Origin of the sequence: Actinosynnema pretiosum (assembly GCF_024171695.1) — a bacterium.
In the GTDB taxonomy this organism is placed as follows: Bacteria; Actinomycetota; Actinomycetes; order Mycobacteriales; family Pseudonocardiaceae; genus Actinosynnema; species Actinosynnema pretiosum.
Genome location: NZ_JAMTCF010000011.1, coordinates 162,531 through 219,509, shown reverse-complemented (window position 1 = coordinate 219,509; position 56,979 = coordinate 162,531). Strand labels below are relative to the sequence as shown.

Sequence of the window (56,979 nt, the reverse complement as noted above, 5' to 3'; positions counted from 1 at the left end):
TTGCGCACGCGGTGGAGGCGGAGGAAGCCGACGCGCGGGCGTGCGGGCTGCTCGACCGGGCCGTGGAGCACCTGGTGTCGGTGGTGGCCGTCGCGGGCCGCAGAAGGGTAGATCAGGAGCACTGGCTGGGGGAGAACCGCAGTCTCGTGGTCGACGCGGTCGCCGCGCACTGCGCGCTGGGCGACGCAGGTGGCGCGTTGGCGGTCGCCGAGGCGGGAAGGGGTGTGCTGCTGGGCGCCCAGCACGATGCCCGCGCCGGGGTGGGGAATCCGCTGCTGGAGCGTCTCGGGGATGTCGGCGAGCGGCTCAACCGCGCGGCGGACCCGGTCGAGCGGGCCCGTCTGCGCGCCGAGCACAGGGCTCTGCTGACGGATGCCAAGGCCGACGAGGGCGGGTGGAGTGGCGGCGCGGTGAGCGCAGAGACCGTCCGGGGTGGAGCTGCGGTGCTGCTCAACAGCGGTTCGAGACGGGGTGACGCCGTCGTGGTCCGGGAGGGTGAGCCACCGCTGCTGGTACCGCTGCCGCTGCTGCGCCGCTCCGAGGTGGAGCGCCGGGCCGAAGCCCTGCTGGGCGCCACCTATGACCGGAGCGAACTCAGCGGCGGTGGTGGGCCGGTGGTCGCCGGGGTGCTGGAGTGGCTGTGGGAGTCCGTGGTGGGCCCGCTCCTCGAGTCGACGCCGCTGGACCGCGTGTGGTGGCTGCCCACCGGGCCGCTCGGCCTGTTCCCCCTGCACGCCGCAGGTGTCGCGGGCGGCGACAACGCCCTGGACCTGCTGACTTCCTCCTACACCCCGACGCTGCGCGTGCTGGCGCGCACCCGCGCTCGGCCGCCGGTACGCGAGCGCAGCGTGCTCGGCGTCGCGGTGGGCGCGGGGCTTCCGCACAGCGGCGTGGTCAAGATCGCCGACCTCCCGCTGGTCGGGCGAGCCGCCACCGCGGCGCGCGTGCTCGCCGAACTGCCCGCGTTCACCCAGGCGTACTTCACCTGCCACGCCGACGTCGACCTCGTGTCCCCTTCGTTGGGCGCGCTGCACCTGCACGACGGGGACCTGTCCGTGTCGGAGATCGCCAGGCACGACCTGGGGCGTGCCGGGCTCGCCTTCCTGGCCGCGTGCTCAGGTGGACACCGGGGTGTTCGGCACACCGACGAGTCGATCCACCCCGCGTCGGCGTTCCAGGTGGCGGGCTTCCGACACGTGGTCTCCGGCATGTGGCCGCTGAAAGTGGCGGTGGCCAAGCACGTGATGCGCCGTTTCCACGCGCTCTCGGCTGACCGGCCGGACGAGGCGGCGAACGTGCTGCGCGAGGTCGTCCGCGATCTGCGGGACACCCGCTACGCGGACCACCCCGCGGCCTGGGCACCCTTCATCCACAGTGGACCGTGACGTTGGCGCGGGCGGGCGTGGACCTGCCACGCCCGCCCGCGCGCTACAACGCCTTGAGCTCCTCGATCACCGCGTTGACCGACTTCTTCGCGTCGCCGAACAGCATGGACGTGCGGTCCGCGAAGAACAGCGGGTTCTCGATCCCGGCGTACCCCGACGACATGGACCGCTTGAGCACGATCACCGACCGCGACTGGTCGACGTTCAGGATCGGCATCCCGTAGATCGGGCTGGACGAGTCGGTGCGCGCGGACGGGTTGGTGACGTCGTTCGCGCCGATGACGAGGGTGACGTCGGTCCGGCTGAACTCGTCGTTGATGTCGTCCATCTCCTTCATCGCGTCGTACTCGACGTCGGCCTCGGCCAGCAGCACGTTCATGTGCCCCGGCATCCGCCCGGCGACGGGGTGGATGGCGTACTTGACCTCCACCCCCTTGGCCTCCAGCAGCGCGGCCATGTCCTTGACCGCGTGCTGCGCCTGCGCGACGGCGAGCCCGTAGCCGGGCACCACCACGACCTGGCCCGCGTAGGCCATCCGGATCGCGGCGTCGGACGCGGAGGTCGCCTTGACCACGCCCTGCGGCCCTCCACCGCCACCGGCGGCCGAGGCCGCGCCGAAGGAGCCGAACACGATGGCCGGGATGGACCGGTTCATCGCCACGGCCATGAGGTTGGTCAGGATCGCGCCGGACGCGCCGACGATCATGCCCGCGACGATCATCGCGGTGTTGTCGAGCGCGAGCCCGGCCGCGGCGGCGGACAGGCCGGTGAGCGCGTTCAGCAGCGAGATGACCACGGGCATGTCCGCGCCGCCGATCGGGAGCACGACGAACAGCCCGATCAGGCCCGACGCGACCAGCACCAGCACGATCCACCACGCCGACGACCCGCCGCCGTCCCCGGAACCGACCCCGACGTACCCGCACGCGGCCAGGACCACCAGCACCAGCGCCACGTTGGCGAGCTGGAAGGCGCGCGCGGACGAGACGAGCCCGCGCTCCAGCCCCTTGCCGAGCAGCTCCTGGAGCTTGAGGAACGCCACGAGCGAGCCCCAGAACGAGACCGACCCGATGACGGCCGCGAACAGCGAGCCGGAGACGAGCACGGCGGGCGGCGACTGGTCCGCGCCGAGGTGGCTGAACCCGTCGGTCTCGATGAACTCGGACCAGGCGATGAGCGCGACCGTGCCGCCGCCGACGCCGTTGAACAGCGCGACGAGCTGCGGCATGGCGGTCATCCTGGTGCGCCGCGCGGGCACGACGCCGAGCACGGTGCCGAGCGCGAGCCCGGCGACGATGAGCACCCAGTTGATCGAGGCGGTCCCGCCGACCTTGATCAGCGTGGCGACGACCGCGACGCCCATGCCCGCCGCCGCGATCCAGTTGCCGCGCACGGCGGTCTTGGGCCCGGTGAGCCCGGACAGGCCGAGGATGAACAGCGCGAAGGCGACGACGTAGAGCCCGCTGACCAGGTAGCTCACCTGCCCGCCTCCCCGTCCTTCTCGACCGCCTTGCCCGCGATGGTCTTCCCGGCCGCGCTCTTCCCGCCCTTGAACATCGCCAGCATCCGGTCGGTGACCAGGAAGCCGCCGACGACGTTGAGCGTGCCGAAGACCAGCGCGACGAACGCGATGGCGCGCGGCCCCCACCCGGCGTCGGCGGGCAGCTCGCCGAGCACGATGAGCGCGCCGAGCACGACGATGCCGTGGATGGCGTTGGTGCCGGACATCAGCGGTGTGTGCAGGGTGTTGGGCACCTTGGAGATGACCGCGAACCCGACGAACCCGGCGAGCACCAGGATCGCCACGTTGGACAGCAGCTGCTCGTACATCAGCCCTCCTTCCCGGTGACGAGCGCGCCCGCCACGATCTCGTCGGCGAGGTCGGGCGCGAGCGCGCCGTCGGTGATCAGCAGTTCCAGCAGGGAGGTGACGTTCTTGGCGTACAGCTCGCTGGCGTGCTCGGGCATCGCGGCGGGCAGGTTGACCGGCGAGGCGATGGTCACCCCGTGCCGCACGACGGTCTGCCCCGGTTCGGTCAGCTCGCAGTTGCCGCCGGTCTCCCCGGCGAGGTCGACCACGACGCTGCCGGGGCGCATCCCCTCGACGGCGGCGGCGGTGACGAGCCTGGGCGCGGGCATCCCCGGCACGAGCGCGGTGGTGATGACGACGTCGAACCCGCTGATCGCCTTCTCCAGCTCCTTCTGCTGGGTGTCCCGCTCCTCCTCGGTCAGCTCCCGCGCGTACCCGCCCGCGCCCGCGGCGTCGATCCCGAGGTCGAGCCACCTGGCCCCGACCGAGCGGACCTGGTCGGCCACCTCGGGGCGCACGTCGTACCCGGTGGTGCGGGCCCCGAGCCGCTTGGCCGTGGCGAGCGCCTGGAGCCCGGCGACCCCGACCCCGAGCACCAGCGCGGAGGCGGGTTTGACCGTCCCGGCGGCGGTGGTGAGCATGGGGAAGAACCGGGTGGAGAGCGTGGCGGCGAGCAGCACGGCCCGGTAACCGGCGACGTTGGCCTGCGAGGAGAGCGCGTCCATGGCCTGGGCGCGCGAGATCCGGGGGATGGCCTCGACCGCGAACGCCCGCACCCCGGCGGCCTCCAGGTCGGCGATCCGGTTGTCCGCGCCGCGCGGGGCGAGGAACCCGATCAGCACCTGCCCGCGCCGCAACCGCGCGACCTCGGCGGCCGAGGGCGGCGCGACCTTGACCACGACGTCGGCGTCCCAGGCGTCCCCGATCGCGGCCCCGGCGGCGCTGTAGAGGCCGTCGGGCAGCAGCGACCCGTCACCGGCCCCGCTCTCGACGACGACCTCGACCCCCCGCCCGACCAGCTCGGCGACCGCCTTGGGCACCAGCGCGACCCGCCGCTCACCACCCGCGGTCTCGCGCACGACCCCCACGCGGACGACGGCGCCGGACGCGCCGCCCTCTCCGGTACTCAGCGCTGTGTCCAACTCTCCGCCCTTCTCGCAAGGCTGGTGGGTGCGATTCAACGCCCAGCGTCACCACGGCCCGGCACGGCCTCCGCACGCCCGTCCGAGCCCAGGACCGGCGCGAACACCGCGAAGCCGCCCGAGGGGTCAGCACGCGGCGCTCACGGCGCGAAGTGTGACGCAGCCCACTGGATCACGCCGGGCGGTCGACCAGCCCCACCATCTCCGCCAGGTGCCCGGCCTCGGCGGCGTGCGCGTAGTAGCCGAGGTACAGGTCCCGGAGCACGAGCACGACCCCGTCCGCCTCCAGCACCGGCTGCGCGACACCACCACGCCACAACAACACCATGGGCACCCGCTGCCCGTGTTCGGCGAGATCGGGCATCTCGTACCCGCTGATCGCCGTAACGACCCGTGCGCCCCACCGCTCGTAGAACCCGATCCGCCGCGCGGCCAGGTCGCCGGGGGTGCGGGCGGGGTCCTCGACCTCCAGCACGATCCCGGTCACCCCCGGATCGCCCAGCACGTCCTCGGCGACGGCCTCCAGCAGCGCGCCGCCGGTCCCCGAGCCGCGCGAGGAGGCGGAGACGGCGAGGTACTCCAGGTACAGGGCCCCGGACTCCGGCAGCCGCACGCCGGTGGCGAACCCGAGGAGCTCGCCCCCGAGGTGCGCGGTCCACAGGAGGTCGCTGCTGCGCGTGGCCACGGTGTCCCGCTCGCCGCGCTCGGACGGCGGGAACGCCTCGGCCCACACCGCGTCGACCCGCCGGACCTCGTCCTCGTCGAGCCCGGCCCACTCCCGCCGCCGCACCAGCACCCGGTCACGCCCGCTCATCCGCGCACCCCCGTCACCCCACCGCCACGACCAGCACCAGCGCGCTGGCGACGATCTCCGCGAGCCCCACCTGCTTGGGCGTGAGCGGGTACCCCGGCAGGACCCAGGCCCGTGCCAGCAGAGCCGCGAACACCACCGCGGAGAGTAGACCGAACGGAGCAACCGCGCCGAGCGCCACGACGTGGAACACCACCGACGCCACCAGGTACACCCGGTTGCCCCGCTCCCGGATCATCGTCTTGACGTAGAGCACCGTCCCGGTGAAGTACAGCAGCGTGACCAGGAACGGCACGAGGACGCCGGTCAGCGGGGCGTCCGCGACCACCGCCACGACCAGCACCATCAGGCAGCTCTGCACCACCGACACCAGGTCGTTCACCAGCGCCCGCTCCCGCCGCCGGTGCGCGTGCCAGCAGTTCACCGCGATCAGCGCCCCGTACGCGGGCGCGAAGAGCAGCAGCCGGGGGCACGCCACGAGCACCGGCAGCGCGAACGCCGCCGTCACCGCCCCGTACCAGGTCAGCTGCTCCCGGAACTTCCCCGGACGCCGCGTCTTCACCGCCTGGAGCGCGAAGTACGACAGCAGGTACCCCGACAGCCACGCCCCCAGCAGCGGCAGGTCCCACCACCGCCACCCCGCCACGAGCACCCCGGCCAGGTAGGGCAGCAGGAGCATCGCCCACGCCCCGTGCTGCGGCGGCAGGAACTTGCGGACGGTCCGCCTCGACGGCCCGGCCATCAGCCGGTCACCTCCACGATCCCCCGCGCCCCGCGCTCGGCGTCGACCATGGCGTGGCTGACGAACGGGTAGTGCCCGGCCTCGGGGAACACCGTCTCCACGAACCCGCCCTCCGCCGGGGCCAGCGGCAGCACCTGCGACCCGCCGGGGTCGCCCGGCTGCAACCGGTAGGTCCCCTCCGCGTACACCCGGTCGAACTGCGCGCCGACGACGTGGAACGCGCCCGACCGGTTCGGCCCGACGTCCAGCAGCCAGAACCGGACCCGCTCGCCGACCTCCGCCGTGAGCGGCCGGTGCGCGTACTGCGCCGCGTAACCGTTGAACGCCACGGCGTCCGGGTTCTCCGCGCGCATCTTCGCCTGGTCGCCGCCCAGGTACAGCTCGGACTGCACCAGCACGTACTCGCGGTCGACGGCGGGCAGGTCCGGCGGGTCGATGATCACCGCGCCGTACATGCCGTTCGCGATGTGCAGCATCATCGGCATGGTCGAGCAGTGGTACATCCAGATGCCCGCCTTGGTGGCGGTGAACCGGTAGGTCAGGCTCTCCCCCGGCTCGATCGGCCGCATCGGCCCGTCCGGCGCGAGCGCACCGGCGTGGAAGTCGACGCCGTGGTCGACGGTCCCGTCGTTGTGCAGCTCGATCTCGAAGACGTCGCCGACCTTGCCGCGCAGCACGGGTCCCGGTGCGGTCCCGTTGTAGGTCCACATCACCTGCCGCACGTTCGGAGCGATCTCGACCTCGACCTCCTCGACCCGCAGCACGTGCCGGTGCACCCGCTCGCCGGACGCGGCGGGCAGCGCGGCGTCGCGGGCCCGGAAGTCGGCGGACGGCGCGGCCATCGTGTCGATCGACTGCGGCGCCGCGCCGTGCTCGCCGTGCCCTTCGGCGGAACTGCCGTGCTGAGAGTGGTCCGCGGCGGCCTGCGCGCCGGACCCGGTGGTGGTGATGGTGAGCGTCATCCCGGCCTGCCGGTGACCGGGCAGCGAGCACCACCCGTCCACCGCCCCGCCGATCACCCCGGCGTCCAGGGTCACCTCCGCGCCCGCGCCGACCGGACCGGTCCTCTGCCCGGTGGCCAGCACCAGGTCGTGCCGCCGCTGGTCGGAGTTGGTCAGCACGATGACGAGCCGGTCCCCGGCGGGCACGCTGATCACCGAGGGCTGGTACCGCATCTCGACGATGCTCACCTCCACCGTCGTGGTGCTCCCGGTGGGCGTCACGGCGGCGGCGACCTCGGTGGTAGCCGGTCCGCCGTCCGCGACGCGCTGCGCCGCGATGCCCGCGAGCACCGCGACCAGCACCAGCGCCACCCCGGCCGCGACCCCGCCCAGCGGTCGGTTCTTCTTCTCGGACAAGGCCTTCACCTCCGCTTGAGCAGCACGCGGGCAGCGGGCAGCAGGAACTGGAGCAGCGCGACGACCAGCAGCGTCGACACCGCGATCCGCACGTACGGCACGGCGGGCAGCACGAACACGACCAGCGCGGCGTTGCCCATCGCCACCCGCTGGGCCCAGTGCCGGTCGAACAGCTCGCCGCGCTCGCGCACCGCCCCCGGTCCACCGCCGAGCACCACCGGCATGAGGTAGGCCAGCGCTCCCAGCAGGATCTGCGCCACCGCGCCGACCAGCAGCGGCGTCAGCACGTCGCCGAACCCGCCCACCGCCTCGTGCGCGTCGGACGCCGACAGCACCGCGACCGCGTCGACGCCGAGCGCCACGAGCAGCCAGCCGACCCCGGCGGCGATCGACCACGCGGCGAAGGACTGCGGCGGTTTCCGCCAGGCGGTGCGGAAACCGGGCACGACGGTGACCACCACGGCCACCCCGAACACCCCGATCCCGGCCGCCGCGAGCACCGGCCACCAGGCCAGAACGCCGATCCCCAGCAGCACCACCCCGGTCACCGCCGTGGGCAGCGCGGTGCGGGCGGCTGCGGGCGCGCCGTCGTCGAGCCGGGTGCGCAGCACGGTGGGCCACAGGGTGAACAGCGTCCCGACGATGGTCAGCGCGACCCAGCCCAGCACGTTCACGTGCGCGTGGAACAGGATCAGCCGGTCGCGCGCGCCGTCGTCGGTGACCAGCATCCAGGCGCCCACCGGGATGCCGGTGAGCAGCGCGCAGCAGGCGGCGACGTAGTAGTGCGCGGTGACCGCGAACCGGGCGGGCAGCGCGGCGCGGAGCCGGGCCGCCAGCCAGCACAGGTGCCAGGCCACGGCGGTGAACACGACGGCCGCGCCGACCACCCCGGTCCACGGCCAGTCGGTCGTGCCGCCGACGAGCACCAGCACCACCCCGGCGTTGAGCGCGATCAACCGGATCGACTCGCCCCGCCGGTGCGGCAGCGCGGGGACGCGCAGCACCGCCGAGGTGAAGTGCGCGCTCCACACCAGGATCGCGTTGGTGGCCGCGCCGAGCATCAGCAGGTGCACGGCGAGCCAGTACCAGGTGGCGATGAACGTGTGCGCGAACGAGAGGACGACGAGCGCGGCCAGGTAGACGGCCGGGACGAACCCGACCCGCCAGTGCCAGTTGGCCCGCCCGGTGGGCGTGACCGGCGTGATCGGGATCTCGGCCCGTCCCGACTGGGGTGAGAGGGGGATCATGCCGTGACCCGCTTCCTGCCTGCGGCCGACGAGAGCGCGGCGGCGCAGCCGACGAAACCCAGCACCGCCACGACGTTCGCGTAGCAGGCCCACCGCCACAGGTCCTTGAGCCCGGTCGTGTCGCCGATCCCGACCCGCACCGCCAGGGACAGGTGCAGCAGCGCGAGCGGCGCGTAGAGCGCGGGGTGGTACGGCAGCGGGCGGCGCAGCACGGCGGGGAGGATCACCGGCGCGTGCGCGAAGACCATGGACATGGTGAACCCGAGGAACACCGAGTGCAGGACGGCGTCGTACCGGTCCCCGTCGAGCGCGGCGCCCCCACCGGCCCAGAGCACCCCGGCGACCGCGAGCCACCCGTACCCGGCGAGCAGCCCCACGGCCACGTAGCGCGGCAACCCGCTGCCCCGCACCGTGCGCCGCGCGACGTCGAACACGACCAGCCACCCGGTGAGGGCGAGCAGCGCGAACCCGAACAGGTGCGCCCCGAACGAAGGCCACAGGTGAACCGCGAGGGCCCCCACGACGAGCCCGCACACCACCGCGAGGAACCACCGCTCGACACCGGCCCCGAGCATCCCGACCCGCGCGAGCTCAAGCCGCTCCCCCGCGATGGTGGCGATGACGAAGACCGCCATCCACGGCACGACCTCGGGCACGAGGAACCCGGCCAGCCACAACAACCCCGCCGCGTACCAGGCGAAAGCCCCCACGGCCTGGGCGAGCAGCGCGACGGACCCGTGCCGCTTCCACAGCTCCCGGTAGATCCCGAGCAGCCCGATTCCCCCGAGCACCAGCAACAGCTTGCCCACGAACCCCGGCCCACCGCCGAGCAGCACCAGCCCGCCGACGGCCGAGCACCCCGGCGCCAGCAACCCGATCCGCCGCCCGAGCGCGACCGCCCGCTCCAACGCGACGAGCGATCCCACGAACCCGAACACCATGACCGGCCCGTGCACCTCCTCGACGGGCGAGGACGGCGCGGGCACGGCGGCCCCGGACAGCAGCAGCGCCGCGTAGAGCCCACCGAGCAGCGCGAGCGCGGCCCCCACGAGCACCGGAACCCGCCACCCGACCCCCATCACGACTCCCCGTCGTCGGGAAGCCGCACCACGCAGGCCTTGGGCGCCCCGAAGGGCACGAGCACCGCAGCGTCCCCGTCGCCCCCGCGCTCGTCCAGCACCCCGCGCACCACCCCGGCGTGCAACGTGCACATGGTGTCGGGCGCCTGGTCCACGAGTTCGAGGAACGGACAGGTCCGCAAGTGCAGGTCCACCGCCCCACCGGCCCCCTCGTGCAGCACGGGGCTGAACCCGAGCCCGTCGAACACCGAGCTGACCGTCTCCACGGCCCCACCGGCCCCGGACTCCCCCGCGAGCTGCCGCCCCCACTCCCGCCCGACCCGCTCGGCGGCGGCGGGCCCCCCGTCGGGGTCCTTCCCGAGCTGCCCGAGCAGAACCGCGGCGAGCGTCCGGTAGGGAGCGGGCGCCGGGTCGTCGGCGGCGGCGCGGTACCGCCAGGCGGGACGCCCCGGCTGCCCACCGCCCGCACGCGCCTTGACGACGAGGCCAGCGCCGACGAGCCGCTCCAGGTGGGCGCGCGTGGTCGACAGGTGCTGCCCGGTGGCAGCCGCGACCTCAGCCGCCGTGAGCCCGCCCTCGGCGGCCCGCACGAGCCCGAGGATGGCGACCCGGCTCCCGGACCCGAGGGCCCGGTGCTGCGGCGTGTCGATGGCCCCACCGCTGGGCCCAGCACCCGTGGTTTCCACGGTAGAAGACGTTATAACGTCGATTGGCAGCAAAACTAGTCAGGGTGGCCACAGCCACACCACCAGAGCCCTGACCTGCTCGTTCACCGGCGCGCCCCGAGGCGCGCCGTCCCAGGAGGAGAGCGAGCCGCCCACCACCACACCGCCTCCCGCACAGGCGTTCCCCTCGCCGGAACAGTTCCGGAACACCCCGTTCACCCCACCCGGCGCAATCACCGGAATGCCGCAGCGACACCGACTTCCGGGTATGGCCGCCGCACCCGCCCGCCCCCTAGCGTCGATCGCCTGTGCGCTCGACGAAACGGAGCCCCGCATGACACCCAGATCCACCCCGGTGGTGCGAGCAGCCATAGCGGTGGGGGCGACGGCCTTAGCGGTCACCGCGCTCACCGCCCCCGCCGCGACCGCCCAGGACCGCGTCCTGCGCGCCGACCGGGCCGTGACCAGGGCGTGCTTCGACTCCCCGCTCCCGGCCAGGACCCCTGGCGTCGACCGCCGCGAGGTCACCTCCGGCGTCGACGGCCTGATCCAGGCCCGCCTCTCCCCCGGCACGGGCGCCGAGGGCGACTGGGACCTCGCCGTCTTCGACAAGGCCACCGGGGCCGTCGTCGCCGCCTCCTCCGCCCTGCGCAGCCGCGAGCTGGCCGAGAGCTTCGTGACCAAGGGCCAGGCGCTCGTCGTCCAGGGCTGCCGCTACTCAGGTCCGGCCAAGTCCGCCGTGCTGGGCGTCGACTTCCTCGCCCTCACCCCGCAGGGCGCCCCCACCACGGCCGAGCGCGCCGAGGTCGTGCGCGTGCACACCCCGCAGCCGAAGGACAAGACCGCCCTCCTCGGCCTCGACCTCGACCTCACCGAGAAGGGCGACGCGACCGGCGTCGAGGTGGTGCTGGCCGGTGACGCGGACCGGAAGGTGTTGCGCGACAGCGGTTTGACCTACACCACCGTCGACGCCGACCTGTCCAGGACCTCCCGCGAGCACGCCGAGCACGACCGCGAGTACGCCGCGTCCCGCGCGTCCACGGCCCTGCCGTCCGGCCGCACCTCCTACCGCCACCTCTACGAGTACGACCACGAGCTGAAGGAGCTCGCCCGCGCGAACCCCAAGCTGGTCAAGGCATTCACGCTGGCCGAGCCGTCCGTCGAGGGCCGGGACGTGGTCGCCGTCGAGATCGCGGAGAACGTCGGGAACGCCAACGACGGCAAACCGGTCAACACGGTCATGGGCGTGCACCACGCGCGCGAGTGGCCCGCGAGCGAGCACGCGATCGAGTGGGCCTACGAGCTGGTCGAGGGCTACCAGGACAAGTCCCTCAAGCCCCTGGTCGCCAAGACCCGCAACCTGATCGTCCCGATCGTCAACGTGGACGGCTTCTCCATCTCCCGCGAGGCCGAGCCCAAGGGCGATTTCTCCCGCTTCGACTACGAGATGAAGCGGAAGAACTGCCGCGCCTCCGACTCGCCGCCCGCGCTGGGAACCGGTGTGTGCAAGGCGAATCCGGGCGGCAGCGCGCGCGGCACCGACCCGAACCGGAACTACGCGGGCTTCTGGGGCGGCGCGGGCGCGAGCACCTCGTGGAGCGGGGAGACCTACCGGGGTTCCGCGCCGTTCTCCGAGCCGGAGACCCGCAACATCCGCAAGCTCGTCTCCGAGCGCGCCGTCACCAACCTGATCACCTTGCACACCTACGGGAACCTGGTGCTGCGCCCGCCGGGCGTGGCCGACGTGCGCGCGCCGCTGGAGGAGCCGGTCGTCAAGGCGCTGGGCGACAAGATGGCCTCCCGCAACGGTTACGAGAGCATGCCGTCGTGGGGCCTGTACGACACGACCGGCACCACGGACGACTGGTCCTACTGGACCACCGGCGGTTTCGGGTTCACCTTCGAGATCAACACGGCGGGCTTCCACCCGGCGTACGAGAACGCCGTCGTCGCCGAGTACCTGGGGACCGCGCCCGCCGCAGGCGCGGGCAAGGGCGGCAACCGGGCCGCGTTCCTGGACATGCTGGCCAACGCCGCCGACCCGGCCGCGCACGGCACGCTGACCGGGACCGCGCCCAAGGGCTACGAGCTGAAGGCGCGCAAGACCTTCCAGACGCCGACCTCGCCGGTGCGCCAGCCGGACGGCACCACCACGCCGCCGATCATGGTGACCGAGACCCTGGAGTCGAAGCACACCGCGCCCGGCGGCCGGTTCTCCTGGTCGGTCAACCCGTCGACGCGCCCGTACGTCGCGGGCCGCTACGGGCGCGAGCCCCAGGCGCCACCGCAGTCCTCGATCACGCTGGTCAACCCGCCCGGCGTGCCCGCCGAGAACCCCTCGTTCCCCTCGGACCAGGGCGCCGAGGTCATCCCGTTCACCGTGAGCGGCCTGCCGTCGGCGGACAACGGGCGGTTCGACGTGTCGGTGTCGTGGGGGTCCGCCGCGACCGACTGGGACCTGTTCGTCCTGAACGCCGCCGACGAGATCGTCGCGCAGTCGGCCACGGGCGGCACGAACTCCGAGCGCGCCGTCCTGGTCGACCCGCCCGCGGGCGAGTACCGGGCGGTGCTGGTGAACTACTCGCAGGCCGATCCGGCGAACCCGGACGACTGGTCGAACGGCAGGGTCGAGTTCGCCTCGCCGGTGCCGCCGACCTACGGCGTGAAGGAGGCGTACACGGTCACCTGCACCGACAAGCGCGGCAGGCTCGTCGGGCTGACGGACGTGTTCGTCGACCGGGGGCAGAGCGTGGACGTGGGCGCGCTGTGCACCGACTCGGCGCGCGCGACCAAGCAGCGGCGCTGACCCGCCTGGCGGCCCCCCGCCACGGGGGGCCGCCCGCCTTCTCCCTCCCCCCGCACCCACAAGCCCACAAATCCAGAACCACCCGCCAGGGCAACACTTCCCCGTTCAGGGCCATCCGAAGACCACCGCGCAGTGATCACCGGCCCGTTCCTGAGCGCCTGAGAGACCTCCCCTCCACGACCGTGGAGCACCCCGGCGACGCGCCGTGATCACCGCGCTGAGCAGCGAGAACCATCCCGGCCACCCCGCCCTCCCCGTCCCCTAACTTGGGAACCGGATCACCCGCACCGGGTGGTCGACCCGACCGGGAAAGGGGTGCGCGACCGTGCGGACCGAGGTGAAGCCGATGGCGCTGGCGAGGGCGGAGCTGATCTTCTCGCTCTTCGACGCGGACGGCAGCGGCGAGCTGGAGATGAACGACTTCGACCTGATGGCCGACCGGGTGGACGCGGCGGCCTCGGGCTCCGAGATGTCCGACCGGCACGCCATGCGCGCGGCGCTCGCGAACTGGTGGGAGGTGCTGGCCGACCACCTGGACGTGGACCGGGACGGCCGGATCACCCTGGACGAGTTCTGCGGCTGCGTGCTCTCGCCGGAGCGGTTCGAGGACGCGGTGGCGGTGTTCGCCCGCGCGCTGGCCGTGCTGGGCGACCCGGACGGCGACGGCATGATCGAGCGGCCGAGGTTCCACGCGCTGATGACCGCGTTCGGGTTCAGCCGGGACAACATCGAGGCGCTGTTCGACGCCTTCGAGCCGACCGCCGACGACGAGGTCGAGGTGGGCACGTGGGAGTCGGCGATCAAGGACTACTACCGCCCGGACAAGGCGGGCATCGCGGGCGACCACCTGGTGCCCGCGCAGAGCAGGCGCTGACCCGTGGCCGCGGCGGGACGGGCGGGGACGAGGCCCGAGCGGGCGATCGGCGAGGGCGTGAGCCGCACGGCGCTGCTGATCGCGGCGGCGCGGGCGGTCGAGAGCACCCGTCCCGACGCGGTGGCGGTGGACGGGTACGCGGCGCGCTTCGTCCGGGCGGAGCCGAGCGCGGCGAGCTGGCCGCTGCGCTTCGAGGACGTGCCGGGCGGCGACGCGAACCCGCTGTGGAGCGGGGACGCCCGCTACTTCGGCTTGCGCACCAGGGTCTTCGACGACCACCTGCTGGAGGTGGCGCGCGCGGGGACGCGGCAGGTGGTGCTGGTGGCCGCCGGTCTGGACGCGCGGGCGCTGCGCCTGGACTGGCCACCGGGCACGGCGGTGTTCGAGGTGGACCGGGAGCACGTGCTGGGGTTCAAGCAGCGGGTGCTGGACGACGCGGGCGCCCACCCGACCGCACGCCGGGTGCCGGTGCCGACCGACCTGGAGGCCGACTGGCCGTCAGCGCTGCTGGCAGCCGGGCTGTCCCCCGACCAGCCGACCGCGTGGCTGGTGGAGGGCCTGTCCATGTACCTGTCCCGCGCCGCCCTGCGGGCGCTGCTGGCCGACCTCACCAGGCTGTCCGCGCCCGCGAGCACGCTGGCGCTGGAGGTGAAGCCGAGCTCGCACAGCCCACACGACCCCCTGGCCCCGTTCTACACCGAGGCGCGGGCGGTAGCCGACGTGGACCTGCCCGCCCTGTTCGACCACGACCCACGCCCGAACTCCGAGGAGGACCTGGTCCTGCTCGGCTGGACGGCGACGAGCAGGCGGGCCACCGAGTACGCCGAGCCCCACGGCCAGGCGACCCCCACCCCGGACGGCGCGTTCGGCGACAACACGTTCGTGTTCGCACAAAAGCCCACCGTCCCCTTACCCCGCCCAACCCAACCACGCTCCCCACGGCGGTCCGGGAACCGCTGAGGGGACGGGCGTTGCGGTGCACAGCCGGAGAAGCTCCCGGTGCTGCCACTTGACTGCCACCCGTGGACCGGTGGCGGATCACCCTCACCACCCACCCGATCTGCCCGCACCCAACGGCTGATCGTCAACGCGCCGCCGCCAACAGAACCAGCACCGACCTACTCGCCCACGTTTGCCAAAACTAAAACAGCGGGTCACGATCCAAACTCAGACGATCCCACTTCATTTCCCAAAAAGAATTGAAATCATTTTCGTAGATGAATTCACGTTCTACCGAGTAGATTGGATACACACCCACGATACGCAAAAGGGAATCCCCACTCCTCCCCCACCTGAACCTCCGATTGAAAACTTCATCATCCACATCGAAAAAAGGTTCAGCCAGTACCGCACAATTCATTTTAAAACCTTGGACGTAGGCTCCAGCGTAGCCAAGCGCGTCCCCAGGGTTGAACGGGACGATTCCACGCAATCCTGAAATAGTGACCGCAGGAACCCTTGCCCATTCGACAGAGTCAGTGCGAACCGTTATACCAAGCTCTCTTTTTTCCGCGCCCCACGCCGGATGATCCACCAAAGACAAGCCGTACGTAAAACCGGTAACCAACCCCACGCTGGGAAAATTTTTATAACAGAGGTAGCGCACCGGGCCGTCCTCGGTCGACCTCGGCGCAACCTCCCCAATCTCGGAGGCAACTCCCAAAAAATCATCCAAGATGTTTCTGTAGCACTGAAACTGTTTCTCTACGCCATCTACCACGGTTGCCCCCTCTTAGATTTTTCCACGCGCCTTCACCTGGCTCAAGGACTTCTGAAGACTTCGCGCCCAGACCGAACGTCGAGCCAGCACGCACCAGGCGATGCTCAGCCCGGCCCGCTTGATCACCTGCCTACTGAAACTCGTTCTGAACTGATCACCAAGCGGTGGCTGTCGATTCGCTACCGGTCAACGCGCCGGTCGGACCGCTCAGAGGTTCCCGCTGCGGTGACCGCGCCCCGCCGGTGGTGCACCACCACGGCCACCGCAGCGGCCAGGAACACGACCTGCAGCAGGGTGCGCGGCAGGAGTTGGTCACCGAACGAGGGTGACAGTCCTTGCCGGGCCGCGTGGACGTTCGCCGGGAACATCGCCACCAGCAGCGCGCCCAGTCCGGCAGCCGCCCAGGGCGAGGTGCGCGTCCAGAGCAACCCGACCGCACCCGCGAGTTCGAGCAGGCCGGTCAGCGTGACCAGCAGGGCAGGCGCGGGCAGTGCGGGCGGCACCATCGCGATCAGCTCGTCGCGCATCCCGACGAAGTGTGAGATCCCCGTGACCAGGAACATCGCCGCCAGCCCGCACCGTAGGGCGAACGACCAATGCCGCCGCAAGACGAGCCCGAGGAGCGAGACCACGACCAACACGACGAACGGAACCACCGCGACCTCCCGGAGCGACCCGACCTGAACACCTGACGCCCGAACATCTGAGGTCCGGACATCGGACACCTGAACTTGTCAGCGACAAGATTGCTCTCGGGCACCACATCTTGTCAATGACTAGATAGACTGCGGAGCATGAGCCCGTACCACCACGGCGACCTGAGGCGAGCGGTGCTGGCCGCTGCGGTCACCGCGATCACCGAGAGCGGTCCGGCGGCGGTCAGCCTGCGTGATCTGGCACGCAGGGTCGGCGTCTCGCACGCCGGTCCGGTGCACCACTTCAAGGACAAGGCGGGGCTGCTGACCGCGCTGGCGACGGAGGGCTTCGTGCTCCTGTCGGACGCGCTGGCGGCGACGAGGGACGCGGGTGGTGACTTCACCGAGATCGGGGTGGCCTACGTGCGCTTCGCGGTGGAGCACCGGGCGCACTTCGAGGTGATGTTCCGCCCGGACCTGCACCACCCGGAGGACGAGGACCTGCGAACGGCGCAGGCACGGGCGGGCGAGATCCTGGCGAGCGGCGCGGGGGCGACCTCCGCGCCCGACCCGGACACCGCGAAGGTCGCCGCGTGGTCCCTGGTGCACGGCTTCGCGACCCTGTGGAACACCGGCGCGCTGTCCCGGCCGGGCGAGGACCCCGAAGCCCTGGCCAGAGCGGCAGCCCGCCTGCTGTTCCCCTGACCCAGCACGACGCTGTCGCATGGCGAAAGGCGGTCAACCGGGCACACCCCCCGCATCCAAGCCCAGGGTGAACGTGCCCCGTGTCACCGCTCAAGAGCTGGTAACTCCTGGTCACGCTGCGCTGCTGCCCACGCCGAGCCACCGCGTTCGATGCGGCCATCCTCATCCCGCACCACATCGAGCCCCCATCAACCACGACGAAAAGTCTCACCATTGCGACAGCCAGTTGCGCCTGCCTGTCGCAACTGCCTGCCATAACTGGCTACCGCAGCGACCGGTTGCGGCTCCCTGCCACAGCTGTCTGTCGCAGCGACCGGTTGCGGCTCCAGCGACCGCTGAAGGTTGGGGGCAACTGGTGCGCGTTGCCCTTGGGGGCAGTGGTGAGCGCGCGCGTGGCCGTTCCCCCGTACGGTGACCACCCCTCCACGCCACAAGACACTGACGGTGATCTCCGCCCACGTGTCCTGGAGGCTCCGTGAAGGCCGAAGAACGGGTCGCCGAGCCCCAGCAGCAGGCGGCAGCGCGCAAGCCCCAAGCCAAACCCGCCAACCCCGCCAAGGCCGTCCAAGCCGGTCAGCGCCACGGTGGGTTCGCCGCAGTGCAGCGGTTGCAGTCGGCTGCGGGCAACCGGGCGATCGCGGGGGTCATGGGGGGCGGTGGCCAGCGGGCCGAGGAGCGGGTGTCCGGTGGCGCCGTGGAGGCCGAGGGGAACCTCGGGGTGTTCCAGGCCGAGGTCGCGGCGCGGCAGCGGGTCGCCGCCCGGCACCCCTCGGCCGCCGCCGAGGCCGGTGAGGCGCAGCAGGCCGCCAAGGCCCCGGTCGACGACCGGGAGGCACAGGGCAAGGTCGTCAACGCCGAGCGGATGGGGGCGGCGGAGCCTGGGGTGTTCGACCGGGCCGGGTTCGTGCGGGCGGTCGAGGAAGCGATCTCGGCGCAGGCGCCCAGGAACCTGGACGAGGCGGACGGGCTCGCGGGCTCGTCCAAGGTCGACGTGGTGCGGGAGCGGGTGCGCGGGCCGGTCGGTGCGGGGCGAGCCGCCGTCGCCGGGCCGCTCGAACGGGCCACCGCCGCCGCGCCCGACACGTCCGGCGCGCGCGAGAAGCCGGTGACGCCGCTGGGTCCGGAGCGCCCGGTGCCACGGTTGACCGCGCCCGATCCGGCGGGCGCGGTCCCCGCCCCGGCACCTGCTGCCGCGCTCGACCTGTCCGCCGGGCCGCGTGAGGTGGACGAGGACCTGGCGCGCGCGGACGTCACCGAGGAGCAGCTGGCGCGGGCGAACGAGCCCGAGTTCACCGACGCGCTCGCGGCCAAGCGGGAGAGCGCCGAGCACGCGGCGGGCGCGCCGGGCCGGGTGCGGGGCGCGGAGGCGTCGGCTCACGCGGACAGCAGGGCGTTCGCGGCGGGGCAGGGCGCGGCGGTGATGGCGGAGTTCTCGGCCGCGGGCAAGCAGGCGCACTCGCAGGTCGGCGCGGGCAAGCACGGCGCGAAGGACGCGGACGAGGCCGCGCGGGCGCAGGTGACCGCGACGCTGCAGAAGGTGTTCGACGGCACGCGCGCCGACGTGGAGAAGATCCTCGGCGACCTGGACGGGAAGGTCGACGCGCGGTTCACCGAGGGCGAGCGGGCGGCGCGGGCGGCGTTCAGCGCGGACCACGAGCGGCGCATGGACGCGTACAAGGAGAAGCGGTACTCGGGGCTCGCGGGCAAGGCGCGGTGGGTGAAGGACAAGTTCGCCGGGCTGCCCGAGGAGGCCGGGCAGATCTTCGCGCGGTCGCGGGAGCTGTACGTGACGCGGATGCGGCAGGTCGTCGGCGGCGTCGCGGACCTGGTCGGTGGCGAGCTGAACCGGGCGAAGCAGCGGGTCGCGGCGGGACGGGCCGAGCTGCGCGCGGCGGTGAACTCGCTGGCGCCGGGCCTGCGCGCGATCGGCGGCCGGGCGGCGGCCGGGTTCGCGGAGCGGTTCGACGAGCTGACCGGGACCGTGGACGCCAAGGGCGAGGCGCTGGTCCAGGCGGTGAGCGAGAGGTACCGGGGCGCGCTGGCGTCGGTCGACGAGGCGATCGAGGCCGAGCGGGTGGCGGGCCAGGGCCTGGTCGCGAAGGCGAAGAACGCGGTCGTGGGCGTGGTCGGCACCGTGCTGGAGCTGAAGAACCTGCTGCTGGGCGTGCTCGCGAAGGCGGCGTCGGCGGTCGGCGCGATCCTGAAGGACCCGATCGGCTTCCTGGCGAACTTCGCGTCGGCGGTCGGCGCGGGCCTGCGCGGCTTCCTGGCGAACATCGGCGAGCACCTGCGCAAGGGCGTGCTGGGCTGGCTGGTGGGCGCCCTGTCGTCGGCGGGCCTGCGGCTGCCGGAGAAGTTCGACCTGCGCGGCGTGCTGGGCGTGGTCGGCGACCTGCTGGGCCTGACCTGGTCGGCGATCCGGGGCAGGGTCGTGGCGAAGGGCGTGCCGGAACAGGCGGTGAGCGCGGCCGAGTCCTCGCTGCCGCTGGCGCGGAAGGTCCGGTCCGAGGGCATCGGCGGCGCGTGGGCCGAGGTGAAGGACCAGGTCGGCGACCTGAAGGGCGGGCTGCTGGGCAAGATCAGCGCGTTTCTGCTGCCGACCGTGCTGGTCGCGGGCGTCACCTGGATCATCTCGCTGCTGAACCCGGCGTCGGCGTTCGCCAAGGCCGTGAAGGCGATCGTGGACCTGGTGTCGTTCGTGGTGGAGCGGGCGGGACAGATCGCGCAGTTCGTGAACGCCGTGCTGGACGCGGTCGTCGCGGTGGCGGCGGGCGGCGGAGGCGGCGTCCCGGCGCTGATCGAGAACGCGCTGGCGACCTCGGTGCCCGTGCTGATCGGCGCACTGGCGGCCGTCCTGGGCATCGGCGGCCTGGCGTCGAAGGTGCGCGGTTTCGTCCAGTCGCTGGCGAAGCCGGTGAACAAGGCCGTGGACTGGGTGGTGGGCAAGGTCGTCACGGCGGCGAAGTCGTTGTGGGGCAAGGCGAAGGGGGCGTTCGGGGGCGGCGGGGCGGGTGGCGCGAAGGGCAAGCCGGACCACGCGGGGGCGATCCGGGACGCGGAGCGGATGCTGGCGCGCAAGCCCACCGTGGAGGAGGCCGAGCGGGGGACCAGGAAGATCGGGCAGCGGCACTCCGTGCCCGCGAAGCTGGTCGTGGAGCAGTCCCCCCACCTCGGGCAGCTGGTGCACGTGCAGACCCTGCGGAGCGCCCCCACCTTGCTGGAGCACAAGGAGTTGCGGGCCCTGGTGAAGCAGGTGATCCACACCGTGCAGTCCGAGGCGCGGGCGAAGAACCACGGCGCCTGGACGCAGTACGAGAACCTGCAGAAGGGGACCGTGCACCTGGACAGCCCCGAGGCCTACCTCCTGGGCAGCGGGGCCCTGGTGAAGCTCCAGAAGCGGCTTGGCTGGCACCGGTACCGGGTGGGGGCCGGGGAGGACGCGATCACCGTGCACGAGGTCCGGTGGCGGAAGGGGCGCGGCGGTTACGTCCTCGGCGTGAAGAAGTACTCGGAGGTCACGCAGAAGATCAAGGACACCGGCCTGAAGGACTCCGAGGTCGCCACCGCGATGCACCAGTTCATGCTGAAGGGGAAGTTCCCGAAGTCGGTCGACGAAGCCGACCGACCCATGCTCGCGAAGCTCACCTTCCTCATGTTCGGCCGCGAGGTCGCCCGCAACACGCGGGCCGCTCTGCACGGCGCCATGACGCTGGACCTCATCAAGGAAGGCAAGCTGACCTTCCACGAGGCGTTCAACAAGCACGAGAGCGAAGAGAAGCAACCGGGTGGGCGGGGCACGTACCCGATGTCCGCCAAGGGCGCCGAGTCGGCCGCGGCCAACCTGCGGGTCGAAGACGCCCAGACCGCCCCGCACGCCGACAGCCCCGAGCAGCAGGAACGCGACAAGCGGAACGAGAAGGAGAACCGGGCGGGCAGGCGGGAACTGGAGAGGCGCGAGTACGAACTGGTGGAAACCTGGGTCTCGGCCAGGCTCGAGGATCACTCGGACTGGAGGACCCTGAGCAACAACAAGCTGCGCAGCGCGTTGACCAGGATGCTGCGCGAGTTCTTCGGGCTCCCGGCGAAGGAGGACTAGGCCCAACGCCCTCGGCCGGCCAGCACCTCGTCCAGCCAGCGCTCGTACCAGGCCAGGAAGTCCTCGTCGCCCCGGACCTGCGCGAAACTGGCGTCGAGGGAGGCGTCGAGCAGCCTGCCCCGGCACTGGCCGGTCACGATGAGCAGGGTGTAGTTCTCGCACCCCTGGTGCACGACGGAGATCGTGCCCCGGTACGGGTGGTCGTCGTCCTCCCAGGTGCCCTCCCACCACTCCTTACGGTTGCGGCCCAGGTCGAAGGGGCTTTCCTGGGCAGGCCACTCCGACTCCCCCAGGGACCACTCGCGCAGGGGGAGCACGCCGTAGTGCGGACCCACGCCTCCGTCGCCCAGTTCCAGCAGGAAGCGGCGGTAGGCCTGCGGGAGGGTGACGTTCTGCTCGCGCTCGAACGCCTGGACCTCGGCTTCCGACGCCGGTGGGTTCAGGTGGCCGTGCAGTCAGGTGGGCGCGACGGTCGCGATGAGGCGTTCGTCCGCTTGCAGGCGGGTCAGCTTGGTCCGGATCCGGGCGATGGTGTCGTCCACGTGCGCTCCTCCTTGTGCTGGGGGAATTGTGCACCCAACGGGGGTGCGGTGGTGACCCCCACCTGCACATTGAAAATGGTTGTCGTTTGTATTAGCTTCACAGGGCCCTACCTGTTCAGGTGGGGCGTCTGGAGGTGTTCGAAGACATGCGCGTGCGTGCGCCCTCGCGCGTCACCGCCGCCCTGCTCGTGGCCGGTCTCGCGGTTGGCGGGTGCTCTGCCGGGGCCGGGCGTGGCGGTGGGGACGGGATCGCTGTGGTCACCACCACCGAGATCCTCGCCGACCTGGTGCGGAACGTTGGCGGGGAGCGGGTTCGGGTTGACTCGGTGGTGCCTGCGGGTGGGGATCCGCACTCGTACGAGCCGACGCCCGCCGACGTCAAGAAGGTGGTGGGGGCGCAGGTCGCGTTCACCAACCACCTGCTGCTGGAGGAGCAGCGGCTGATCAAGGCCATCGACGCCAACCTCGCGGACGGCGCGCCCAACGTGTCGCTCGCCGAGTCGGCGGAGACGTACGGGGCCAACGTGATCCCGCTGGTCGAGGACGTCGGGCTGGACGTGCTGTGGCTCGGGCTCCGGGTTCGGGGGGACGGGAAGGAGCGGGGGGCTACCAGGACGTCCGAGGTTCGGCTCACGGCCACCGCCGTCGAGGGGCCGGGGAAGTTGGCGGTCTACCTGACCGAGTCGCTGGGCAAGCCGGTGCCCTACTTCGACTCCGGCGACGGGCTGTCCGAAGTGGACTCCACGACGTTGCCGCCCGCCGCGCACACGCACCTGAACTGGGCGTTCACCGAACCCGGTGTCTACCGGTTGACGTTGAGCGCGGCACTGGTCAACGACGGGGGCGCGCCCGCGCCGCTCGGGGAGAACACCTTCACCTTCGCGGTCGGGGTCAACCCCGCCGAGACCGGGAAGACCGTGCTGGGCAAGGGGCACACCGACCTGACCGTCGACCTGGACAGCGGTGAGCTGTACACGTTCAACGACGAGGGGGGCGGGACCGCGCAGCACGTCGTCGCGGCTCAGGACGCGGTGATCGAGGTGCCCAACAAGACGCTCAGCGCGGTCCCCGACGATCCCCGGTTCGGGTTCCTCGGGGCTCCGGGGGCGCAGGTGCACCAGCTGCCGCAGGCGGTGCTGGGCAAGCACGTGCACGGCGAGATCGACCCGCACCTGTGGCAGGACGTGCGCAACGCGCGCGCCTACGTGGAGCTGATCCGCGACACGCTGCGCACCGCCGACCCGGCGAACGCGCAGGAGTACGACCGGAACGCGCGCGAGTACGCGGCCGAGCTGGACGCGCTCGACGGCGAGGTCCGCCAGACCATCGCGAGCGTGCCCGCCGACCGGCGGCAGCTGATCACCACGCACGACGGGTTCGGCTACCTCGCCAGCGCTTACGACCTGACCGTCGCCGGTTTCGTGGTGCCGAACCCGGCGCAGGAGCCGAGCGTCGAGGACGTGCGGAAGTTGACCGGGACGGTGCGGAACCTGGGGGTGCGCGCGGTGTTCACCGAGCCGAACCTCGCGCAGCGCGCCTCGGTGCTGAACCAGGTGGCGGCGGACCAGGGGGTCGAGGTGTGCCTGCTGTACGGGGACGCGTTCGACCAGCGGGTGCGCAACTACGCGGACATGATGCGGCACAACGCCAAGGAGGTCGCCCGGTGTCTCGGCTGATCGCGGCAGCGGCAGTGGTAGCGGCGGTGGCGGTGGCGGCCATCGCCCCTGCGGCGCAGGCTCAGGCTCAGGCTCAGGACGGCGAGCGGGTGGTGATCGCCGACGGGCACGTCGACCTCGGACCGCGCGTGGTGGACGGGAAGTGGGTCGTGCAGCTGCGCGACGACAGCGGCGCTGAGCCGGTGTGGCGGGAACCCGGTGACGTGGTGCTGCACGTGCCGGACTCGGTCAGGACCGTCGTTCCGGACGACCCGGCCTACGCGTTCCTCGGCACGGCGGGCAGCGAGGTGTGGGTGCTCCCGCAGGCGCAGAGCGCGGGTGTGGTCTGGCCCGGCTGGAACACGCAGGACCCGAGCATCGCCGGGTCGGGCGGGCGCGAGGTGGACTGGCGGCTGCACGGGGTGACCGGGCCGGGCGGGTTCGAGCTGTTCCTCAACGGGAACTTCGGCAAGCCCGAGGTGGTCTTCAGCGGTGCCAAGGGGTTCCCGCAGGAGACCGGGGTCGAGCTGGGCACGCACGCGCACGGCAACTGGGTGTTCACCGCGCCGGGCTCGTACGCGCTCGACGTCGAGATGGCTGCGGCCGACGGGCGCGCCGACCGGGCGGTGCTCCGGGTGCACGTCGGGGGCGGGGACCCGAACGCGGCGTTCGCGGTCACCCCGCCGAGCGGTGGAGCGCCCACCGGCGAGGAGAGCGCAGGTGGGGAGAGCGCAAGTGGGGAGAGCGCGGGTGGAGAGCGGGAGCAGACCCCGTGGCCCTGGATCGGTGGCGCGGCGGCAGCGGTGCTGGCGATCGGGTTCCTGTTGCGGCGCAAGGTGGTGAGGTCCCGTGGGTGACCCGGTGATCCGCGTCGCGGGCGCGAACGTGCGCCTCGGCGGGCGGGAAGTGCTGTCGGGCGTGGACTTCGAGCTGCGCGGCGGTGAGCTGGTCGGGTTGATCGGGCCCAACGGGGCCGGGAAGACCACGCTGCTGCGCACCGTCCTCGGCCTGCTGCCGCTGGAGAGCGGGAGCATCGAGGTGCACGGGCGCAGCGCGCGGCGGGCCCAGGGGTCGGTCGGGTACGTGCCGCAGCGGCACGAGTTCGCCTGGGACTTCCCCATCACCGTCGCGGGCGCGGTCGCCACCGGGCGCACGCACCTGCGCGGGGTGCTGCGCCGCCAGACGGCGGACGACCGGGCCGCCGTGGCGCAGGCGTTGGAGCGGGTCGGCATGGCCGACCTGGCGGGCAGGCCGGTCGGCGAGCTGTCCGGCGGGCAGCGGCAGCGGGTGCTGGTGGCTCGGGCGCTCGCGCTGCGGCCGGGGACGCTGCTGCTGGACGAGCCGTTCACCGGCATCGACGTGCCGACGCAGGAGCTGTTGAGCGGGCTGCTGGAGCAGCTGCGGGACGAGGGGGTGGCGGTGCTGATGACCACGCACGACCTGGCCGCCGCGACCGCGCTGTGCAGCCGGTTGTGCCTGCTCAACCGGACCGTCGTCGCGGACGGCGAGCCGAAGGCGCTGGCGGACACGGACATCTGGTTGCGCACGTTCGGACTGGACCGGGCCGAGCAGCTGCTGCGGTCGTTGGGGGTGGGGAAGTGAGCGCCGTGGAGTTCCTGACCGCGCCGTGGGAGTACGACTTCTGGCGGCGCGCGCTGCTGGTGGCGCTGCTGTCCGGCGTGGTGTGCGGGGTGATCGGCAGCCACGTGGTGCTGCGCGGCATGGCGTTCATCGGGGACGCGGTGGCGCACTCGGTGTTCCCCGGTGTGGCGATCGCGTTCGTGCTGGGCGTCGACCTGGTACTCGGCGGCGCGGTGGCCGGGGTGATCACGGCCCTGCTGGTGGCGGTGTTCGCGCAGAACCGGCGGCTCAAGGAGGACTCGGTGATCGGGATCTTCTTCGCGGGCGCGTTCGGCCTCGGCATCGTCATCCTGAGCACCGCGCCCGGTTACGGCGGGTCGCTGGAGTCGTTCCTGTTCGGCTCGATCCTGGGGATCAGCGACTCGGACGTCGTCGCGGTCGCGGTGATCGGCGCGGCGCTGCTGCTGTGCGCGGCGGTGCTGAACGGCAGGCTCACGGCGGTGGCGCTGGACCGGGAGCAGGCGCGCGCGGTCGGGTTCCCGGTGTTCTGGCTGGACCTCGCGCTGTACGTGATGGTGACGCTGGCGATCGTGATCTCGTTGCAGGCGGTCGGGAACGTGCTGGTGCTGGCGCTGCTGGTGACCCCGGCGGCGGCGGCCAGGCTGCTGACCGACCGGCTGGGCGCGATGGTGGTGCTCGCCCCGGTGATCGGCGCGGGCGGGAGCCTGGTGGGGCTGTACCTGTCGTACGCGTTCGACCTCGCCGCAGGCGGGCTGATCGTGCTGGCGCTGACCGGGATCTTCCTGCTGTGCTGGTTCTTCGCGCCCCGGCACGGCGTCGTCTCACGGCTGCGCAAGGGGAAGCGGGTCGCCTCGGTGTGAGGCGAGCACGTGCTCGGCGCCCGCCAGCGCCGACGTCAGGTCCGCGAGCAGGGCGGGTGGGACGGCGCCCGCGTCGAGCCCGCACTCCCCCACCAGCGCGCTCAGCTCGTGGACCTGGCGGGCGGTGAGGTGCTCGCGGGCGCGCTCGTGCGCGAGCACCTCGCGGGCCGCGTACCCGTCGCGGGTGGCGATCACCAGCAGGCGGGCGGTGACCTCGGCCGCCGCGCGGTCGTCCACGTCGATCGTCGACAGGCCGAGGCGGGTGTGGAACACCGCGAGGCCGGGTTCGGTCACGTCCAGCGGCGGGACGCGCGTGCCCGGCAGGTGGCGGGCGGTGAGGCAGGCGGTCACGGCGGCCTCCCACCGCTCCCCCGGCGCCGTGGCCGCCAGCAGTGCCAGCGCGCCGTCCGCGTCACCGCGCTCGGCGCGCGCGAGGACGGCGACCTGGCGGTCCTCCAGCATCCTGGCGCCGAGGGGTCCTCGCGCGGCCAACCACTCGTGCGCCTCGGTCCAGCGGCCCTCGGCGACGTGCGCGCGGACGGCGATCGTGCGCAGGTTGCGGCGCAACCACTCCACGACCTCGCGCCGGGTGCGCGGCGAGTCCAGCAGGTCGGCCGGGAGCCCGACGCCGAGGACGTCGGCGGGAGCGCCCGTCTCGACCGCGGTGACCAGTCCGTCCAGCAGCGCGAACGCCGCCGCGCCCTCGTCGGCGCGCAGGTGCAGGCGGGCCAGGTTCGTGACCGGGGCCAGCGCGAGGCGGGCCGACGCGGCGTCCAGCGGGTGCGGGCGCAGGCCGAGCTCCAGCTGCCGCAGGCACCAGCGGGCGGCCAGGTCGGGCGCGCCGCAGTCGGAGGCGATGAGCGCGGCCTGGTTGTGCGCGGCGGCCACGTCGGCGGCCACGCCCGTGCGCGCCGCCTCGCGCGCCTGGCCGCACAGCTCGGCGACCCTGGGGGCCAGCGGCGTGCAGGCCGGGCGGCGCTGGGCGATCAGGGGGAAGCGGCGGGTGAACGCGTCGCGCCCCGGCCGCGCGCCGTCGCCGACGAGCGGGGGCCCGTCGGCGACGTTGTTGAGAGTCGTTGTCATCACGGGGACCCTAGCGGGGCTCGGTGGCAGCTTGCCCCGAACGGTGCTCGCATCACCCGTCCGGGCAAGTCAGTGCTGGTGGGAGTGGGCTTCGAGGTCGTCCCACGCGGGCAGCGGGTCGGGGTAGCGGCGCCACGCGGTGGGTCCCTCGGCGAGCTCGGCGTCGGTGAGCAGCACCGGGTCGAGGCGGCGGCGCGGCTCGTCCGGGTCGAGTCCGACGCCGATGAACACCAGCTCCTGGCGGGCGGTGTGGCCGTCCAGCTGCTCGCCGGGCTCGATGGTGAGGTTCGGCCCGGCCTGGGACCACACCGCGACGGTGTGCGGGCGGCTGGCCAGGTGGCAGAAGCCCTTGCTGCGCACCACGCCCTCCCAGTCGGCGAGCGCGTCGGCGAGGCGGGCCGGGTGGAACGGGCGGTCGGCGCGGTAGGTGACCGAGCGGATGCCGTACTCCTCGGTCTCCGGGGTGTGCGAGCCCGCGAGCTCCTCGGCCCAACCGGGCGAGGTGGCGGCGGTGACCGGGTCGTAGCGGCCGGTGTCCAGCACCTCGGCCAGGTCGACGACGCCTCGGGTGGAGCGGATCAGGCGGGCGCTCGGGTTGAGCTTGCGCAGCAGGCCCTCGGTGGTCGCCAGGTGCTCGGGCGCGACGAGGTCGGTCTTGTTGAGCACCAGCACGTCCGCGAACTCGACCTGGTCGACCAGCAGGTCGGAGATGCCCCGCTCGTCGCCCTCCTCGGCCTCCAGGCCGCGCTCGTCCAGCCGGTCGCCGCGCTCGACCTCGGTCAGGAACGTGGCGGCGTCGACCACGGTGACGGTGGTGTCCAGGCGGGCGTGGTCGGACAGGCTGGTGCCGTCCTCGAAGGTCCACTCGAAGGTCGCGGCGACCGGCATGGGCTCGGAGATGCCGGTGGACTCGATCAGGATGGTGTCGAAGCGGCCGTCGCGGGCCAGCTCGCCCACGCTCTCCAGCAGGTCCTCGCGCAGGGTGCAGCAGATGCAGCCGTTGGTCAGCTCCACCAGGCGCTCACCACCCCGGCCCCGGACGAGGGAGGCGTCGATGTTGACCTCGCTCATGTCGTTGACGACCAGGGCGACGCGGCGGCCCTCGCGGTTGGCCAGGACGTGGTTGAGCAGGGTGGTCTTGCCCGCGCCGAGGAAGCCGGAGAGCACGGTGACGGGGACGCGGGGGTCTGGTTGCGCGTTCATGGTCCTGGGTTCTCGTTGGTGGGTCAGGGTTTTCCGGCTGCGGCGGCGACGCGCAGCGCGCGGATCTTGCGGCGGACGTGCCAGAGGGCCAGCAGGATGGCGGCGAGCAGCAGCAGGGTCGCGATCGCGGTCCAGGACAGCGCCCAGACCGTCGTGTCGGCGGCGCCCGCCTCGACCGAGCCCGCGAGCGGTTGACCGGCGGAGGCGATGGGTTCGGCGGTGGCGCGCACGTCCAGCGGGCCCAGCGGCCACACGCCGGTGATCGTGCGGGTGAGCGTGATCGCGTTGCCCGGCAGCAGTTCCGGCAGCGCGTCGTCGACGGCGGTGACCTCGCCGAGGCCGAGGAGCCCTTGCGCGACAACGGAAGGTCGTACGGTCAGCCGGACGTTGCCCCGGTTGACGACGGTGTAGGTGACGTCCAGCTCGCCCGCGCCCGCCGGGTTGAGCGAGGCGCGGTAGGTGGCGGACAGCGACTCGACGCCGACCTCGGGGGTGACCGCGCCCGCGACGCGCGCGTACACCCGGCTGCCGACGCGGCGCTCGACCCGCACGTCGGCGCCGGTGGTCAGCGCCGCCACCACGCCGCCCACCCGGTCGCCGGGCTCGGCGTCGGCGGGAACGGCGAGGCTGAACGGGACCACGACCACCTGGCGCGGCGGCACGGTGACCTGGTTGGTGGACAAGGTGGTCCAGCGCCCGACCGAGGTCGACGGCTCGTCGCGGGCCAGCAGGTCGAACCCGCCGGTGTCGGTGTTGACCGCGTCGCCCGCGTACAGGTCGACGGTCAGCTCGGCGTCGCCGAGGTTGCGCACCGCGAGGTGGTCGTCGTAGCGCATCCCCGGCTCCACCACGTACTCGAAGCCGGGGCGCCCGTCCGGTCCGGTCGCCGACGCCGGGGCGACGGACCAGGTCTGCCGCTCGGCGGAACCGGGCTCGGGCGGTGGCACGGGTTGGGCGTGCGCGGGCGCGGGGATCAGGGCTGCGAGCAGCGCGACGACGAGCGTCGCGGCGCGGGGGGCGGGTCTCACCAGGTCTCCAGCGGGGGTAAGCACGGGCGCGGGCCCACCGGGATCGGCGGGCCCGCGCCTTGATCAGTTGTCGTGCGCGGTGGTCACCCAGGGGCGGCTCAGATGGCCGTGAGGATGAGCATCGCCCGGTACGTGCCCGGAGTGGTGTCCACCGGGACGTCCAGCTTCAGGTCGGCGCCCAGCTGCGCGACGCCGCGACCGGAACCTGCCGCCGCGCTGCCCAGCACCGAACGCGCGCCCAGGCCGTTGCCGCTGGTGAAGCCGGACTCCACCGGGGCGCCGGGGTTGACGGTCTGGCCCTGGGAGGACGCGAGGACGGTGGGCGTCCAGCCGAGGTGGAAGCCGCCGAGGACCTGGCCGTCGACCGTGGTGAAGGACCGCACGCGGCCGGTGGCGCTCCAGCCGGGGTTCTCCGAGCGGGTGTCGGTGACCGTGATCGGCTTGAGGGCGCCGGTCGCGCGGTAGCGGTCGGCCTCCGCGGTGAGGGCCAGCTCGCCCAGGTCGACCTCGCGGTTCTCCGGGGCGACGCTGACGGTCAGCGCGCCCTGCTGCTCGGTCAGGGTGGCGGTGATGGTGGGGCCGTTGACCGGGTCGTTGCCGTGGTCGTCGACGTCGATGACGACCGGCTCGGACTCGGCGATCACCTTGTGGTCGTGGTCGTAGAGCTTGACCATGACCTGGCGGTTGTCGTCGGCGGTGCGGACGACGAACCCGTAGGTGCCGGACAGCGCGCCGGAGACGACCGACCACTCGGTCTCACCCTCGGCGCGGGTGAACCAGTGGTAGTGGTCCTCGCCCGTGGCGGGCTCCTGCACGGCGGTCAGGCTGGCCACGCCACCGGCGTGGTAGTGACCGGCCAGGCCCGAGATGCTGAGCTTCGTGGCGACGGGCTCGTTCGGCTCGGGCTGCTGGGTCGGCAGGTCCTCGGCGACGCGGAAGTTGTACGTCACCGGGGCGATGTCGACCGGGGTCGTGTTGGGCGGGGTGACGGTGGCGCGCACGGCCACCGCGTAGTCGCCCTGCTCGGTGAAGCCCCAGTTGACGTGCTCGTGGTCGGCGGCGCTGGTGAACGACTTCGGGCCGCCGTCGGCGGAGGCCAGGAAGGTGTTCGGGCCGTCCTCGCCGTTCTGCCACAGCGCGAACGCGCCGGGGCCGGTCACGCCGTCGAGGGTGTAGGTGACCGAGGTGCCGTGCGGGACGTTCGAGCTGTAGCCGAAGCCCGCGAACACCTGGCCCGCCTGGGAGGTCTGCGGCAGCAGGTAGTAGTTCTCGCCCTGCGCCTTCCAGCCGGGCAGCGTCGCGATGGCGGCGCTGACCGTGCGGGAGGCCACGGACGGCTTGGCGTGCACCAGGAGGTTCTCGGGCGCGACGTTGCCGGTGGAGGTGTGGGCGCCCAGGGAGTAGGTCGAGTCCTGGGCGTCGACGTAGAACAGGTCGACGTGGCCGTCGGAGACGACCTGCTTCGCGTCCTGGGCGACGGCGACGCCGCCCAGGGAGCCGAGGGCGAGGCCCAGGGCGGTCATCGACGCCACGGCCGCGTAGCGGCGCTTGCGGTGCCGGGTCTGCACTGCGTTCAAGTCCGTTTCCTTGGTTCTGGCCGGTTCTTCGGGGTGACCGGCGCGGTGGGGACGGGTGGTGCCGGAGGGGGTCGCGCGGCTCCTTCCTTGTCGGGACGGGTGGTCGCTCAGCGACGCCTGGCGCGGGCCGTGGCCAGCGTGGTCAGGCTGGTGAGCAGGAAACCGAGGGGGATCAGCAGGGCGGCGGCGACGGCGAGTCCGGCCACGGCGGAGCCGTCGAGTCCCGTGCTGGCGAGGGTTTGCGGGTCGATCTCGCACTCCGCGCCGCTCGCGGTGCGGCCGACCTGCTCGACCACCTGGGCGCTCGGGCGGGCGGTGGCCGGGTCGCCGGGGCCGACGTGGAAGGCGAGCGTGCTGCGGGCGGTGGCCTGCGCGCCGTTCAGGGCGCCGCTGAAGGTGAAGGTGACCGCGTAGCTGCCGGGCGCGGTGAACGCCCAGGCGCCGTGGACGTGCACGCCGGAGCGGCCGACCGGGACCTTGGTGGAGCGCGGGAAGCCCTCGGCGGTGCCGAAGTAGCGGTCGCCGACGCCGCCGAACGGGTCCTGGCCGTAGACGGCGAGCTTGCCGGGGCCCTCGACGTTCTCCAGCGTCATGGTGATGTCGCCGGTGATGCCCGAGGTGACGCTGGGGTGCTGGGTGTTCCAGCCCAGCCACGGGATTCCGGAGCGCTGGGTCAGCGGGATCATCCACACCGGGCCGCCGCCGAGGAAGTCGTAGCCGGAGCCCGAGGGCGGGGTGGTGCGGGCGGTGTCGTCCAGGTGGAAGACGTAGCTCGCCGGGTCGCGGTGGACGGGTTCGCCCTGGCGGTCGTCCTTGACGCGGGCGGCGAGGCCGCTGCCCTCGACCACGGGGCCGTAGTCGAAGTGGCCGTCGGTGACGACCTCGACCTGGCCGGGTTCGACGGTGCGGGTGACGGCGGTGGGGACGCAGCGGTCGGCCTGGGGCTGTTGGGGGGCTTGGGTCTGCTGCGCCTGGGGCTGCTGCCGGGGCTGGGCCTGCGGCTGCTGCTGCGGCGCGGGCTGCGTCGTGGTCGGGCGGGTCGTGGTGGGGGTGGTCGGCCGGGTGGGCGGCTCGGTGGTCGTGGTGGTCGGCGGAGTGGTGTCGCCGCCACCGACCACGAGGTGGTAGGTGACCGGGCCGGAGGTCAGCGGCTCGCCGGACGCGGCGGTCGCGGTGGCCTGGAACCGGAGCTCGTACTCGCCGGGCGCGGTGAACGCCCAGTTCGCGTGGGCGTGGGTGGGGACCGCGACGCGCTGGGGCGGCAGGTCGTCGTGCGAGCTGAACACCCGCTCGGGGCCGTCCGCGCCGGACAGGTACACCTCGACCCGGCCGGGGCCGGTCGCCGAGTCCAGCGCCAGGTCGAGCGCGTCACCGGCGAGCGCGCCGCGCGGCACGGACTCGGTGTTCCAGCCCGCCCAGAGCACGTCGGGCTGGAAGGTCTGCGGGATGACGTGGATCGGGGAACCGCCGGGGACGCCGAGGAAGCCGTAGGCGGGCGAGGTCGGGGCGGCGCGCTTCGCGGCGTCGGTGACGGTGAGCGTGGTGGTGGCCGGGTCGAAGCGGGTGGCGACGCGGTCGACGTCCGCCTTGCCCGCGACCACGAGGTCACCGCCCTCCAGGAAGACCGCGACCAGGTCCACGTGCCCGGAGGACAGCTCCAGCCGCTCCGCCGCGACGTCCGCGCTCGGGACCGCGCCGCTCGGGGTCGCGCCGCCGGGAGCGGCGCTGCTCGGAGCCGCGCTGCTCGTGGGGGCGCTGCTGGGCTTTTCGTTGCCCGGCAGCGGTTCCGCGAGCGCGGTGGCGGGGTTGGCGAGCACGAGCGCGAGCAGCAGCGCGCTGACCGCCCGGAGCGGTCCGGGCGTCCCCCGGCGTCCGGTCCTGCGGTGCTCGGTCGTGCGCATGTGTCCCCCCTCGTGGCCGTCGAGAGGAGACGCTAAAGCAAAGGACAATCATTTTCAATAACCCGGCGCAGACCACCACGATGCGTGACGGGAACCGTCGGGCGCGGGTCGGGCCTTGGAGAGCGTTCACGCTGATGGGCAAGGGAAAAACGCGTAGGGCCGGGAGCGACGAACCACCCCCGGCCCTACGCGCGGTCACCGGGGTCTCAACCCCGAACGACGCCCTTAGTGGAGAACGAGCGCGACGACGGGTGCAGCGCCGCGAGCGCCGGGGCCGCGAAGCAGACCACCGCGCACCCCACCATCACCGGTGCCACGCCCACCCGCTCGATCAGCGGGGCCATCACCGCGAGCCCGAGCGGGGCGAGGCCGTAGGACAGCAGGAAGTCCAAAGAGGACACCCGCGCCAGCTTGTCCGGCGCCACCTCGTGCTGCGTCGCGGTGAACCACGGCACGTTGAACAGCTCGATGCCCACCCCCGCGACCACGTACGCCGCGATCACCACCAGCGGCGAGGTCGGCACGACCAGGCTCAGCGGGGCCAGGCCGTAGCAGCCGAGGCCCAGCAGCGCGGTCCACCCCGGCGCGCGCGGCGACCAGCGGCTCAGCAGCAGGCCGCCGAGCAGGGCGCCCACCGTGTAGCCGGTGGTGGCCGCCGCCAGCACGAACTCGGTGCCGTAGTCGTCCCGGCTCACCAGCGGCAGCGCCACGCCGGTCGCCGAGTAGCCCGTGGCGATGACGGCCGTGAGGGCGCCGAGGCCCGCGAGGAACCACGGGTGCCGCCGGGCCTCGCGCACGCCCTCCAGGAACTCGGCCACCGGCGCGAAGCGGGTGCCCCCGGTGGACGTGAGCGGCTTCCCGGCGGGCGGCAGCAGACCGGCGACCAGCCAGAGCGCGCCGGTCGCGATGAGCAGCGTCCACACCCCGGCCACGGTCGCCAGCAGCGCGGTCAGCCCCGGCGCGACCAGCGAGGTGACCCGGACGGCCACGGTCATCGCCGCGTTGGCCTGCCTGCGGTCGGCGGCCTCGACCACCTCGGCGGTCAGCGCCTGGAACGCCGGGCGGCACGCCCCCTGGCCCGCGCCCGCGACGAGCGCGGCCACCGCCATGACGAGGGTGGAGCGGCCGAGGCCGTAGGCGATCACCGGCGCGGCGACCGCCGCCGCCAGGCCCGCCCAGAACACGACCGCGCGGCGCGAGTACCGGTCGGCCAGCACACCGGCGACGGGCACGGCGAGCAGGAAGCCGACCGTGCGGGCGGCGAGCACCAGCCCGAGGGCGGTCGGGGTGATCGAGCGCTCCAGGACCGCGAGGCCCAGCACGAACGGCAGGCTCCAGGTGGCCAGGCCCGACGCCGTGGCGCCGCACCACAGCCGCAGGAAGGCGCGGTCGAGCAGCAGCGGCCTGCGGGGCGGCGCGTCCCCTCGCAGGTCTTCGGTGGTGGGGGGCATCGCGACTGCTCCTCGCTGGAGGTGGGGCACGGGGGTGGGCACTCGGGGTGCGGGATCAGGGTAGTGAAAACCGTTGTCGTTCTCACACCGGCCCGACGTGAACCCGAACCCCGATCACGCCCCGTCGCCGAGATCGCGGGCGGTTGACACGAATGGAGGTAGAAGAAAATGATTTTCATTGCATACCTTGTCGAGGCGCGGGGGGCCGTCCTCCGCAGGCGAAGCGCAGGAGAACGAGTGAACACGAGCTCACCCGGCCACCCGTTGATCGCTGAACTGCCCGACCTCCTCCCCGCCGAGCACATCGTCCGCATCAACACCCCGAAGGAGGACATCCGCTCCGCTCGGTCGTACGAGTGGAACGGCTGGACCTTCCGGGTGCCGCCCGGCGTGTTCACCCCCGGCGCGACCAGCCGCATGATCCACGAGCGGCTGCTGGACGGCCGGATCGCCGTGCGCGGCCTGGTGTACGCGGCCATGGGCGTGGGGCTCGGCGCCGAGGCCGTCGCCGCCGGGATCGCGGGCGCGGCCAAGGTCTACGCGCTGGACGTGCACGCGCCGAGCGTGGAGGCGGCGGGCGCGCACTTCGCCGAGTTCGTCGACGGGCCGAGCGCGCTGGCGCCCGGCGTCGGCGACCTGTTCGACCCGGTGCCGGACGGGGAGCGGCTGGACGTGGTCACGTTCAACCCGCCCGCCGTGAGCCAGCGGGTCAGCGACGACCCCGACGTGGTGCGCAACGTGTGCGAGGGCGCGGTGATCGTCACCCGGTTCTTCGACCAGCTCGTGCGGCGGGACCTGCTCGCCGAGGGCGGCCGGGTGTACGTCGCGCTGTCGAACACCGCCGACCTCAAGGCGATCGTGGCGCACGCCGTCCACATCGGACTCTCCCCCGCGCTGGAGCACCGGCACGACTGGGAGGACGGGGTCGTCACCCACGTCTTCCGCTTCACGAAGGCGGTCGGCGCGTGAGCGGGGCCGTGGACGGGCTGATCGCCGACGTGCTCGCGGGCCGCCTCGGCCCGGACCCGGCGGAGGTCGTGGCCACCAGCGTGTTCTGGGCGCACCACGGCACCCGCCTCGCGGGCGGGAACGTGACCTACCGCAACCAGTACGTGCTCGCGCGGGTCGGCGCGGCGTTCGGGGCCTGCGCGTTCGAGGCGGGCGAGCTGACGCCGGAGATCTGCGCCGAGCTGTCCGGGCGACCGCTGGCGGACCTGCTGCGCGACGGGCGGTCGCCGCTGCGGATCGCCGCGCTGGACGCGTACCTCGCCACCACCGCCCCGCACCACGAGGCGGAGCACGCCGAACCGGTCGAGCTGCCCGCCGGGACGCCCGAGGTCAGGGCGGTCGCCAGGGACGCCGCCATCGCGGGCCTGCTCGACCTGCCGGAGGGCGCGAAGGTCGCGCTGATCGGCGTGGTGAACCCGCTGGTCGCCGCGATCCGGGCGCGCGGCGCCGAGTGCCTGCCGTGCGATCTGAACCTCACCACCACGCAGTGGGGCGACGCGGTCACGCCGTCGATGCACGACGTGCTGCCGGTCGCGGACGCGGTCGTGGCCACCGGCATGACGCTGAGCAACGGCAGCTTCGACGTGATCCTGGCCTCGTGCCGGGAGCGCGGCGTGCCGCTGGTCGTCTACGCGCAGACCGGCAGCGCCGTGGCCAGGCACTTCCTCGGCTCCGGGGTGACCGCGCTGTCCGCCGAGCCGTTCCCCTTCTCGCAGTTCAGCGCGGAACCGACCCGGCTCTACCGCTACCGGGCGAGACTGTCCGGATGAGGTCGTCCCGATGAGCCGAACACCCGCGCGCCCCGCGCCCGAGCCGGGAGGGCCCGTGCTCGACAGCTCCCGGCCGGACGTGCGGGCGCGCGGAACCGGTCACGCGCCGAGCCACCACGGCGAGCTGCTGCAGGGCTGCTTCCCGGACCGGACGACGGGCGCGCGCCGCAACGGGCTGGTGACGCTGCGGTTGGACGAGCCGCGCACCGGCGCCGAGTTCCGGCCCGACCCGGCGCTGCGGCCCGGCGAGGTGCGCGTGGTCCCGGAGGACCGGGTGAACACCGCGCTCGCGGCGGCGACGGCGGTGCGGGTGTGCGCCAGGCTGACCGGGCGCGCGGTGGTGGGCGGCCGGGTGCTGCTGTCCGGCGGGGTGCCGGTGGGGCTCGGCATGGGCTCGTCCACCAGCGACCTCATCGCGGCGGTGCGCGCGGTGGCCGACGCCTACCGGATCTCGTTGGGGGCGCAGGAGGTCGCCGACCTCGCGGTGGGCGTCGAGTCGGCCAGCGACCCGCTCATGCTGGACGCGCGGCCGGTGCTGTTCGCGCAGCGCGAGGGCGCGGTGATCGAGGTGCTGGGCGAGCGGTTGCCGCCGCTGGTGGTGCTGGGCTGCCTGACCGGGGGCGGCGCGGCGGTGGACACGGCGGCGCTGCCGGTCGACGACTACACCGACGCCGAGGTCGCCGAGTTCGCCGCGCTGCGCGAGGAGGTCCGGCGGGCGGTGCGGCTCGGCGACCCGGTGCTGCTGGGCCGGGTGTGCACCCGCAGCGCGCTGCTGAACCAGCGCAGGCTGCCCAAGGCCGAGCTGCCCGCGCTGCTCGGCGCGGCGGACCGGGCCGGGGCGGTCGGCGTCCAGGTCGCGCACAGCGGCAACGTCGCCGGTGTGCTGTTCCGCGCGGACCGGGCCGGTTCCCGGACCCGCGCCGCCGAGTGCGCGCGGTTGCTGGCGCGCGACGGGGTTCCGGTCACCGGGGTGTTCGACGCACCGGGGTGCTGACCGGTCGAGCAGAGCCGAACGATCAAGCGGAGGAGAACCGTGCACGACCACGTCGCGTCCGCCATCGCCCGACCCGATCTGATCAGCCTGGAGGACGGCCTCGTCTGCGTGCGGTTCGAGACGATGAAGGTCGTCTCGGCGCTCGCCGCCGTGGAGGACCTGCTGGCGCGCGGGGTGGTCCGCCCCGGTGACACGCTGGTGGACAGCTCCAGCGGGATCTACGCGTACGCGCTCGCCCTGGCCTGCCACCGGTTCGGCCTGCGGTGCCTGATCGTCGGCTCCACCACGGTCGACTCGGTGCTGCGCGCGCAGCTCGCGGTCCTCGGGGCGGAGCTGGAGCAGATGCCGCCGTCGCAGAACCTGAAGCTGGACCAGGACCGCAGGGTCCGGCGGGTGCGGGAGATCCTGGAGCGGCACCCCGAGTACCACTGGATGCGGCAGTACCACGACGACGTGCACTACCTGGGGTACCGGGTGGTGGCCGAGCAGATCGCCGCCGAGGTGGGCGGCGGGGTGTCGCTGGTCGGCGGGGTCGGCTCGGGGGCGTCCACCGGGGCGCTCGCGACCTACCTGCGGGAGCTCCGGCCGGACACCGAACTCGTCGGCGTGCAACCGTTCGGCAGCATCACCTTCGGCAGCGAGCACGTGGTCGACCCGGAGATCATCATCGCCGGGATCGGGAGTTCGATCGTGTTCGGGAACGTCGCGCACGAGCTGTACGACGTGGTGCACTGGTGCTCGTTCGACTCCGCGCTGGCCGGGTCGGTGGACCTGCTGCGGCGGCACGCGGTGTTCGCCGGGCTGTCCACCGGGGCCGGGTACCTGGCGGCGCGGTGGGAGCGGGAGCTGAACCCGCACCGCACGGCGGTGTTCGTCGCGGCGGACACCGGGCACCGGTACGCCGAGTCGGTGTTCGCCAGGCACCGGGAGGCGGCGGCGGTGGAGACCCTGGCGCCGCAGCAGGTCTCCAGCACGGACGAGCTGGCGCTGCCGTGGTGCCGGATGGACTGGAAGCGGGCGCCCGCGCCGTCGACGCGCGGGTGAGCGCGCCGCGCGCCGGGGGGCTTCCTCCGGCGCGCGGGTGAGCGCGCCGCGCGCCGGGGGGCTTCCTCCGGCGCGCGGGCGGTTCTCGCGGGTCAGCCGCGCGGCACGGTCTTCAGGTACTCGGCGAAGCCCTCCAGGCCGTCGACGTTGCGCGGCCCGCTGATGCCCTCGTTGTAGTCAAGGACGTAGAAGCGGTTGTTCACCACGGCGGGCAGCGTCGCCGTGGTGGGCGAGGACTTCAGGAAGTCGATCTTCTCCTGGGCGGGCTTGTCGCCGTAGTCCAGGATCACGACCACCTCGGGCTGCCGCTCGACCACGGCCTCCCAGCCGACCTTGGTCCAGCGGGCGTCCACGTCGGCGAAGACGTTGCGGCCACCGGCGAACGAGATGATCTCGGTGGGCGGCACCTGCGCGCCCGCCGTGAACGGCTGGTCGGTGCCGGAGTCGTAGAGGAACACCGGGATCGGCTCGCCCTGCGGGGTGTCCGCGCGCACGGCGTCGACCCGCCGCTTGAGGCCGTCGACGACCTCGGTCGCCCTGGCCTCGACGTGGAAGATCTTCCCGAGCCGCTCCAGGTCGGTGTAGAGCGCGTCGAACGGCGTGGTGCGCTCGGGGAACTCGGGGTAGTTGAAGCAGGACTCGGAGTGCAGGAAGCTCTGGATGCCCAGGCCGTCCAGGATCTTCGGGGTGATGCCGCGCTGGTCGCTGAACCCGGAGTTCCAGCCCGCGACCACCAGGTCGGCCTTGGCGTCCACGACCAGCTCCCGGTTGAGCAGGTCGTCGCTGAGGAACTCGACCTTCGCGTACTCGGCGGCCCACGGCGACTCGGTGACCGGCGGGTTGGCCGGTGGCATGACGTAACCGTGGACGTGCTCGGTGAGGCCGAGCGCGAACAGCTTGTCGGCGCTGCCGCCCTCGTAGGCCACGACCCGCTGCGGCACGCGGTACTCCACCTGCTCGCCGCACCGGTTGACGGTGGCGGTGGCGGCTTCCCCGGCCTGCTGCTCGATCTCGGCGCCGCAGCCGGTCAGCAGCAGCGCGGCGAGCGCGACGGGGAGGGCTCTGGGGGCGCTCATGGGGTTCCTTCTGGTTCGTCGGTGAGGGAGTAGAGGACCTGCGGGACCAGGTCGACGGGGTGCTGGACGATCGCGGCCTTGATGCCGAAGACGGTGGCCAGCAACGATTCCGTGAGCACCTCGGCGGGCGTGCCGGTGGCGACCAGCTCGCCCCGCGAGAGCACGCAGAGCCGGTCGCACGCGGCGGCGGCGAGGTTGAGGTCGTGCAGCACCACCAGGACCGTCAGGCCGCTGGCGCGCAGGAGGCGGAGCAGGTCGAGCTGGTGGCGCAGGTCGAGGTGGTTGGTGGGCTCGTCGAGCACGAGCACGTCCGGTTGCTGGGCCAGCGCCCTGGCGATGAGGACGCGCTGCCACTCGCCGCCGGACAGCGACAGCACCCCGCGCCCGCGCAGGTGCTCCACTCCGACCTGCCGCATGGCCTCGTCGCACAGGGCGCGGTCGGCGGCGGTGAGCGGGGCGTTGCCGCGCAGGTGCGGGGAACGGCCCAGCGCCACGACCTCCTCGGCGGTGAAGTCGAGCTCGCCGGTGCTGTTCTGGGTGAGCGCGCCGATCCGCCGGGCGCGGTCGCGGGCGGACAGGGCGCCGAGGTCCGCGCCGCCCACGCGCACCGCGCCGCCGGTGGGGCGCAGCGCCCGGTAGACGCAGCGCAGCACGGTGGACTTGCCGGAGCCGTTGGGGCCCACCAGTCCCACGACGGTCCCCGGTTCGACGTCGAAGGTGATCGCGTCGACGATGGCCCGGCCGGACAGCTCGACGGTGAGGGACTCCACGCTCAGGTCCACGGTCACCGCCCGCCGAACAGGTAGCCGCGGCGGCGCATCAGCGCGATGAACACCGGGACGCCGATGAGGGCGGTGAGCACGCCGAGCGGGAGTTCCCTGGGGGCGACCAGGACGCGGGAGGCGAGGTCGACCCAGACCATGAAGACCGCGCCGAGCAGCGGGGCGATCAGCAGGACCCTGGAGTGGCCCGCGCCGACCGCGATGCGCACCAGGTGCGGGACGACCAGGCCGACGAAGCCGATCGCGCCGCTGGTGGCGACCATCGCGCCGGTGGCGAGCGCGGTGATCGCGAAGAGCCTGCCGCGCAGGCGGTCCGCGTCGACGCCGAGGGACGCGGCGCTCTCGTCACCGAAGGAGAGCACGTCAAGGCCCCGGCTCATCCGGCGCAGCGCGACCAGGGTGAGCAGGACGACGACGGCGACCACCGGCAGCGCGCCCCAGGTGGCCGCGCCGAAGCTGCCCATCGTCCAGTAGAGGACGGTGCTGGTGGCCTCGCTGTCGGGGGTGAAGTAGACGATGACGCTCATCAGGGCCTCGAAGCCGAAGGCGAGCGCGACGCCGGTGAGCACCAGGCGGAGCGGGGTGACGCCCGCCGCGGTGCGGGAGGCGAGGTAGACCAGGGCGGTGGCGGCGAGTGCGCCGAGGAACGCGCCCGCCGAGACGGCGTAGATGCCGAGCGCGGAGAGGGCGCCGGAGACGGTGACCGCGACGGCGCCGACCGAGGCCCCCGAGGAGACGCCGAGGATGAACGGGTCGGCGAGCGCGTTGCGGACCATGGCCTGGACGGCGACGCCGACGCTGCTCAGGCCCGCGCCGACGATGGCGGCGAGCAGGACTCGGGGGGTGCGGACCTGCCAGACGATCTGGTACTGGGTCAGGTCGGCGGCGGGGAGGGTTCCGCCGGTGAGGGCGGCCCAGAGGTAGCGGGCGGTGTCGGTGAAGGGGATCGTCGCGGCGCCGAGGCTGATCGCGGCGATGGTGGAGACCAGCAGGGCGGCGGTGAGCGCGAGCGCGGTGGTGGCGGTGGGGAACGGCCGGGGGGACGGGCCGGGGTCGGCGGTCGCGGCTGCGGCCGCGGTTCCGGTCGCGGTGTCGCCGGTGCTCGCGGCCGGGATCGGGGAGCGCCCTCTCCCCGCTCTTTTGGTATTGATTTTCATTGGCAGGAAAGTAGCACGGTTGGGCGACACGTCGGCCAGGAAACCCATGCGGAGCAACGAATACGAGTGGCCGGGCCGGTGGGGCGGTCGGACACTCGGGGCGCCGCACCGGGTTCCGAGAGGGGTTGGCATGGGGTTGCGGGAGGTCTTCGACGCGACGCGGGACGAGTTCGCCGCGCTGGCGCCGGTGGTGTGGGACCGGCTGGGACAGGCCCTGGCGGACGTGAGCGAGCCCGCGGCGGGCGAGCACGTGCTCGACGCGTGCTGCGGGATCGGGTCCTCGGCGGCGCCCGCCGCGCGCGCGGTGGGGCCGGACGGGTCGGTGGACGCGGTCGACCTGTCGCCGGAGCTGGTCGACGTGGGGGCGCGGCGGGCGGCGGGGTTGGGGAACCTCCGGTTCGCGGTCGGGGACGTGACCGCGTGGACCGGGCGCGCGGGCGGGTACGACCTGGTGCAGTGCGCGTTCGGGGTGTTCTTCCTGCCGGACATGGACGACGCGGTGCGCGGGTTGGTGCGGTTGCTGCGGCCGGGCGGGCGGTTCGCCGCGGCGGTGTGGCGGGCGGGCGCGCTGGAGGAGTTCGGGGCGGCCTACCGGGACGTGGTGGCGCGGGTGAAGGACGGGCCGGGCGCGCGGGGGCAGGAGCCGCAGCGGTCGGAGGCGGGGCGGATCAACACCGAGGACTCGCTGGGGACCTGGCTGTGGTCGGTGGGGTGCGTCGACGTGCGGGCGCGGACGTTCGAGCTGCGCGAGCCGGTGAGCGACGGGCTGGCGTGGAACCTGGTGCTGGGGAGCGGGTTCCGCAGCTCGCTGGACGGGTTGGGCGCGGCCGAGGTCGAGCGGGTCCGGGCGGGGCTGCTGGCGGAGCTGGCCGCGCGCGGGGTGGTGGAGATCGACTTCTCGGCGGTGCTCGGGGTGGGGACGCGCGGGTGAGGCGCGCCCCGGCGGGTCACCCGGCCAGGTCGAGCCACTCCCCCACCGGCAGGACGCGGGCGCGCTCCCCCGCGTGCTCGCGGAACTCGCGCTCGGGGTCGAGGACCTCGGCGTAGCCGGGGACCTTGTCGGGCTGCTCGGGCTCGTAGTGCACGGGCACCGCGTGGCGGGCGCCGAGGATGTCCGCGGCGGTGGCGGCCTGGCGCGGGTCCAGCGCGGCGGGGAACGGGCTCGGCGGTCGCAGGTGCGGGGCGTCGACGACCGCGCCGTTCGCGGGGAGGAACGCGGCGTCGAACGGGGCGAAGCGGCGGGCCACGAGCCACCAGTGGCCGTGGAACATCGTGTCGCCGCCGTGGAAGACCCGCTGGCCGTCGGCCTCCACGACCCAGTTGAGCTGCGGGTCGCCGAGGCCGTCCACGGCGGGGATCGCGGTGACGCGGAACGGGCCGAGGTCGTGCTCGGACCAGGTGTCCGCGATCCGGGTGGCCAGGTCGTGGTGGCGCAGCTCGCGCTCGGCGAGCAGGGTCGTCGCGTTGTCCACGTCGTCGCCGTGGCCGGGGGCCGGGCGCAGGACGGGCGCGCGGTCGCGCAGGGCGGCGGCGAGCGCGGCGGCGTCGGTGTGGTCGCGGTGCAGGTGGGTGACCAGCGCGGCGGTCGCCTCGCCCGCCGGGGCGATCAGGCCGTCGGTCGAGGTCCAGCCGGTGAACAGCGGGGACAGGTCCCGGACGTGGTCGATCAGCAGGCGACCGCCCGCCGCTTCGAGCTCGACCCCGGCCCAGCCCAGTCGTCGTGCGCGCATCCCGTGCTCCTCCGTCGGTGGTTGCCGGGAAGTTAGCGTACGAGCGTTCGCCAAATCAATAGCGAACGGTCGTACGCTAAGGTTGGGCCATGTCACCACGACGCTCGGCGGCCGAGGCGCTGGCCACCAGGGGGCGCCTCCTGGAGCGCGCCGCCGAGATCGCGTCCGAGGAAGGGCTGGACGGGATCACCATCGGGCGGCTCGCCGAGGAGCTGGGGATGAGCAAGTCCGGGGTGCACAAGCAGTTCGGCACCAAGGAGGCGCTCCAGATCTCCACGCTGGACAAGGCGTTCGTGGACTTCTGGCACCGGGTGGTCGAGCCCGCGCTGGACGAGCCCGCCGGGCTGCGGCGGCTGCGGGCGGTGTGCGACAACTCGGTGGGGCACCTGGCGGAACCGCTGCTGCCCGGCGGCTGCCTGATGACGGCGGCGCTGAGCGAGTACGACGGGCGGCCGGGCGCGGTGCGCGACGCGGTGGCCGAGGTGTGGTCGCGGTGGCGGGGGCGGTTGCGGGCCGACCTGGAGGCGGCGGTGGCGGGCGGGGAGCTGGCGGAGGGGTTCGACGTCGAGCAGGCGCTGTTCGAGATCCTCGCGGCCGGGTTCGCGCTGAACGCGGCGATGCAGCTCCAGCGCGACCGGGAGGCCCCTGGGCGGGCGCGGCGGGCGATCGAGCGGGCGTTGACGCAGGGGTGACGCCGGTCGGCCGGGGTTCCGGCGCCCGGCCGACCGGGGCGGGATCAGGACAGGTGGGCGTCGAGCCAGGCCAGGACGCGGGCCGGGTCGCGCTGGAAGTGGGTGTAGCCGTCGAAGCGGCGGGTGGTGCCCTCGATCCAGAACAGGTCCTTCTCCACCGGGATCGCGTCGTGGACCGCCTGGACGTCGGCCGGATCGGTGAGCACGTCGTCGCGGACCTGGTAGAGCAGGGTCGGGACGGTCGTCGCGCCCGCCCACGGGATCGGGGACATCCCGTCCAGGGTCAGGCTGGTGCGCATCCGGATGCGGTGCTCCAACTCCGCCACGCGCTCCTGCGGCAGGCCCGCGCCGCGCAGGGTCCGCTCCAGGGTGACGCGCGCGGACATCGGTTGGGGGGCGACGAGGCAGCGGACGCCCGCGAAGTCCTCGGGGTGGGTGGACATGGCGCGGAACGTGGCGTTCGCGCCCGCGCAGCGGCTGAACAGGGCGATCTTCGGGTCGCGCAGGTCGGTGCGGGACCGGACGTGGTCGAGCGAGCCGAGGACGTCCCTGGACTCGAGCACGCCGCCGGTGAACACGCCGCCGTTGGCCGCGCCGCTGAGGCCGGAGTTGCGCAGGTCGTAGGCGAGGACGTGGTAGCCGGCGTCGTGCAGGAGCTTGTAGTCGGGCACGAAGTCGACGTCGAAGTCGTTGCCGGTCAGCGACCAGGTGGAGCGCCACGGTTCGAGGTGCGCGGGCAGACCCGCGCGGCTGAACCAGAACGGGTGGTTGCAGATGACGACCCGGTCCTCGACCGGGTTGTCGGCGGGGATGAACCAGCCTTCCAGGGGGACGCCGTCGCGGGACGGGAAGGTGACGTCCTGGTGGGCGAGGCCTGCCTCGTGCGGGAAGTGCGTGAGCGGGGAGCGCATCGGCCTGCCGAAGCTGTCGGCGACGTGCTGGAGGAGGTGCTCGACCTGGGCTGCGTCGATCTGGGCGGTCATCGGGTCTCTCCTTCGGACGCGGTGGTGGGTGCGGCGGCCAGGTCGCCGAGCCAGTCGCGCAGCAGCGCGGTCTCGGAGGCGCGGAGGGTGGCGAGGGGGCCGTCGGGGAGGGCGTCGCGCAGGCGCGCGGCGGTCGCGGCGAGGTCGGGGGCGACGGGGGCGTCGGCGTAGGCGCGGACGGGGCCGAGCAGGGCGGTGATCACGGCTTCGCGGACGACGGTCGCGGCCGGGTCGTCCAGGGGCCCGCCGGTGCGGACGAGGTGCAGCGCGACCCCGACGGCGGCGGCCTCGCAGGTGGAGGCGGCGACGTCGACGGGCAGCCGCAGCCGGCCGGTGCCGTGCAGCGCCTGGAGCATCGCGGCCAGGTCGGCGCGCGCCCTGGCGGCGGCGGGGGTGGGTTCGGCGCCCGCGAGCGGGCGGCCGTACATGACGTTGTAGAGGGCGGGGTTGGTGATCGCGAACTCGACGTGCCGGTCCCAGCCCCGCCGGAAGTCGGTGATCACGTCGCCGGTGGGCGGCAGCGCGCGCTTGCTGGCGAGGTAGCGCTCGAACCCGTCGACGACGACGGCGTGCAGCAGGCCGTCCTTGTCGCCGAAGTGGTGGTAGAGCGTGGGCGGCTTGACCCCGGCGGCCTCGCAGACCTCGCGGGTGGAGACGTCCCCGCTGGTGGAGGCGGCGAGGAGGGTGGCGGCGGCGTCGAGCAGGCGTGTTCGGGCGGAGGGTTCCGGAACGGCGGGCATGTAGTGACGGTATACTCAGAAGATTATTTACGCTAGCGTCGATATATGGGCAGTGGGCGAGCGGCAGCGCGGGACAAGAGGGGGTGTGAACCGGTTACCGCGTGATCCCGCCGTCGAGCAGCTCCGCCACCAACCTCCGGGCGTGCGCCGCGTCGAGACCCGCCGGGCGGAACAGGATGCGGTAGACCAGCGGGGAGACCAGGTGGTCCATCGCGGCCTCCAGCGGGGGCGGGTGCTCGGACCTGGCCTCGGCGCGGGCCAGGATCAGGGTCACCTGCTCGGCCGCGTAGTCGGAGCAGCGGGTCGCGTTCGCGCCGTCGTCGTCGCCCAGCAGGGCGTCGCGCAGGTACGCGCGGACCGGCGGGGAGGCCATCTCCTCCAGGAACTGCTCGGCCCACGCCTCCAGGTCGGCGCGCAGGCCGCCCCGGTCCTCGGGGGGCTCGTCCGGGCGCAGGCGCTCCACCGCCACGTCCGACAGCAGCTCTCGCAGGTCGCCCCACCGCCGGTACACGGTCGACGGGGTCACGGCCGCGCGCTGCGCCACCATCGGCACGGTCAGCGCGTCCCGGCCGACCTCCTCCAGGAGTTCGCGCACCGCCCCGCGCACCGCCTCCTGGACCCGTGCGCTGCGGCCACCGGGGCGCACCATCTGCTTGCGAGCCACGGGCGCCACCTTAAAACGCCTCCCCCGCCCCGGTGGACCACACCCGGCGCTCGCAGGTCGCCGCCACCCGCAGGAGGCGGTGGTCGGCGCCGGGCGCGGCGAGCAGCTGCAGGCCGATCGGGAGGCCGTCGGCGTCCGCGCCGACCGGGACGGTCACGGCCGGACCGCCGGTGATGTTCGCGGGGGCGCACAGGCGCACGTACGCGTCGGCCACGGTCTCCACCCCGCCGTCCGGCCAGACCACCTCGCCCCGGCCGACCGGGACGGCCGTGGCGGGGGTGGTCGGGGCGGCCAGGACGTCGACCTCCGCCCACAGCCCCGCCCACGCGCGGCGCACGAGGGTGGTGGCGCGGCGGGCGCGCAGGTAGTCGCCCGCGCCGACCAGCTCGCCCGCTTCCAGCAGCACCCGGACGTCCTCGCCGTACCGGTCGGGGGTCTCGCGCAGGGTTCGCTCGTGGTAGGCGGTCGCCTCCGGGACCATCAGGCCCCAGTGGACGGCGTGGACGAGGTCGGCCATCGGGATGGCCACCTCCACCAGGCGGGCGCCGCGCGACTCCAGGTCGGCGATCGCGGATCGGACCGCGACCTCCACGTCCGGGGTCACCCGGTCGAAGTAGTAGTTGCCCGGCACGCCCACGCGCAGTCCCGCCAGGTCGGCGGGGCCCGATCCGGTGACGGGCGGGTGGCCGGTCAGCGCGGCCAGGACCAGCGCCGCGTCCTGGGCGGTCCGGGTGATCGGGCCGACGTGGTCCAGGGTCCAGGACAGGGAGGTCACGCCCCGGCGCGGCACCAGGTCGTAGGTGGGCTTCAGGCCGACGACGCCGTTCAGCGCGGCGGGCACGCGGATCGAGCCGCCGGTGTCGGTGCCCAGCGCGAACGTCGCCGCGCCCGCCGCGACGGCCACCGCCGAACCGCCGCTGGAACCGCCCGCGACCCGGTCCCGCCGCCGGGCGTTGGCGGTCTGCGGCGTGACCAGGCCGTACGCGAACTCGTGGGTGTGCGTCTTGCCGACCAGGACCGCGCCCGCCCCGGCGAGGCGCTCGGCCACGGCGCTGTCGGCGGTCGCGAGGTGACCGGCGCGGACGCGGGAGCCCGCGGCGGTGGCCGTCCCGGCGACGTCGATCAGGTCCTTGAGCGCGAACGGGACGCCGTGCAGCGGGCCCCGACTCCGACCTGCGGCGATGTCCCGCTCGGCCGCGCGGGCGGCGGCGCGGGCGCGGTCGGCGACGACCTCGGCGTAGGCGTTCAGGTCCGCGACCCGCTCGATCCGCCGCAGGACGGAGTCGACCAGCTCCACCGGGGAGAGGGCGCGCGCGCCGATCTCGCGGGCGGCCTCGGCCAGGGTCAGCTCGTGCGGGTGGGTCGGGGCGGGCCGCGGCGCGCCGCCGACCGGGACGGGCTCGACCCGAGGGACCGGCGCGGGGACGTCCACGGGCGTCTCGCCGAAGTCGAGTTCGCGCAACCGGGTGATGACGTCGTGGATGTGACCCGCCGTGACCGCGACGGGCCCGTGGCGCTCGGCGGGCAGCGGGAGGCCCGCGCGGGCGGCCAGGCGGGCGGTCTCGGACGGGGACGGGGCTGCGGGCATCACGACTCCAGGGACAGCAAAAGCTAAAGGTTTGCGTTAACCGCACCGTAGGACCTACCGTGCCATTAACGCAAACCCATAGCTTTTAGTGAGGACACCCGTGCACCCCAGCTCGTGGAACGTCGGCGGGACCACCGTCCACCGCGTGGACGAGACCCCGCTCCCCCCGGAGACCGGCGCGTGGCTGCTGCCCGACGCCACCCCGGACCTGGTCCGGGCGCTGCCCTGGCTGCTCCCCCACCACGCCACCGCGACCGGGGCGCTGCGGGCGGACAGCCACAGCTTCGCGTTCGAGGCGGGCGGCCTGCGCGTGGTCGTGGACACCGGGATCGGCAACGGCAAGCCGCGCGCCAACCCGGCCTGGCACGACCTGCGCACCGACTACCCCGACCGACTGGCCGCCGCGGGCTTCCCGCCCGAGTCCGTCGACCTCGTCGTGCTCACCCACCTGCACAGCGACCACGTCGGCTGGAACACCCGCCGCGCGGGCGGGGACGGGGAGTGGGTCCCGACCTTCCCGAACGCCCGCCACCTCACCTCCCGCGTCGAACGGGACTTCTGGGCGGGCCACCCGATGGACGAGGCGCGGGCGCAGGTGTTCCGCGACTCGGTGGACCCGGTGGAGCGGGCGGGCCTGCTGGAGCCGGTGGACGTGCCCGGCGGCGGGCTGGAGGTCGCCCCCGGCGTGCGCCTGCTCCCCACGCCCGGCCACACCCCCGGTCACGTCGCGGTGGAGCTGACCTCCGGCGACGAGCGCGCCCTGATCACCGGCGACTGCCTGCACCACCCGGTCCAGCTCGCCCACCCGGACCTGACCGCGTGCGTGGACGTCGACCCCGCGCTGTCCAGGGCGACCCGCCGCGCCCTCCTGGACCGGCTCGCCGGGACCGGGACCCTGCTGCTGGGCACGCACTTCGCCCCGCCCACGGCGGGCCGCGTGGTCCGGCACGGCTCCGGTTACCGCCTGGACCCCGTGCCCGCAGGACGGGACAGGTAATCCGATCGGGCGCACTTCGGGGCTTCCCCACGATCTCCCCGCACCCCGGTCAACACTCGGCAAAGCAACCCGCGAGTAACCCCCCACCAGGCACGACGGGGGATCGGTGTCACTCACGCGGGTGAACGCGCTTTGGCTCAGATCCGGTCGGGAGCGGACGACAGGCAGGGGCGAGAGCCGAGTACCGTTAACCTGAGGAAAGAGTCTCATGTCGACAGCCGAGACCAGCCGTCCGTCCCTGGCGGGAGCGGTCTGGACCCCGAGCATCCTCGCCGTCCTGTCCGGCGCCGTCGCCACCACCCTGGCGATCAGCGGCGCCTCCACCGCGGTCGTGGTCGCCGTGCTGGTCGTCGGGGTGCTGCTCACGCTTGTCCTCGCCCGCAAGGGCGCGTCGACCGCCGAGCAGGCCGTGACGGGCGCCGTCGCGGCCGACACCGCGCTGCGGCGCGGCGACCTGGCCGCCGTGGACGCCTCCGGCGCCCCGCTGTCCGAGGGCATCGCCGTCGTCGGCCAGCGCCTGTCGGGCCTCGGCCCGGCCGTCGACCTGCTGACCATCGCCGGTCAGGAGATGCACGCCAGCGGCAGCACCATCGCCGAGGGCGTCCAGGCGACCGCGAACCAGGTCAGCACCATCGTCCAGTCCGCCGAGGGCGTCTCCTCGCAGGTCGCGGGCATCGCCGCCGCCGGTGAGGAGATGCACGCCGCCATCCAGGAGATCTCCCGGAACGTCTCGGACGCCTCGCAGGTCGCCCGAACCGGCGTCGACGCGCTGGAGCAGACCTCGACCCGCATGGGCGCGCTGGAGACCTCGTCCGCCACCATCGGCGGCATCGTCAAGACGATCACCGCGATCGCCGAGCAGACCAACCTGCTGGCGCTGAACGCCACGATCGAGGCCGCGCGCGCCGGTGACGCGGGCAAGGGCTTCGCCGTCGTCGCCGGTGAGGTCAAGGACCTGGCCCGCGAGACCGCGAAGGCCACCGAGGAGATCGCGCAGACCGTCCAGCAGATCCAGGGCGACTCGGCCGCCGCGATCCAGTCGATCAACGAGATCAGCCAGATCATGGCGAGCATCGCCGACTACCAGAGCTCGATCGCGTCGGCGGTGGAGCAGCAGACCGCCACCACCAGCGAGATGAACTCGGCCACCAACGAGGTCTCGACCCAGGCCGAGCAGATCGCCCGCGCGATCAGCGTGGTCAACGAGCAGTCCGTGACGACCTCGACCGCCGCCGAGCGCAACCGCCTCGCCGTCGCCGAGATCACCCGCATCGCGGGCGAGCTGCGCACGACCACCGGCACCCTGACGCTGCCCGCGCTGGAGAGCGTCGCGCCGAGCTACTCGGTCACCTGGGACAAGCCCGCCAACTGCATGCACATCGACCTGGTCGGCGTGTGGGAGCAGAAGCTGGCGGACGCGTACGGCAAGGAGTTCGCGAGCAAGATCACCGAGCACCGGCCGGGCTGGACCGTGATCTGCGACATGAGCCGCCTGGGCGCGACCATCCCCGGCGTGCAGTCGGTCATCGAGGGCACCATGACCGCGGCGGTCGGCTCCGGCATCCGCCACGCGGCGATCATCGTGGCCAGCCCGCTGGTCGCCATGCAGATGCAGCGCTCGTCGGACGCCACCGGCGCGCCGATCAGCTACGTGGCCAGCCACACCGAGGCCCGCAAGGCCGTCGGCTGACCTCAGGGCACGACCCCCGCGCCGCCACCGGTTCCCGAACCGGTGGCGGCGCCGTCGCGTCCGGGGCGGGTCAGCGCAGCAGCCGCAGCACGGCCGCTTCCTCGGCCTCCCGCCCCTTCCCGCGCACCTTCAGCACCTTCCCGGCCCGGAACAGCTCCACGAGCCGGGGGTCCACATAGGACTTCCTGGCGACGGCGGGCGTGTTCCCCAGTCGCAGCGCCACCTCCCGCATCACGGCGGACTCGACGCGGCGCCGACCGCGCTCGGTGCCGGGGTCACCCGCGTCCGCGAACGCGCGGGCCGCGACGACGGTGGCGTGCCAGGTCCGCAGGTCCTTCACCGAGAACTCGTCGCCGACCAGCTCCTTGAACCGCTCGTTGACGTCGTCCGAGCACACCTGACCGCCGTCCTTGCGCACCAGCAGCCGATCGCGCCGGGACCGGCCGCGCAGCAGCAGGCGCACCGTCCGCGCGACGGCGGCGTCCTCGACCGTCGCGGTGAACCGGACGCCGCTCTTGGCCGGGTAGCGGAAGTCCACCGCGGACCCGCGCACGGTGACGTGCGAGCACAGCAGGGTCGCGACGCCGTGCGAGCCGTTGTCCTCGGCGTAGCTCTCCCCGCCGACCCGGAACGCGCCCCGGTCCAGCAGGGCGAGTGCGAGCGGCAGCGCCCGGTCCCGGCCGCGCAGGTCGCGGGCCACCTCCGCGCGGAACCGGGGCAGCAGCGGGCCCAGCGCGAGGACGCGCGCGTGCTTCTCCTCGTCGCGCTCGCGCCGCCACGCCTCGTGGTACAGGTACTGCTTGCGGCCCGCCTCGTCCACGCCCACCGCCTGGATGTGCCCGTTGGGGTGCGGGCTGATCCACACCTGCCGCCAGGCGGGCGGGATCACCAGCGCCTTGATCCTGGCCAGGTGCTCGGCGTCGGTCAGGCGCACGCCGTCCTGGTCGGCGTACCCGAACCCGGCGCCCCGGCGGCGTCGTCCGAAACCCGGCCCTCCGGGGGTGCTGCGGCGCAGTCTCACCGGCCGCTGTTACCCGCGCGGCGGCGGGGAAAACGCCGCGCGGGGCGGGTCTCGCCCGAACAGGTGATCAACGGCGGGGGCGGTCGGGGGAGATCAGCCGACCAGGTGGGTGGCCGCGAGCGCGCGGAAGTCCGCGACCAGCCCGCCGCGCTCCCCCGCGCGCGTGGCCAGCACGACGCGGCTCGGCTCGACGCCCTCCAGCGGCACCGCGACCAGGCCGGGCCTGACCCGCCGCAGGTGCTCGCCGTCCGGCACGATCGCCACCGCCTGCCCGGACGCGACCAGCTCCGCCTTGTCCTCCACCGACTCCACAAGCGGCCCGTCCGGCGCGGGCCCGCCGCCAGGCCGGGGGTCGACCCGCCAGAACGCGTTCCACCGCTCGTCCGGCACCTTCGGCATCGGCTCGTCGGCGACGTCGGCCAGGGTCACCGACCGCCTGCCCGCCAGCCGGTGCCCGGTCGCGACCAGCAGCGCCCTCGGCTCCTCCCGCAGCACCGCGACGCGCAGGCCGTCGGCGTCCAGGGGCAGCCGGGCGACGACGGCGTCCACCCGCCGCTCCAGCAGCGAGGCCCGCACCCGGTCCCACTCGACGTGCCTGGCGCGCACGTCCGCATCGGGGTGCCGCCGCCGCAGCTCGACCACCGCCGGGGTGACGATGAGGTTGACGCCGTAGCCGACGGTGATCCGGTCCCGGCCGACGGCGCGGGCGCCCGCGACCGCCTCGGCGGCCGAGTCGAGCAGCGCGCGGGCAGCGGGCAGGAACGCGAGGCCTGCCTCGGTGAGCGCGGTGCCGCGCGGCGAGCGGTCCAGCAGCCGGGCCCCGACCTGCCGCTCCAGCCTGCTCAGCTGCCTGCTGAGCGCGGGCTGGGTGGTGTGCAGCGCGAGGGCCGCGCGACCGAGGTGCAGGTGCTCGGCGACGGTGGTGAAGCAGCGCACCAGGCGCAGGTCCAGGTCGTCGGCGGGCACGGTCAGAGCCTAGACCGGCGGTGATGCCGATCCGGGAACAGCCGGTGCGGGATCGGCATTGGACGTGCCCTGAGCTGCGGGTTCAGGGTGGTGGCAGCGCCTTGAGGAAGGAAGATCCCTTGTCCCACCCCACCGCTCTGATCACCGGGGGCACGACCGGCATCGGCCGGGCCGCCGCCGAGCTGCTGCGCGAGCGCGGCCACCGGGTCGTGGTCACCGGCCGCGACCCGGTGACCCTGGAGGCGGCCCGCCACGAGCTCCCCGACGACGTCGTCGTCCTGCGCGCCGACGCCCGCTCGCCAGCCGACACCGACCGCCTGGTCGAGGAGGTCCGCGAGCGCTTCGGGACGCTGGACGTGCTGCTGCTGAACGCGGGCATCACCCGCTCGATGCCGTTCGCGGAGGTCGACGAGGCCGCCTACGACGAGGTGTTCGACGTCAACACCAAGGGGCAGCTGCTCACGCTCGGCAAGCTCCTGCCGCTGCTGGCGGACGGCGCGTCGGTGCTGTTCACGGTGGGCGCGGGCGTCCGGACGGGCATCCCCGGCGGGGCGCTCGCGGCGGCGAGCCGGGGCGCGCTGCTGAGCGCGGTCCCGTCGCTGGCGCTGGAGCTGGCGCCCCGCCGGATCAGGGTGAACGCGATCAGCCCTGGGCTGGTGGACACCCCGATCTGGGCGAAGAACGGGCTGCCGCCCGGAGCGCTGGCCGGGTACGCGGGGCGGGTCCCGCTGGGCCGGGTCGGCACCGCGCGCGAGGTGGCCGAGGCGGTCGGCTACCTGGTGGGCGCGGGGTACGTGACCGGCCAGGAGCTGGTCGTGGCCGGTGGCAGCGGGCTGGGGGCGTGATGGAGGTCGTGGACGCGCACCTGCACCTGCCGTCGCCCCGGCTGGACTGGCCGCACGGCGAGGCGTCCCGGCGGGACCTGCAGGCCGAGCTGCTGCTGGCGCAGCTGGACGCGGCCGGGGTGGACGCGGCGGTGCTGGTCGCCGTGCCCGGCGTGGCCCCGCTGGACGAGTGCCTGGAGATCGCGGCCGAGCACCCGGACCGGGTGGCCGTGATCGCGCCGTGGGAGGGAGACCTCGCGCGGGTGCCCGAGGGCGCGCTGGGCGTGCGGCTGGTGCTGTCCTGGCCGCCGGAGAACGCCGAGCGGCTGCGGTCGGGCGGGTACGACGGGCTGTTCGACGCGGCCGAGCGGCGCGGCGTCCCGGTGAGCGTGCTGGCCACCGGGTTGCTGCCGGAGATCGCCGAGGTCGCGCGGGCGCGCCCGTCGCTGCGGCTGGTCGTGGACCACCTCGGCCTGGACCAGCCGCCGTACCTGCCCGCCGGTGACCCGCCGTGGGGCGGGCTGCCGGACCTGCTGGCCATGGCGGGGCTGGAGAACGTGGCCGTGAAGCTGTCCGGCGCGCCGACGCTGTCGGCCGAGCCGTACCCGTACCGGGACGTGTGGCCGCACCTGGACCGGGTGCTGTCGGCGTTCGGCGCGGACCGCTGCCTGTGGGGCAGCGACGCGCACCGGGTGTCGGGCAGGCTGCGCGGCTTCCCGCCGGTCCCGCCGTATCCGGGGCAGCACTCGCACGCGCAGGCGCTGCACCACCTGCTGGACCGGGTCGGGCTGGGCGAGGCCGAGCGGGCGGCGCTGTTCGGCGGCACGGCCCGGCGCGTGCTGGGGTGGCCCGCCCGGTCGTGACGGCGGGGTCTACTCGCCCCTCGTCCGCTCGGGCAGGAACAGCGTGTCGAGCACCAGGCAGGCGACCGACCCGTCGGCGGCGCGGCCGATCCACGTCGGAAAGGCCCCGTCGCCGTGCGGGGAGGTGAGCACCACCATGCCGCCGCCGGTCTCCGGGTCGGTGAGCCACTCGGTGCGGTGCTCGGCGGCGTCGGGGTCGAGGTCCTCGTCGCGGTCGTAGCGCTCGTCCACCGCCTCGCCCAGCGCCTTGGCGGCGGAGGCGTCGACGAAGCACAGCTGCCCCGAGTCGACCCCGGCGCCGTAGAACTGGTTCTCCCCCAGCAGCAGCACCGAACCGTCCCCCTCGGCCAGCGCCATCTCCCAGGAGGTGGCCGGGACGTCGGCCACCACGAGCTGCAACGCCGCGACGGGCTTCCAGTTCGGGGCGTCCTCCCGCACGGCCAGCAGCGCGCGCACCGGGTAGTCGCCGGGCGGGAGGGCGAGCTCGAACGGCTTCCGGTCACCGGGCCGGGCGCCGGGGTCGGCGGCGATGAGCCTGCCGCTGGGCAGCCGCAGCACCCCGGCGTCGTGCGACTCGATCGTGTGCTCGCCACCACCGCGCGTGGTGAAGCGGGCACCCGGCTCGAACAGCTCCCCCACCCTGGGCCGCAGCGGCGCGGGTGGCCGCCACGGCGGCCGGGCGTCACCGAGCGGGGCGGGCGCGGGGTGGGCGACGAAGGTGAGGTCGAGCCCGGTGCGGGCCTTCCAGTCGGCGAAGTCGGGCACCGGGGAGAACAGCTCGTCCAGCGGGGCCTTCTCCTGACGGCGCGTCCTGCTCCCGCTCGCCCCGCGGGGCTCGCTCGTGCGGTCGCGGCTCCCGTCAGGCGTGTGCTCGACCTTGGCGTGCGGGGCCTCGCGGTCGAACTCGGCGTGCTCGGGGGCGTACTCCCACTCCTCGGTGGACTGGTGGAACAGCCGCCCGTCGAGCACCGGTTCGACGCGCACCCGCGTCCGCCTGCCCTGGAGGTCGAACCAGGAGCGGCGGCGGAAGTGCCCCGCGCACTCCAGCAGCACGACCACGTTCCCGCTCTCCGGGTCGACCACGCCCACCGCGTACTGCTGGCCCGCGCGGTCGCGCTCGCGCGCCTGCTCCTCGGTCAGCCCGCCCACCAGGGCGCGCCCGACCGGGTCCCAGCCCTCGCAGGGGACCAGCCCCACCGTGAATCCCATGCCGGGACGGTAACCGCGACCCCCGACAGGAGCAGGGTGATCACCGGGCCGCTAGGCGAGCACCTCGCGCAGGTCCGCGAGCACCCGCACCGCGATCGCGTCCAGCGCCCGCTCCTCCCCCTCGGCGAGCCACAGCTCGAACGCGGTCTGGAACACCGCGACGCCCGTCCTGGCCGCCAGGGTCGCCCGCGTCGCGTCGACGCCCCGCGCGCGCAGCTCGTCCGCCAGCACCCCGGCGAGCACGACCAGCTTGTGCTGCTCCCGCTCGCGCAGCGCCGGGCACCCCGAGATGACCTCGTGCCGCCTGCGGGACCACGGCCGCAGGTCGTCGGGGAAGAAGTCGGCGGACGAGCGCAGCGCCGAGGCGATCACCTCGATCGGCGGGGCGTCGGCGGGCGAGCGGGCGACGCCTGCCCGGAACGCGTCGGCGAACTCGTCCTGCCGGTGGAAGAGCACCTCGCGCTTGTCGCTGAAGTGGCGGAAGAAGGTCCGCTCGGTCAGGCCGACCGCCTGCGCGATCTCCTGCGCGGTGGTCTGGTCGAAGCCGCGCGTGGCGAACAGCTCCAGCGCCGCCTTCTGCATCCGGTCCGCGGTGCCGGGTTTCCATCGCGCCATGCCCCGAGTCTAGTGATGACAGTCGCTGACATAACAGCTACGCTGATGTCAGTCACAGACATCACGAGGGAGCGGGACATGCAGGTTTTCGTCACCGGGGCGTCGGGGTGGATCGGCTCCGCCGTCGTGGACGAGCTGATCGCGGACGGGCACGAGGTCGTCGGGCTGGCCAGGTCCGACGCGTCGGCCGCCACGCTGGCGGCCAAGGGCGCGCTCGTGCGCCGAGGGGACCTGGACGACCTCCACGGCCTGCGGGCGGGCGCGCTGGAGGCCGACGCGGTCGTCCACCTGGCCAACAAGCACGACTTCCACGACATGGCGGCCACCAACGCCGCCGAACGCGCGGCCACCGAGACCCTCGGCGCGGCGCTCGAAGGCACCGGCAAGCCGTTCCTGCTGGCCTCCGGGCTCGCCGGGGTCGCGCCGGGCAGGCTCGCGACCGAGCACGACCCGTCCCCGTTCCACGGGCCCGGCTCGGCGCGCGGCGGCAGCGAGAACCTGCTGCTGGAGCACACCGCGCGGGGCGTGCACGCGGTGGCGGTGCGGTTCTCGCCGACCACGCACGGCGTCGGCGACCGGGGCTTCACCGGGGTGCTCACCTCGATCGCCCGCGCCGAGGGCGTGTCCGGCTACCCCGGCGACGGGTCGACCCGCTGGGCGGCGGCGCACGTGCGGGACGCGGCGCGGGTGGTGGCGCTCGGACTGACCAAGGCGCCTGCGGGCTCGCGGCTGCACGCCGTGGCCGAGGAGGGGATCACCACGCGGGAGATCGCCGAGGCGATCGGGGCCGCGCTGGACCTGCCCGTCGCGCCGGTCGCGCCGCAGGACGTGGCCGGGCACTTCGGCTGGATCGGCGGGTTCTTCGCGCTGGACATGGCCGCGTCCAGCGCGCTCACCCGCGAGGTGCTCGGCTGGACGCCGACCGGCCCGACGCTGCTCGCGGACATCGCGGCGGGCGCGTACACCGGGTGATCCACCGGCTTCCCAGCATGTGAACGGGGCTACCGGTCGTTAGGACGGCGAATAGAATCCGACCGGTGTCCACAACCACCGAGACCCCCTCCGACCAGCGGAAGCTCCCGACCTTCCCGACCTCCTGCGCCGCGCCCGCCCCGCAGCCCGAGGAGCCGGTGCGGGTCGTCCCGCTCGCCGTCGCCTCGCTGATCGCGGTGGCGCTCACCGGCTACGTGTGGACCGCGCACGGCGCGAAGTCCGGCGTGCTGCTCCTGCTCGGCCTCGGGCTGGGCGTGGCCCTGTTCCACTCCCGGTTCGGGTTCACCTCGGCGTGGCGGCAGCTCGTCGCGGTCGGCAACGGCGCGGGCGTGCGGGCGCACTCGCTGCTGCTCGGCACGGCGGCCACGCTCGTCGCGCTGATCGTGTCGACCGGGTCCGGGCTGTTCGGGTCGGTGCCCAGGGCGAGCGCCGGACCGATCGGCCTGGCGCTGTTCGTGGGCGCGCTGCTGTTCGCGGTCGGGATGCAGCTGGGCGGCGCGTGCGCGTCCGGCACGCTGTTCGCGGTCGGCTCGGGCCAGTCCACGATCCTGCTGACCCTGTTCGGCTTCATCGTCGGCTCGGTGGTCTACACCGCCG

52 protein-coding genes (2 of these 52 running past the window's edge) are annotated in these 56,979 nt (G+C 73.7%); 22 read left to right on the top strand and 30 right to left on the bottom strand.

All coding sequences use genetic code 11. From position 1 onward, the window contains the following. A protein-coding gene (locus LV78_RS41720) for a CHAT domain-containing protein (protein WP_253847724.1) crosses the window boundary here: on the top strand, positions 1-1,385 show its 3' portion. Its footprint begins 1,711 nt before the window's first position; 1,385 of the gene's 3,096 nt are visible here — the last part of the coding sequence; its start codon lies off the left edge, out of view; its stop codon occupies positions 1,383-1,385. A gap of 43 nt (positions 1,386-1,428) precedes the next feature. Here LV78_RS41720 and LV78_RS23230 read toward each other — a convergent pair whose 3' ends face one another. The 9 genes from LV78_RS23230 to LV78_RS23190 form a co-directional block, all read right to left on the bottom strand. Further along, a complete protein-coding gene (locus LV78_RS23230; RefSeq protein WP_253847723.1) occupies positions 1,429-2,865 on the bottom strand; it encodes an NAD(P)(+) transhydrogenase (Re/Si-specific) subunit beta in 1,437 nt (478 codons plus the stop codon). Then, positions 2,862-3,215, bottom strand: a complete 354-nt coding sequence (locus tag LV78_RS23225; RefSeq protein ID WP_253847722.1) for an NAD(P) transhydrogenase subunit alpha part 2 — start codon at positions 3,213-3,215, stop codon at positions 2,862-2,864. Before LV78_RS23225 ends, LV78_RS23230 begins: the two co-directional genes overlap by 4 nt. Then, entirely contained in the window at positions 3,215-4,336 is a 1,122-nt protein-coding gene (locus LV78_RS23220; RefSeq protein ID WP_253847721.1) for an NAD(P) transhydrogenase subunit alpha, read from the bottom strand. Before LV78_RS23220 ends, LV78_RS23225 begins: the two co-directional genes overlap by 1 nt. Positions 4,337-4,508: 172 nt before the next feature. After that, positions 4,509-5,150: a GNAT family N-acetyltransferase gene (locus LV78_RS23215; protein ID WP_253847720.1), complete on the bottom strand. Its 642-nt coding sequence runs from the start codon at positions 5,148-5,150 to the stop codon at positions 4,509-4,511. A 13-nt stretch (positions 5,151-5,163) separates the two neighbouring features. Next, positions 5,164-5,889: a YwiC-like family protein gene (locus tag LV78_RS23210; protein WP_253847719.1), complete on the bottom strand. Its 726-nt coding sequence runs from the start codon at positions 5,887-5,889 to the stop codon at positions 5,164-5,166. Beyond that, positions 5,889-7,256, bottom strand: coding sequence for a multicopper oxidase domain-containing protein (locus LV78_RS23205; protein WP_253847718.1), 1,368 nt, complete (start codon positions 7,254-7,256; stop codon positions 5,889-5,891). Before LV78_RS23205 ends, LV78_RS23210 begins: the two co-directional genes overlap by 1 nt. Beyond that, positions 7,253-8,494 carry a hypothetical protein gene (locus tag LV78_RS23200; RefSeq protein WP_253847717.1) on the bottom strand — a complete coding sequence of 414 codons (1,242 nt, stop codon included), beginning with the start codon at positions 8,492-8,494 and terminating at the stop codon, positions 7,253-7,255. The genes LV78_RS23205 and LV78_RS23200 overlap by 4 nt, the downstream gene beginning before the upstream one ends. Next, positions 8,491-9,573: a DUF8744 domain-containing protein gene (locus LV78_RS23195; RefSeq protein WP_253847716.1), complete on the bottom strand. Its 1,083-nt coding sequence runs from the start codon at positions 9,571-9,573 to the stop codon at positions 8,491-8,493. Before LV78_RS23195 ends, LV78_RS23200 begins: the two co-directional genes overlap by 4 nt. After that, entirely contained in the window at positions 9,573-10,259 is a 687-nt protein-coding gene (locus LV78_RS23190) for a helix-turn-helix transcriptional regulator (protein ID WP_253847715.1), read from the bottom strand. The genes LV78_RS23195 and LV78_RS23190 overlap by 1 nt, the downstream gene beginning before the upstream one ends. Before the next feature lie 313 nt (positions 10,260-10,572). On the opposite strand from LV78_RS23190, the gene LV78_RS23185 reads away from it, so the two are divergent. The 3 genes from LV78_RS23185 (at position 10,573) to LV78_RS23175 (ending at position 14,878) form a co-directional block, all read left to right on the top strand. Further along, positions 10,573-13,044 carry a M14 family zinc carboxypeptidase gene (locus tag LV78_RS23185; protein ID WP_253847714.1) on the top strand — a complete coding sequence of 824 codons (2,472 nt, stop codon included), beginning with the start codon at positions 10,573-10,575 and terminating at the stop codon, positions 13,042-13,044. Between the two features lie 325 nt (positions 13,045-13,369). Continuing rightward, complete coding sequence (locus LV78_RS23180; RefSeq protein ID WP_253847713.1) at positions 13,370-13,918, top strand: EF-hand domain-containing protein; 549 nt, start codon at positions 13,370-13,372, stop codon at positions 13,916-13,918. A gap of 3 nt (positions 13,919-13,921) precedes the next feature. Beyond that, positions 13,922-14,878 (top strand): SAM-dependent methyltransferase, encoded by a 957-nt coding sequence (locus tag LV78_RS23175; protein WP_253847712.1) that lies wholly within the window; start codon positions 13,922-13,924, stop codon positions 14,876-14,878. A gap of 181 nt (positions 14,879-15,059) precedes the next feature. Here LV78_RS23175 and LV78_RS23170 read toward each other — a convergent pair whose 3' ends face one another. Further along, a complete protein-coding gene (locus tag LV78_RS23170) occupies positions 15,060-15,638 on the bottom strand; it encodes a suppressor of fused domain protein (RefSeq protein ID WP_253847711.1) in 579 nt (192 codons plus the stop codon). A gap of 179 nt (positions 15,639-15,817) precedes the next feature. After that, positions 15,818-16,294: a DoxX family protein gene (locus LV78_RS23165; protein WP_253847710.1), complete on the bottom strand. Its 477-nt coding sequence runs from the start codon at positions 16,292-16,294 to the stop codon at positions 15,818-15,820. A gap of 138 nt (positions 16,295-16,432) precedes the next feature. Here LV78_RS23165 and LV78_RS23160 point away from each other — a divergent pair, with 138 nt between their 5' ends. Together LV78_RS23160 and LV78_RS23155 are read left to right on the top strand one after the other, a co-directional pair. After that, positions 16,433-16,978: a TetR/AcrR family transcriptional regulator gene (locus LV78_RS23160; RefSeq protein WP_253847709.1), complete on the top strand. Its 546-nt coding sequence runs from the start codon at positions 16,433-16,435 to the stop codon at positions 16,976-16,978. Positions 16,979-17,453: 475 nt separating this feature from the next. Further along, a complete protein-coding gene (locus tag LV78_RS23155) occupies positions 17,454-21,074 on the top strand; it encodes a phage tail protein (RefSeq protein ID WP_253847708.1) in 3,621 nt (1,206 codons plus the stop codon). Here the strand turns inward: LV78_RS23155 and LV78_RS23150 are convergent. Further along, positions 21,071-21,517 carry an SMI1/KNR4 family protein gene (locus LV78_RS23150; RefSeq protein WP_253847827.1) on the bottom strand — a complete coding sequence of 149 codons (447 nt, stop codon included), beginning with the start codon at positions 21,515-21,517 and terminating at the stop codon, positions 21,071-21,073. The two genes, LV78_RS23155 and LV78_RS23150, sit on opposite strands and share 4 nt — an antisense overlap. Positions 21,518-21,762: 245 nt before the next feature. On the opposite strand from LV78_RS23150, the gene LV78_RS23145 reads away from it, so the two are divergent. Genes LV78_RS23145 through LV78_RS23130 form a run of 4 tightly spaced genes read left to right on the top strand, consistent with a single transcriptional unit; the run spans position 21,763 to position 25,733 of the window. Next, positions 21,763-23,292, top strand: a complete 1,530-nt coding sequence (locus LV78_RS23145) for an anchored repeat ABC transporter, substrate-binding protein (protein ID WP_253847707.1) — start codon at positions 21,763-21,765, stop codon at positions 23,290-23,292. After that, a complete protein-coding gene (locus LV78_RS23140; RefSeq protein ID WP_253847706.1) occupies positions 23,280-24,128 on the top strand; it encodes a TIGR03773 family transporter-associated surface protein in 849 nt (282 codons plus the stop codon). Before LV78_RS23145 ends, LV78_RS23140 begins: the two co-directional genes overlap by 13 nt. Further along, on the top strand, positions 24,121-24,873 hold the full coding sequence (locus LV78_RS23135) for an anchored repeat-type ABC transporter ATP-binding subunit (protein ID WP_253847705.1): 753 nt from the start codon (positions 24,121-24,123) through the stop codon (positions 24,871-24,873). The genes LV78_RS23140 and LV78_RS23135 overlap by 8 nt, the downstream gene beginning before the upstream one ends. After that, positions 24,870-25,733, top strand: a complete 864-nt coding sequence (locus tag LV78_RS23130; protein WP_253847704.1) for an anchored repeat-type ABC transporter permease subunit — start codon at positions 24,870-24,872, stop codon at positions 25,731-25,733. The genes LV78_RS23135 and LV78_RS23130 overlap by 4 nt, the downstream gene beginning before the upstream one ends. Here LV78_RS23130 and LV78_RS23125 read toward each other — a convergent pair. The 6 genes from LV78_RS23125 to LV78_RS23100 form a co-directional block, all read right to left on the bottom strand. Further along, on the bottom strand, positions 25,695-26,816 hold the full coding sequence (locus tag LV78_RS23125; protein WP_253847703.1) for a hypothetical protein: 1,122 nt from the start codon (positions 26,814-26,816) through the stop codon (positions 25,695-25,697). The two genes, LV78_RS23130 and LV78_RS23125, sit on opposite strands and share 39 nt — an antisense overlap. Before the next feature lie 69 nt (positions 26,817-26,885). Next, on the bottom strand, positions 26,886-28,019 hold the full coding sequence (locus LV78_RS23120) for a GTP-binding protein (RefSeq protein WP_253847702.1): 1,134 nt from the start codon (positions 28,017-28,019) through the stop codon (positions 26,886-26,888). A gap of 23 nt (positions 28,020-28,042) precedes the next feature. Continuing rightward, positions 28,043-29,047 carry a WxL protein peptidoglycan domain-containing protein gene (locus LV78_RS23115; RefSeq protein ID WP_253847701.1) on the bottom strand — a complete coding sequence of 335 codons (1,005 nt, stop codon included), beginning with the start codon at positions 29,045-29,047 and terminating at the stop codon, positions 28,043-28,045. 98 nt (positions 29,048-29,145) lie between these two features. Beyond that, positions 29,146-30,615 carry a choice-of-anchor M domain-containing protein gene (locus LV78_RS23110; protein ID WP_253847826.1) on the bottom strand — a complete coding sequence of 490 codons (1,470 nt, stop codon included), beginning with the start codon at positions 30,613-30,615 and terminating at the stop codon, positions 29,146-29,148. Positions 30,616-30,731: 116 nt separating this feature from the next. Continuing rightward, positions 30,732-32,525: a TIGR03773 family transporter-associated surface protein gene (locus LV78_RS23105; RefSeq protein ID WP_253847700.1), complete on the bottom strand. Its 1,794-nt coding sequence runs from the start codon at positions 32,523-32,525 to the stop codon at positions 30,732-30,734. 206 nt (positions 32,526-32,731) lie between these two features. Continuing rightward, positions 32,732-33,976, bottom strand: coding sequence for an MFS transporter (locus LV78_RS23100; RefSeq protein ID WP_253847699.1), 1,245 nt, complete (start codon positions 33,974-33,976; stop codon positions 32,732-32,734). A 237-nt stretch (positions 33,977-34,213) separates the two neighbouring features. Between LV78_RS23100 and LV78_RS23095 the strand changes: the two genes are divergently transcribed. The 4 genes from LV78_RS23095 to LV78_RS23080 are packed head-to-tail and all read left to right on the top strand — an operon-like array spanning position 34,214 to position 37,792. After that, complete coding sequence (locus LV78_RS23095) at positions 34,214-34,945, top strand: class I SAM-dependent methyltransferase (RefSeq protein ID WP_253847698.1); 732 nt, start codon at positions 34,214-34,216, stop codon at positions 34,943-34,945. Further along, positions 34,942-35,754 carry a Rossmann-like domain-containing protein gene (locus LV78_RS23090; protein ID WP_253847697.1) on the top strand — a complete coding sequence of 271 codons (813 nt, stop codon included), beginning with the start codon at positions 34,942-34,944 and terminating at the stop codon, positions 35,752-35,754. Before LV78_RS23095 ends, LV78_RS23090 begins: the two co-directional genes overlap by 4 nt. Positions 35,755-35,764: 10 nt before the next feature. After that, the gene (locus LV78_RS23085; protein ID WP_253847696.1) at positions 35,765-36,748 is read left to right on the top strand and encodes a GHMP family kinase ATP-binding protein; all 984 of its coding nucleotides are present in this window, start codon (positions 35,765-35,767) and stop codon (positions 36,746-36,748) included. A 39-nt stretch (positions 36,749-36,787) separates the two neighbouring features. Beyond that, entirely contained in the window at positions 36,788-37,792 is a 1,005-nt protein-coding gene (locus LV78_RS23080; protein ID WP_253847695.1) for a pyridoxal-phosphate dependent enzyme, read from the top strand. Between the two features lie 92 nt (positions 37,793-37,884). On the opposite strand, the gene LV78_RS23075 is transcribed toward LV78_RS23080, so the two are convergent. Genes LV78_RS23075 through LV78_RS23065 form a run of 3 tightly spaced genes read right to left on the bottom strand, consistent with a single transcriptional unit; the run spans position 37,885 to position 40,807 of the window. Further along, complete coding sequence (locus LV78_RS23075; RefSeq protein ID WP_253847694.1) at positions 37,885-38,868, bottom strand: ABC transporter substrate-binding protein; 984 nt, start codon at positions 38,866-38,868, stop codon at positions 37,885-37,887. Further along, the gene (locus LV78_RS23070) at positions 38,865-39,650 is read right to left on the bottom strand and encodes an ABC transporter ATP-binding protein (protein WP_253847693.1); all 786 of its coding nucleotides are present in this window, start codon (positions 39,648-39,650) and stop codon (positions 38,865-38,867) included. Before LV78_RS23070 ends, LV78_RS23075 begins: the two co-directional genes overlap by 4 nt. A gap of 2 nt (positions 39,651-39,652) precedes the next feature. Continuing rightward, positions 39,653-40,807 carry a FecCD family ABC transporter permease gene (locus LV78_RS23065; RefSeq protein ID WP_253847692.1) on the bottom strand — a complete coding sequence of 385 codons (1,155 nt, stop codon included), beginning with the start codon at positions 40,805-40,807 and terminating at the stop codon, positions 39,653-39,655. 130 nt (positions 40,808-40,937) lie between these two features. Between LV78_RS23065 and LV78_RS23060 the strand changes: the two genes are divergently transcribed. After that, the gene (locus tag LV78_RS23060) at positions 40,938-41,738 is read left to right on the top strand and encodes a class I SAM-dependent methyltransferase (protein ID WP_253847691.1); all 801 of its coding nucleotides are present in this window, start codon (positions 40,938-40,940) and stop codon (positions 41,736-41,738) included. Between the two features lie 16 nt (positions 41,739-41,754). Here the strand turns inward: LV78_RS23060 and LV78_RS23055 are convergent, their stop codons facing one another. After that, the gene (locus LV78_RS23055) at positions 41,755-42,537 is read right to left on the bottom strand and encodes an MBL fold metallo-hydrolase (RefSeq protein WP_253847690.1); all 783 of its coding nucleotides are present in this window, start codon (positions 42,535-42,537) and stop codon (positions 41,755-41,757) included. Between the two features lie 89 nt (positions 42,538-42,626). On the opposite strand from LV78_RS23055, the gene LV78_RS23050 reads away from it, so the two are divergent. Further along, positions 42,627-43,229, top strand: coding sequence for a TetR family transcriptional regulator C-terminal domain-containing protein (locus LV78_RS23050; protein WP_253847689.1), 603 nt, complete (start codon positions 42,627-42,629; stop codon positions 43,227-43,229). A gap of 44 nt (positions 43,230-43,273) precedes the next feature. On the opposite strand, the gene LV78_RS23045 is transcribed toward LV78_RS23050, so the two are convergent. The 4 genes from LV78_RS23045 to LV78_RS23030 all read right to left on the bottom strand — a co-directional run bounded on the left by LV78_RS23045 (position 43,274) and on the right by LV78_RS23030 (position 47,204). Continuing rightward, on the bottom strand, positions 43,274-44,212 hold the full coding sequence (locus tag LV78_RS23045) for an alpha/beta hydrolase (RefSeq protein WP_253847688.1): 939 nt from the start codon (positions 44,210-44,212) through the stop codon (positions 43,274-43,276). Then, on the bottom strand, positions 44,209-44,952 hold the full coding sequence (locus tag LV78_RS40960) for a TetR/AcrR family transcriptional regulator (RefSeq protein WP_301307118.1): 744 nt from the start codon (positions 44,950-44,952) through the stop codon (positions 44,209-44,211). The genes LV78_RS23045 and LV78_RS40960 overlap by 4 nt, the downstream gene beginning before the upstream one ends. 94 nt (positions 44,953-45,046) lie before the next feature. Next, on the bottom strand, positions 45,047-45,616 hold the full coding sequence (locus LV78_RS23035) for a TetR/AcrR family transcriptional regulator (RefSeq protein ID WP_253847687.1): 570 nt from the start codon (positions 45,614-45,616) through the stop codon (positions 45,047-45,049). Between the two features lie 10 nt (positions 45,617-45,626). Then, positions 45,627-47,204 carry an amidase gene (locus LV78_RS23030; RefSeq protein ID WP_253847686.1) on the bottom strand — a complete coding sequence of 526 codons (1,578 nt, stop codon included), beginning with the start codon at positions 47,202-47,204 and terminating at the stop codon, positions 45,627-45,629. Between the two features lie 100 nt (positions 47,205-47,304). Here LV78_RS23030 and LV78_RS23025 point away from each other — a divergent pair, with 100 nt between their 5' ends. Both LV78_RS23025 and LV78_RS23020 read left to right on the top strand, forming a co-directional pair. Then, the gene (locus LV78_RS23025; protein WP_253847685.1) at positions 47,305-48,201 is read left to right on the top strand and encodes an MBL fold metallo-hydrolase; all 897 of its coding nucleotides are present in this window, start codon (positions 47,305-47,307) and stop codon (positions 48,199-48,201) included. A 208-nt stretch (positions 48,202-48,409) separates the two neighbouring features. Then, complete coding sequence (locus LV78_RS23020; protein WP_253847684.1) at positions 48,410-49,891, top strand: methyl-accepting chemotaxis protein; 1,482 nt, start codon at positions 48,410-48,412, stop codon at positions 49,889-49,891. Between the two features lie 70 nt (positions 49,892-49,961). Here the strand turns inward: LV78_RS23020 and LV78_RS23015 are convergent, their stop codons facing one another. Beyond that, entirely contained in the window at positions 49,962-50,912 is a 951-nt protein-coding gene (locus LV78_RS23015; RefSeq protein ID WP_253847683.1) for a DNA topoisomerase IB, read from the bottom strand. A 93-nt stretch (positions 50,913-51,005) separates the two neighbouring features. Then, the gene (locus LV78_RS23010; protein ID WP_253847682.1) at positions 51,006-51,878 is read right to left on the bottom strand and encodes a LysR family transcriptional regulator; all 873 of its coding nucleotides are present in this window, start codon (positions 51,876-51,878) and stop codon (positions 51,006-51,008) included. 119 nt (positions 51,879-51,997) lie between these two features. Here LV78_RS23010 and LV78_RS23005 point away from each other — a divergent pair, with 119 nt between their 5' ends. Then, positions 51,998-52,723, top strand: a complete 726-nt coding sequence (locus LV78_RS23005) for an SDR family oxidoreductase (protein ID WP_253847681.1) — start codon at positions 51,998-52,000, stop codon at positions 52,721-52,723. Next, entirely contained in the window at positions 52,723-53,565 is an 843-nt protein-coding gene (locus LV78_RS23000) for an amidohydrolase family protein (protein WP_253847825.1), read from the top strand. The genes LV78_RS23005 and LV78_RS23000 overlap by 1 nt, the downstream gene beginning before the upstream one ends. Before the next feature lie 9 nt (positions 53,566-53,574). Here LV78_RS23000 and LV78_RS22995 read toward each other — a convergent pair whose 3' ends face one another. Further along, the gene (locus tag LV78_RS22995; RefSeq protein WP_253847680.1) at positions 53,575-54,774 is read right to left on the bottom strand and encodes a DUF4241 domain-containing protein; all 1,200 of its coding nucleotides are present in this window, start codon (positions 54,772-54,774) and stop codon (positions 53,575-53,577) included. Between the two features lie 51 nt (positions 54,775-54,825). Beyond that, positions 54,826-55,389, bottom strand: coding sequence for a TetR family transcriptional regulator (locus LV78_RS22990; RefSeq protein ID WP_253847679.1), 564 nt, complete (start codon positions 55,387-55,389; stop codon positions 54,826-54,828). A 78-nt stretch (positions 55,390-55,467) separates the two neighbouring features. On the opposite strand from LV78_RS22990, the gene LV78_RS22985 reads away from it, so the two are divergent. After that, a complete protein-coding gene (locus tag LV78_RS22985; protein ID WP_253847678.1) occupies positions 55,468-56,361 on the top strand; it encodes an SDR family oxidoreductase in 894 nt (297 codons plus the stop codon). A 65-nt stretch (positions 56,362-56,426) separates the two neighbouring features. Continuing rightward, positions 56,427-56,979: the 5' portion of a YeeE/YedE family protein gene (locus LV78_RS22980; RefSeq protein ID WP_253847677.1), read on the top strand. The gene runs 719 nt beyond the window's last position; only the first 553 of its 1,272 coding nucleotides appear in the window; it begins with the start codon at positions 56,427-56,429; its stop codon lies off the right edge, out of view.

What these genes read in the sequence shown, in the direction of transcription:
- LV78_RS23210 (WP_253847719.1), bottom strand. Translation starts at nt 5,889, where the DNA reads ATGGCCGGGCCGTCGAGGCGGACCGTCCGCAAGTTCCTGCCGCCGCAG.
- LV78_RS23060 (WP_253847691.1), top strand. Translation starts at nt 40,938, where the DNA reads ATGGGGTTGCGGGAGGTCTTCGACGCGACGCGGGACGAGTTCGCCGCG.
- LV78_RS23030 (WP_253847686.1), bottom strand. Translation starts at nt 47,204, where the DNA reads ATGCCCGCAGCCCCGTCCCCGTCCGAGACCGCCCGCCTGGCCGCCCGC.
- LV78_RS40960 (WP_301307118.1), bottom strand. Translation starts at nt 44,952, where the DNA reads ATGCCCGCCGTTCCGGAACCCTCCGCCCGAACACGCCTGCTCGACGCC.
- LV78_RS23065 (WP_253847692.1), bottom strand. Translation starts at nt 40,807, where the DNA reads ATGAAAATCAATACCAAAAGAGCGGGGAGAGGGCGCTCCCCGATCCCG.
- LV78_RS22995 (WP_253847680.1), bottom strand. Translation starts at nt 54,774, where the DNA reads ATGGGATTCACGGTGGGGCTGGTCCCCTGCGAGGGCTGGGACCCGGTC.
- LV78_RS23145 (WP_253847707.1), top strand. Translation starts at nt 21,763, where the DNA reads ATGCGCGTGCGTGCGCCCTCGCGCGTCACCGCCGCCCTGCTCGTGGCC.
- LV78_RS23105 (WP_253847700.1), bottom strand. Translation starts at nt 32,525, where the DNA reads ATGCGCACGACCGAGCACCGCAGGACCGGACGCCGGGGGACGCCCGGA.
- LV78_RS23075 (WP_253847694.1), bottom strand. Translation starts at nt 38,868, where the DNA reads ATGAGCGCCCCCAGAGCCCTCCCCGTCGCGCTCGCCGCGCTGCTGCTG.
- LV78_RS23125 (WP_253847703.1), bottom strand. Translation starts at nt 26,816, where the DNA reads ATGACAACGACTCTCAACAACGTCGCCGACGGGCCCCCGCTCGTCGGC.
- LV78_RS23085 (WP_253847696.1), top strand. Translation starts at nt 35,765, where the DNA reads ATGAGCCGAACACCCGCGCGCCCCGCGCCCGAGCCGGGAGGGCCCGTG.
- LV78_RS23050 (WP_253847689.1), top strand. Translation starts at nt 42,627, where the DNA reads ATGTCACCACGACGCTCGGCGGCCGAGGCGCTGGCCACCAGGGGGCGC.
- LV78_RS23200 (WP_253847717.1), bottom strand. Translation starts at nt 8,494, where the DNA reads ATGATCCCCCTCTCACCCCAGTCGGGACGGGCCGAGATCCCGATCACG.
- LV78_RS23000 (WP_253847825.1), top strand. Translation starts at nt 52,723, where the DNA reads ATGGAGGTCGTGGACGCGCACCTGCACCTGCCGTCGCCCCGGCTGGAC.
- LV78_RS23020 (WP_253847684.1), top strand. Translation starts at nt 48,410, where the DNA reads ATGTCGACAGCCGAGACCAGCCGTCCGTCCCTGGCGGGAGCGGTCTGG.
- LV78_RS23055 (WP_253847690.1), bottom strand. Translation starts at nt 42,537, where the DNA reads ATGCGCGCACGACGACTGGGCTGGGCCGGGGTCGAGCTCGAAGCGGCG.
- LV78_RS22985 (WP_253847678.1), top strand. Translation starts at nt 55,468, where the DNA reads ATGCAGGTTTTCGTCACCGGGGCGTCGGGGTGGATCGGCTCCGCCGTC.
- LV78_RS23160 (WP_253847709.1), top strand. Translation starts at nt 16,433, where the DNA reads ATGAGCCCGTACCACCACGGCGACCTGAGGCGAGCGGTGCTGGCCGCT.
- LV78_RS23185 (WP_253847714.1), top strand. Translation starts at nt 10,573, where the DNA reads ATGACACCCAGATCCACCCCGGTGGTGCGAGCAGCCATAGCGGTGGGG.
- LV78_RS23045 (WP_253847688.1), bottom strand. Translation starts at nt 44,212, where the DNA reads ATGACCGCCCAGATCGACGCAGCCCAGGTCGAGCACCTCCTCCAGCAC.
- LV78_RS23225 (WP_253847722.1), bottom strand. Translation starts at nt 3,215, where the DNA reads ATGTACGAGCAGCTGCTGTCCAACGTGGCGATCCTGGTGCTCGCCGGG.
- LV78_RS23100 (WP_253847699.1), bottom strand. Translation starts at nt 33,976, where the DNA reads ATGCCCCCCACCACCGAAGACCTGCGAGGGGACGCGCCGCCCCGCAGG.
- LV78_RS23120 (WP_253847702.1), bottom strand. Translation starts at nt 28,019, where the DNA reads ATGAACGCGCAACCAGACCCCCGCGTCCCCGTCACCGTGCTCTCCGGC.
- LV78_RS22990 (WP_253847679.1), bottom strand. Translation starts at nt 55,389, where the DNA reads ATGGCGCGATGGAAACCCGGCACCGCGGACCGGATGCAGAAGGCGGCG.
- LV78_RS23195 (WP_253847716.1), bottom strand. Translation starts at nt 9,573, where the DNA reads ATGGGGGTCGGGTGGCGGGTTCCGGTGCTCGTGGGGGCCGCGCTCGCG.
- LV78_RS23215 (WP_253847720.1), bottom strand. Translation starts at nt 5,150, where the DNA reads ATGAGCGGGCGTGACCGGGTGCTGGTGCGGCGGCGGGAGTGGGCCGGG.